57 protein-coding genes and 2 riboswitches (2 of these 59 only partly in view) are annotated in these 57,671 nt (G+C 48.3%); of the genes, 45 read left to right on the forward strand and 12 right to left on the reverse strand.

The features are described 5' to 3' along the window. The 3 genes in view from G9G53_RS05550 to G9G53_RS05560 are tightly spaced (at most 4 nt apart) and all read right to left on the reverse strand, a layout consistent with a single transcriptional unit that may run on beyond the window. Positions 1–331, reverse strand: partial view of a DUF4097 family beta strand repeat-containing protein gene (locus G9G53_RS05550; RefSeq protein WP_165145983.1) — the 5' end (the start) only. It extends 521 nt beyond the left edge of the window; 331 of the gene's 852 nt are visible here — the first part of the coding sequence; the start codon lies at positions 329–331; the stop codon falls past the left edge of the window. A gap of 4 nt (positions 332–335) precedes the next feature. Beyond that, positions 336–887 carry a DUF1700 domain-containing protein gene (locus tag G9G53_RS05555; protein WP_165145986.1) on the reverse strand — a complete coding sequence of 184 codons (552 nt, stop codon included), beginning with the start codon at positions 885–887 and terminating at the stop codon, positions 336–338. Beyond that, positions 880–1,209 carry a PadR family transcriptional regulator gene (locus G9G53_RS05560; protein WP_029518618.1) on the reverse strand — a complete coding sequence of 110 codons (330 nt, stop codon included), beginning with the start codon at positions 1,207–1,209 and terminating at the stop codon, positions 880–882. The genes G9G53_RS05555 and G9G53_RS05560 overlap by 8 nt, the downstream gene beginning before the upstream one ends. 382 nt (positions 1,210–1,591) lie before the next feature. Here G9G53_RS05560 and G9G53_RS05565 point away from each other — a divergent pair, with 382 nt between their 5' ends. Then, on the forward strand, positions 1,592–2,125 hold the full coding sequence (locus G9G53_RS05565; protein WP_029518617.1) for a DUF6985 domain-containing protein: 534 nt from the start codon (positions 1,592–1,594) through the stop codon (positions 2,123–2,125). Between the two features lie 87 nt (positions 2,126–2,212). Here the strand turns inward: G9G53_RS05565 and metE are convergent, their stop codons facing one another. The 4 genes from metE to G9G53_RS05585 all read right to left on the reverse strand — a co-directional run bounded on the left by metE (position 2,213) and on the right by G9G53_RS05585 (position 8,276). Then, positions 2,213–4,531, reverse strand: a complete 2,319-nt coding sequence (metE, locus tag G9G53_RS05570) for a 5-methyltetrahydropteroyltriglutamate--homocysteine S-methyltransferase (RefSeq protein WP_029518616.1) — start codon at positions 4,529–4,531, stop codon at positions 2,213–2,215. A 161-nt stretch (positions 4,532–4,692) separates the two neighbouring features. Continuing rightward, positions 4,693–4,888: riboswitch (cobalamin riboswitch) on the reverse strand. Between the two features lie 180 nt (positions 4,889–5,068). Then, complete coding sequence (nrdG, locus tag G9G53_RS05575; protein ID WP_069012087.1) at positions 5,069–5,566, reverse strand: anaerobic ribonucleoside-triphosphate reductase activating protein; 498 nt, start codon at positions 5,564–5,566, stop codon at positions 5,069–5,071. Beyond that, positions 5,563–7,512: an anaerobic ribonucleoside triphosphate reductase gene (locus G9G53_RS05580; protein WP_029518614.1), complete on the reverse strand. Its 1,950-nt coding sequence runs from the start codon at positions 7,510–7,512 to the stop codon at positions 5,563–5,565. Before G9G53_RS05580 ends, nrdG begins: the two co-directional genes overlap by 4 nt. A 293-nt stretch (positions 7,513–7,805) precedes the next feature. Further along, entirely contained in the window at positions 7,806–8,276 is a 471-nt protein-coding gene (locus G9G53_RS05585; protein ID WP_165145989.1) for an AbrB/MazE/SpoVT family DNA-binding domain-containing protein, read from the reverse strand. 234 nt (positions 8,277–8,510) lie between these two features. Here G9G53_RS05585 and G9G53_RS05590 point away from each other — a divergent pair, with 234 nt between their 5' ends. Both G9G53_RS05590 and G9G53_RS05595 read left to right on the forward strand, forming a co-directional pair. Then, positions 8,511–11,465, forward strand: a complete 2,955-nt coding sequence (locus tag G9G53_RS05590) for a glycoside hydrolase family 3 protein (protein ID WP_165145992.1) — start codon at positions 8,511–8,513, stop codon at positions 11,463–11,465. Between the two features lie 66 nt (positions 11,466–11,531). Further along, positions 11,532–12,005, forward strand: a complete 474-nt coding sequence (locus G9G53_RS05595; protein ID WP_029518611.1) for an Rrf2 family transcriptional regulator — start codon at positions 11,532–11,534, stop codon at positions 12,003–12,005. A 67-nt stretch (positions 12,006–12,072) separates the two neighbouring features. On the opposite strand, the gene G9G53_RS05600 is transcribed toward G9G53_RS05595, so the two are convergent. Then, the gene (locus G9G53_RS05600) at positions 12,073–13,164 is read right to left on the reverse strand and encodes a GGDEF domain-containing protein (RefSeq protein ID WP_165145995.1); all 1,092 of its coding nucleotides are present in this window, start codon (positions 13,162–13,164) and stop codon (positions 12,073–12,075) included. Positions 13,165–13,388: 224 nt separating this feature from the next. Here G9G53_RS05600 and G9G53_RS05605 point away from each other — a divergent pair, with 224 nt between their 5' ends. Genes G9G53_RS05605 through G9G53_RS05620 form a run of 4 tightly spaced genes read left to right on the forward strand, consistent with a single transcriptional unit; the run spans position 13,389 to position 17,587 of the window. Continuing rightward, positions 13,389–15,023, forward strand: coding sequence for a spore germination protein (locus G9G53_RS05605; protein ID WP_165145998.1), 1,635 nt, complete (start codon positions 13,389–13,391; stop codon positions 15,021–15,023). 43 nt (positions 15,024–15,066) lie between these two features. Further along, on the forward strand, positions 15,067–16,242 hold the full coding sequence (locus tag G9G53_RS05610; protein ID WP_165146001.1) for a Ger(x)C family spore germination protein: 1,176 nt from the start codon (positions 15,067–15,069) through the stop codon (positions 16,240–16,242). A gap of 26 nt (positions 16,243–16,268) precedes the next feature. Next, complete coding sequence (locus G9G53_RS05615) at positions 16,269–17,381, forward strand: GerAB/ArcD/ProY family transporter (protein ID WP_165146004.1); 1,113 nt, start codon at positions 16,269–16,271, stop codon at positions 17,379–17,381. Beyond that, the gene (locus G9G53_RS05620; RefSeq protein WP_165145422.1) at positions 17,378–17,587 is read left to right on the forward strand and encodes a hypothetical protein; all 210 of its coding nucleotides are present in this window, start codon (positions 17,378–17,380) and stop codon (positions 17,585–17,587) included. The genes G9G53_RS05615 and G9G53_RS05620 overlap by 4 nt, the downstream gene beginning before the upstream one ends. Here the strand turns inward: G9G53_RS05620 and G9G53_RS05625 are convergent. After that, complete coding sequence (locus G9G53_RS05625) at positions 17,575–17,868, reverse strand: hypothetical protein (RefSeq protein ID WP_049817035.1); 294 nt, start codon at positions 17,866–17,868, stop codon at positions 17,575–17,577. The two genes, G9G53_RS05620 and G9G53_RS05625, sit on opposite strands and share 13 nt — an antisense overlap. Positions 17,869–18,055: 187 nt before the next feature. Between G9G53_RS05625 and G9G53_RS05630 the strand changes: the two genes are divergently transcribed. From G9G53_RS05630 to G9G53_RS05655, 6 genes are all read left to right on the forward strand, one after another. Beyond that, complete coding sequence (locus G9G53_RS05630) at positions 18,056–18,451, forward strand: Fur family transcriptional regulator (RefSeq protein WP_023990809.1); 396 nt, start codon at positions 18,056–18,058, stop codon at positions 18,449–18,451. After that, entirely contained in the window at positions 18,427–19,266 is an 840-nt protein-coding gene (locus tag G9G53_RS05635) for a response regulator transcription factor (protein WP_025720336.1), read from the forward strand. The genes G9G53_RS05630 and G9G53_RS05635 overlap by 25 nt, the downstream gene beginning before the upstream one ends. Positions 19,267–19,412: 146 nt before the next feature. Next, positions 19,413–19,826 carry a BlaI/MecI/CopY family transcriptional regulator gene (locus G9G53_RS05640; RefSeq protein WP_013312429.1) on the forward strand — a complete coding sequence of 138 codons (414 nt, stop codon included), beginning with the start codon at positions 19,413–19,415 and terminating at the stop codon, positions 19,824–19,826. Between the two features lie 2 nt (positions 19,827–19,828). Further along, the gene (locus G9G53_RS05645; RefSeq protein WP_029518605.1) at positions 19,829–20,689 is read left to right on the forward strand and encodes a M56 family metallopeptidase; all 861 of its coding nucleotides are present in this window, start codon (positions 19,829–19,831) and stop codon (positions 20,687–20,689) included. A 117-nt stretch (positions 20,690–20,806) separates the two neighbouring features. Further along, the gene (locus tag G9G53_RS05650) at positions 20,807–21,214 is read left to right on the forward strand and encodes a DoxX family protein (RefSeq protein ID WP_069012095.1); all 408 of its coding nucleotides are present in this window, start codon (positions 20,807–20,809) and stop codon (positions 21,212–21,214) included. 155 nt (positions 21,215–21,369) lie between these two features. Beyond that, positions 21,370–23,358: a methyl-accepting chemotaxis protein gene (locus G9G53_RS05655; protein WP_165146007.1), complete on the forward strand. Its 1,989-nt coding sequence runs from the start codon at positions 21,370–21,372 to the stop codon at positions 23,356–23,358. Between the two features lie 96 nt (positions 23,359–23,454). On the opposite strand, the gene G9G53_RS05660 is transcribed toward G9G53_RS05655, so the two are convergent. Next, complete coding sequence (locus G9G53_RS05660; RefSeq protein WP_238437810.1) at positions 23,455–24,432, reverse strand: DMT family transporter; 978 nt, start codon at positions 24,430–24,432, stop codon at positions 23,455–23,457. A 182-nt stretch (positions 24,433–24,614) separates the two neighbouring features. On the opposite strand from G9G53_RS05660, the gene G9G53_RS05665 reads away from it, so the two are divergent. The 19 genes from G9G53_RS05665 (at position 24,615) to G9G53_RS05755 (ending at position 44,399) form a co-directional block, all read left to right on the forward strand. Further along, positions 24,615–25,472 (forward strand): LysR family transcriptional regulator, encoded by an 858-nt coding sequence (locus G9G53_RS05665; protein ID WP_165146013.1) that lies wholly within the window; start codon positions 24,615–24,617, stop codon positions 25,470–25,472. Positions 25,473–25,541: 69 nt separating this feature from the next. Beyond that, positions 25,542–26,255: a pirin family protein gene (locus G9G53_RS05670; protein ID WP_069012100.1), complete on the forward strand. Its 714-nt coding sequence runs from the start codon at positions 25,542–25,544 to the stop codon at positions 26,253–26,255. A 14-nt stretch (positions 26,256–26,269) separates the two neighbouring features. Beyond that, a complete protein-coding gene (locus tag G9G53_RS05675) occupies positions 26,270–26,608 on the forward strand; it encodes a hypothetical protein (protein ID WP_069012102.1) in 339 nt (112 codons plus the stop codon). Between the two features lie 180 nt (positions 26,609–26,788). Continuing rightward, positions 26,789–28,414 carry a spore germination protein gene (locus G9G53_RS05680; RefSeq protein ID WP_165146016.1) on the forward strand — a complete coding sequence of 542 codons (1,626 nt, stop codon included), beginning with the start codon at positions 26,789–26,791 and terminating at the stop codon, positions 28,412–28,414. After that, on the forward strand, positions 28,414–29,631 hold the full coding sequence (locus G9G53_RS05685; protein WP_165146019.1) for a Ger(x)C family spore germination protein: 1,218 nt from the start codon (positions 28,414–28,416) through the stop codon (positions 29,629–29,631). The genes G9G53_RS05680 and G9G53_RS05685 overlap by 1 nt, the downstream gene beginning before the upstream one ends. Beyond that, entirely contained in the window at positions 29,624–29,848 is a 225-nt protein-coding gene (locus G9G53_RS05690) for a hypothetical protein (RefSeq protein WP_165146022.1), read from the forward strand. Before G9G53_RS05685 ends, G9G53_RS05690 begins: the two co-directional genes overlap by 8 nt. 42 nt (positions 29,849–29,890) lie before the next feature. After that, entirely contained in the window at positions 29,891–31,045 is a 1,155-nt protein-coding gene (locus G9G53_RS05695) for a GerAB/ArcD/ProY family transporter (RefSeq protein ID WP_165146025.1), read from the forward strand. 101 nt (positions 31,046–31,146) lie between these two features. Next, on the forward strand, positions 31,147–31,998 hold the full coding sequence (locus G9G53_RS05700) for a uroporphyrinogen-III synthase (protein WP_029518594.1): 852 nt from the start codon (positions 31,147–31,149) through the stop codon (positions 31,996–31,998). A 201-nt stretch (positions 31,999–32,199) separates the two neighbouring features. Continuing rightward, complete coding sequence (locus G9G53_RS05705; protein ID WP_029518593.1) at positions 32,200–32,754, forward strand: LOG family protein; 555 nt, start codon at positions 32,200–32,202, stop codon at positions 32,752–32,754. 57 nt (positions 32,755–32,811) lie between these two features. Continuing rightward, positions 32,812–32,997, forward strand: a riboswitch (cobalamin riboswitch). A gap of 311 nt (positions 32,998–33,308) precedes the next feature. Beyond that, positions 33,309–35,105 (forward strand): precorrin-3B C(17)-methyltransferase, encoded by a 1,797-nt coding sequence (gene cobJ, locus G9G53_RS05710; RefSeq protein WP_165146028.1) that lies wholly within the window; start codon positions 33,309–33,311, stop codon positions 35,103–35,105. A 92-nt stretch (positions 35,106–35,197) separates the two neighbouring features. Beyond that, positions 35,198–36,271 (forward strand): sirohydrochlorin chelatase, encoded by a 1,074-nt coding sequence (locus G9G53_RS05715; RefSeq protein WP_165146031.1) that lies wholly within the window; start codon positions 35,198–35,200, stop codon positions 36,269–36,271. Further along, a complete protein-coding gene (gene cobK / locus G9G53_RS05720) occupies positions 36,268–37,047 on the forward strand; it encodes a precorrin-6A reductase (RefSeq protein ID WP_069012858.1) in 780 nt (259 codons plus the stop codon). The genes G9G53_RS05715 and cobK overlap by 4 nt, the downstream gene beginning before the upstream one ends. 168 nt (positions 37,048–37,215) lie before the next feature. Further along, positions 37,216–37,860 (forward strand): precorrin-8X methylmutase, encoded by a 645-nt coding sequence (locus G9G53_RS05725; protein WP_069012857.1) that lies wholly within the window; start codon positions 37,216–37,218, stop codon positions 37,858–37,860. Between the two features lie 74 nt (positions 37,861–37,934). Further along, positions 37,935–39,080, forward strand: a complete 1,146-nt coding sequence (locus G9G53_RS05730; protein ID WP_165146034.1) for a cobalt-precorrin-5B (C(1))-methyltransferase — start codon at positions 37,935–37,937, stop codon at positions 39,078–39,080. Continuing rightward, positions 39,073–40,329: a precorrin-6y C5,15-methyltransferase (decarboxylating) subunit CbiE gene (gene cbiE, locus G9G53_RS05735; protein WP_165146037.1), complete on the forward strand. Its 1,257-nt coding sequence runs from the start codon at positions 39,073–39,075 to the stop codon at positions 40,327–40,329. Before G9G53_RS05730 ends, cbiE begins: the two co-directional genes overlap by 8 nt. Positions 40,330–40,360: 31 nt before the next feature. After that, positions 40,361–41,077, forward strand: coding sequence for a precorrin-2 C(20)-methyltransferase (gene cobI, locus G9G53_RS05740; RefSeq protein ID WP_165146040.1), 717 nt, complete (start codon positions 40,361–40,363; stop codon positions 41,075–41,077). Further along, positions 41,074–41,868 carry a precorrin-4 C(11)-methyltransferase gene (cobM, locus tag G9G53_RS05745; RefSeq protein WP_160788663.1) on the forward strand — a complete coding sequence of 265 codons (795 nt, stop codon included), beginning with the start codon at positions 41,074–41,076 and terminating at the stop codon, positions 41,866–41,868. The genes cobI and cobM overlap by 4 nt, the downstream gene beginning before the upstream one ends. Next, a complete protein-coding gene (locus G9G53_RS05750) occupies positions 41,861–42,949 on the forward strand; it encodes a cobalt-precorrin 5A hydrolase (RefSeq protein ID WP_165146043.1) in 1,089 nt (362 codons plus the stop codon). Before cobM ends, G9G53_RS05750 begins: the two co-directional genes overlap by 8 nt. Beyond that, a complete protein-coding gene (locus G9G53_RS05755; protein WP_165146046.1) occupies positions 42,942–44,399 on the forward strand; it encodes a cobyrinate a,c-diamide synthase in 1,458 nt (485 codons plus the stop codon). The genes G9G53_RS05750 and G9G53_RS05755 overlap by 8 nt, the downstream gene beginning before the upstream one ends. Positions 44,400–44,534: 135 nt before the next feature. On the opposite strand, the gene G9G53_RS05760 is transcribed toward G9G53_RS05755, so the two are convergent. After that, positions 44,535–44,984, reverse strand: a complete 450-nt coding sequence (locus G9G53_RS05760; protein WP_025721620.1) for an AbrB/MazE/SpoVT family DNA-binding domain-containing protein — start codon at positions 44,982–44,984, stop codon at positions 44,535–44,537. 439 nt (positions 44,985–45,423) lie between these two features. On the opposite strand from G9G53_RS05760, the gene G9G53_RS05765 reads away from it, so the two are divergent. The 12 genes from G9G53_RS05765 to G9G53_RS05820 all read left to right on the forward strand — a co-directional run bounded on the left by G9G53_RS05765 (position 45,424) and on the right by G9G53_RS05820 (position 54,856). Continuing rightward, positions 45,424–46,062, forward strand: a complete 639-nt coding sequence (locus tag G9G53_RS05765) for a ThuA domain-containing protein (RefSeq protein WP_165146049.1) — start codon at positions 45,424–45,426, stop codon at positions 46,060–46,062. A gap of 103 nt (positions 46,063–46,165) precedes the next feature. Next, positions 46,166–46,525 carry a phasin family protein gene (locus G9G53_RS05770; protein WP_013312404.1) on the forward strand — a complete coding sequence of 120 codons (360 nt, stop codon included), beginning with the start codon at positions 46,166–46,168 and terminating at the stop codon, positions 46,523–46,525. Between the two features lies 1 nt (position 46,526). Continuing rightward, positions 46,527–48,197, forward strand: coding sequence for an ABC1 kinase family protein (locus tag G9G53_RS05775; protein ID WP_069010059.1), 1,671 nt, complete (start codon positions 46,527–46,529; stop codon positions 48,195–48,197). 22 nt (positions 48,198–48,219) lie between these two features. Further along, on the forward strand, positions 48,220–48,792 hold the full coding sequence (locus G9G53_RS05780) for a hypothetical protein (protein ID WP_165146052.1): 573 nt from the start codon (positions 48,220–48,222) through the stop codon (positions 48,790–48,792). A gap of 64 nt (positions 48,793–48,856) precedes the next feature. Continuing rightward, the gene (locus G9G53_RS05785; RefSeq protein WP_016822811.1) at positions 48,857–49,096 is read left to right on the forward strand and encodes a hypothetical protein; all 240 of its coding nucleotides are present in this window, start codon (positions 48,857–48,859) and stop codon (positions 49,094–49,096) included. Beyond that, a complete protein-coding gene (locus G9G53_RS05790) occupies positions 49,097–49,501 on the forward strand; it encodes a PIN domain-containing protein (RefSeq protein ID WP_029518578.1) in 405 nt (134 codons plus the stop codon). Positions 49,502–49,789: 288 nt separating this feature from the next. Beyond that, positions 49,790–51,238, forward strand: a complete 1,449-nt coding sequence (locus G9G53_RS05795) for a SulP family inorganic anion transporter (RefSeq protein ID WP_165146055.1) — start codon at positions 49,790–49,792, stop codon at positions 51,236–51,238. A gap of 219 nt (positions 51,239–51,457) precedes the next feature. Next, entirely contained in the window at positions 51,458–52,123 is a 666-nt protein-coding gene (locus tag G9G53_RS05800; RefSeq protein WP_029518576.1) for an amino acid ABC transporter permease, read from the forward strand. Beyond that, on the forward strand, positions 52,104–52,781 hold the full coding sequence (locus G9G53_RS05805) for an amino acid ABC transporter permease (protein ID WP_029518575.1): 678 nt from the start codon (positions 52,104–52,106) through the stop codon (positions 52,779–52,781). Before G9G53_RS05800 ends, G9G53_RS05805 begins: the two co-directional genes overlap by 20 nt. An 18-nt stretch (positions 52,782–52,799) precedes the next feature. Then, positions 52,800–53,555: an amino acid ABC transporter ATP-binding protein gene (locus G9G53_RS05810; protein WP_165146058.1), complete on the forward strand. Its 756-nt coding sequence runs from the start codon at positions 52,800–52,802 to the stop codon at positions 53,553–53,555. Positions 53,556–53,692: 137 nt separating this feature from the next. Further along, on the forward strand, positions 53,693–54,568 hold the full coding sequence (locus tag G9G53_RS05815; RefSeq protein ID WP_029518573.1) for a cysteine ABC transporter substrate-binding protein: 876 nt from the start codon (positions 53,693–53,695) through the stop codon (positions 54,566–54,568). Between the two features lie 180 nt (positions 54,569–54,748). Next, entirely contained in the window at positions 54,749–54,856 is a 108-nt protein-coding gene (locus G9G53_RS05820; protein ID WP_016822819.1) for a putative metal homeostasis protein, read from the forward strand. A gap of 115 nt (positions 54,857–54,971) precedes the next feature. On the opposite strand, the gene G9G53_RS05825 is transcribed toward G9G53_RS05820, so the two are convergent. Further along, positions 54,972–56,207 carry a PHB depolymerase family esterase gene (locus tag G9G53_RS05825; RefSeq protein WP_165146061.1) on the reverse strand — a complete coding sequence of 412 codons (1,236 nt, stop codon included), beginning with the start codon at positions 56,205–56,207 and terminating at the stop codon, positions 54,972–54,974. Between the two features lie 423 nt (positions 56,208–56,630). Between G9G53_RS05825 and G9G53_RS05830 the strand changes: the two genes are divergently transcribed. Continuing rightward, positions 56,631–57,671 carry the 5' portion of a phytoene desaturase family protein gene (locus G9G53_RS05830; RefSeq protein ID WP_165146064.1) on the forward strand. The gene runs 444 nt beyond the window's last position, so only the first 1,041 of its 1,485 coding nucleotides appear in the window; it begins with the start codon at positions 56,631–56,633; the stop codon falls past the right edge of the window.

Raw genomic sequence — 57,671 nt, forward strand, 5'->3', positions numbered from 1 at the left:
AGAATGACAAGGAAGGGGCCGGCTCCGATTGAATCGTAAGCTTACCGTTCTCAATTCGGGCATTATGAATTTGGTCGGCTACCTTTGTCTGAACTTCTCCACTAATGCGTATCGTACCTTGGTCGCCAGAGCCAGGAGTAAACAAAATAGAGACATCATCAGAGCTGTCCACTTTCAGCTTCTGTAGCTGACCACGTGTAAACGTCCATTTTTTGTTAATCGCAGTTGTTTCCTTCATGACTTGTTGACTCCATGGGGCACCGTAGGCCACCATTCCGGCTACACCGATGACAATGCACAGACCTGCTGCAATAAACCACTTTTTATTCATGTTGTTAGTAAGCTCCCCTCAGGGTAGTCAGATTCCATTTCCAGTATCGTACTGTGCCTTTGACCATAAGGAGTAAGAGATAACGTACACCAGGCAGCAGCAATAGACCTATACCCGTCAACGTGATAGAGAAAAAGAATTTGGCCGGGTAAAAGGTGCTGTTTAGCGCATAATCAGTAACAGCGAGAAGGGGGGCTACAATGAAGCTGATCGATACCACAGCCAATGAAGCCCATACTGCCCATAGGGTAGCCATAATCGGGATGGAGATTAGCAAATTGAGAAACAACAGCCCTAGGAAAGTAAAAATATTGCGTGCAAAGCTGCCCTGGCGAAGCGGAGGAGAAGCGTTCCAGGCTGCATGGGGATCATCCAACGCTTCTCGGGCAATATCCTCTGGGTTACCCAGCTCATGGGCAATCTCACTTTCGCTTTTGCCATTAACCAACCCGTAGTCAAAATGCTGGCTCAAATCACTAAGCAGCTCATTGCGTACCTCTGCAGGGAGAGGAGAAAGACGCTGTTCCACCTCTGTAAGAAACTGTTTTCTATTCATCGGAATTTCCTTCCTCCAGTAGGCTTGCGACATTATGGACAAAATCATTCCATTCCCGCGTAAGTATTCTTGTATAATGACTGCCAGTATCGGTCAGCCGATAATATTTGCGAGGAGGCCCCTCGGTCGATTCCTGTAAATACGTTGTGCAGTATCCTTCTGATACCAGACGGCGAAGCAGTGGATATAGGGCTCCCTCGGCTACTTCAATATGACGGGAGACGGCTTGCGCCAACTCGTAGCCATAACGGTCTTTGCGTCCAATTAGAACGAGAACGCACAGTTCCAGTACCCCTTTTTTGAATTGGATGTTCACATTCACGAGCGGTGCTCCCTTCCTGGATGTTATCAATAATTCATAGGTGTCGTTCGGAATAAGGGAAAGAAACGTGTGTTTGTGCGTAATTTGTCACGGGTACTAATTATAGAACAGTAGTCAGGTATAATTTAACATCATGTACTGATTAATGCAAGGTACTAAATTTTTAATAATAAAATATTTGTGTCAAAATGGACAGATTTCCTTCCTTGGAGGCTTTATTGAGTAGCGAATGTTGTAGAAAAAAGTATTTTTATTTGGGAATTCATCGAAATATGGCTGGAAGCACAGATAGGATGCCGCTTTAATTTCATTCATTAAAATGATAGATTGTAAAGTATTCAACAGGGTTAAAAATTACTTTTTATGAAGAGGTGGATAAAGAATGGACTGGAAACATTGGTATATGGAACTGGAACAGGATGATGAGTCTTGGGATGTATCCGAGGAGATTGTTCTGCGTGGTGTAGTGCAACTTAATTTTTGCGGGCAACCCTCGGAAGTAGAAGTCGAATTTATCGTGGGAGCCGACTCCGAAGAACAGGCACAGACGATAGAAGAACCTACACAGTTGCAAAAAAAGACATGGGAGCAGTATATGGAATATTCATCAGCTATTCATCCTCAAGTGTTGGAATCCATACACCATCATTATGCTGGCATCGTGGAAAAGTATCGGAATGCTTACAGTACATGGGGAGAGGACCCGGATGAATATGCGCCTTATGTGGAGCGGCCGGAACAATTGTTGAATCGAATACAGCTTATGTCTATACTGATTTCCGACTCATCGGCAAAGGATGAACTGTATTTGAATTTTAGTTGTTCCTGGGATCGAGAACATGGCTTAGGCGTACATATGAAGCAGATGAAAATGAAGCATATTCAAGGCGCTTATACATTATATGACCTAGAATAAATCCCCTTCCCGGGCTTTTAGCAGAAAGGACCGGAAAGGGGAACAGAATATGTTGAAAATGAAGGCGTGATTCGAAACGATAAAAAATTAGTTGGATACAGCCAATGCAGCCCGGGCTGCTTGAGCCGCTTGTACCATTTGTCGCAAGGCGGCGACAGATTCCTCTTTGGTGCGGGTTTTCAGACCACAATCCGGATTAACCCAGAACAAATCTGATGGCAGTACGCGCAGGGCACGCTGGATCATGCTTAGCATTTCAGATACATCGGGGATGCGCGGACTGTGGATATCGTACACGCCCAGACCGATGCCTTTGTCGTATACCTGATCTTCAAAGCTGACAATCAGTTCTCCGTGGCTTCGCGAAGTTTCAATAGATATAACGTCGGCATCCATGTCAGAGATGGACTGAATCATATGCTGAAATTCAGAATAGCACATATGCGTATGGATTTGGGTCGCAGGCTCAACGGTGGCCGTGGTCACAAGGAAGGCTTGAACCGCCCAATCCAGATAGGCTTGCTGTTGTTCTTTTTTCAGCGGAAGCCCTTCACGAATTGCGGGTTCATCGACCTGAATCATGCCGATGCCCGCTTGTTCCAGTGCCTCTACCTCTGCCCGTAATGCCAGAGCCAACTGTAAAGCGACTTGACTGCGCGGAATATCATTACGTTCAAAAGACCAGTTCAAAATGGTCACAGGGCCTGTAAGCATTCCCTTAACAGGCTTGGAGGTTAACGATTGGGCGAATGCCGTTTCTTCCACAGTCATGGGCTGATCGAAGGAAACGTCTCCGTATATAATCGGTGGTTTGACGCAGCGGGAGCCGTAGGACTGTACCCATCCGTTTTGTGTAAAAGCAAAGCCATTCAGCTTTTCGCCAAAAAATTCAACCATATCGGTCCGCTCAAATTCCCCGTGTACAAGCACGTCAATGCCAATGTCCTCCTGAATATCAATCCATTCCTTGATTTGCTGTTGGATGAACGTCCGGTATTGCTCGGCAGACCATTCTCCTTTGCGATAGTGCAGGCGGGCCTTGCGGATCTCGGCAGTTTGCGGGAAGCTACCAATAGTCGTCGTAGGCAGCGGAGGCAACTTCAGCTTATTTTGCTGAATCTCACGACGCTCAGCGAAAGGAACGCTGCGTGACAGAGGCTCCTTGGCTAGTAAGTCAGCCAGATCGGCAGCTGTCTGTACGCGTGCCGCTGAGCTGTTGAAACGGGCTACCGCATCTGCACTTTGTCCAAGCTTGGTGAGTGCGGATGGATCGTGTTTGCCAAGTGCAGCCGTCAGGACGGCGATTTCCTCAAGCTTTTCATCGGCAAAGGCCAGCGCTTGGACCAGTTCTCGATCTAGCTTGTGCTCTGCCTCTAGACTAACTGGCACATGCAGGAGACTGCATGATGGCTGAACGATAAGCTGCTCGGCAGTGGTTTGTTCCGCTAACTGGCCCAGCAGGGTAGCCACAGCGTTCAGGTCGCTGCGCCATATATTGCGCCCATCAATGACCCCAGCGCCCAGCGTTTTTCCTTTAGGGAAACCATGCTGCAATATATGCTGAAGATTTTCGCCATCATCATACACAAAATCAAGACCCAGTCCCTGTACCGGAAGTGCGGACAGACGCTCATAATGGTCCAGGCTGCCAAAGTAGGTTTGCAGCATTATATTTAAAGAGGGCGCAGCTTGGGTCAAAGCTTCATAGACTTCCTGAATAATGTCCAGATCCTCTACTGGGAATGAGGTGGTCAGGACAGGTTCATCGATTTGGACCCATTGAACACCTTCTGCTGCTAGTTCAGACAGGACACGGGTGTATAAAGGCAGGAAGGTTCTTATAATAGAAGCAAGTTCCTTACGATCATAGCCTTTGGAAAGGGTAACGAATGAATAGGGGCCGATGAGGACCGGTTTCCCATCAATGCCTAGCTCCTGTTTTGCTTCAAGATAAGCCTGTAAAGGTTTATTTTCAGTGAACACCGGGACTGCGTTTGCCAATTCAGGAACGATGTAGTGATAATTGGTATTCATCCATTTGGTCATTTCACTGGCGGTTGCTCCCTTCTGTCCACGAGCGATCCCGAAATACACGGACAGAGGAACCGGACCTGCGGGACGATGGTTGAACCTTTCGGGTACCAGACCAAACATCACAGATGTATCCAGCATGTGATCATAATAGGAGAAGTCTCCGACAGGAATGCGATCAATCCCCTTGTCACGCTGCTTGCTCAGATGCTCCAACCGTAATCTTTTCATCTCCGTTTGCAGTTCGCTTTCGTTAATACTGCCGTTCCAGAAGCGTTCCAGTGCTTTCTTCCATTCCCGGTTTTCGCCGATACGCGGATATCCCAGATTACTGCTAATTAAGCCGGACAATTCAGGCCATTCAATGACGGACATGTACTTTTCCTCCTAGCGGGTGGCTGTTTTATTTTTACGTACCAAAAAAGGCATTCTTCCCCCCAGAGTTAAAAATAAGTAGGGGAAAGAATGCCTCCGTGATTAAAAAATCAAAAATACGGCGACTGCTCTTAACACCTCCCTATCTTCCGTAGGTACTTGCGATGTTGTTAAAATAGGCAGGTCTCCTGACTTACGGATCATGACTCTCAGCATCCCTTCCCGGTCTGTGGACCAGTGGTTGTATGAACAGCTGAAAGTTCCCCGTTTACAGTGGCGGGACCGTGCCGGATTTGCACCGGCTTCCCTTTTAAGCCTGATCTGAATAGAACAGACACCTATCTCCAAGCTATGCGGTTAAGGTATGACGAATAATTATGCACTCGTATACTTGTTCACCATCATAAGTGAAACTTGCAGGATGCGCAATAGAAACTGCAATGGAATCTGTTAGGGATATGCAAAAAAAAGACAAGCCTCATCCATGATGGAGACTTGTCCTAGATTAGATATAGCATTTGCCGAGTAACCTTCGCCTTAAGTCAATGAAACGGTGTAACCTGCCTGAATGCTGGCTTTTACATCTACCAGACGCTGGTTGCGGCTGCCCCGGAAGGGAAGGGTCAGGTCCTTTTGCTGTTCTACAAAGCGACCATCCACAATCACATCGCACAAAAGTGCTAGCTTTTGTCGCTCCTGATCTGTGAGTAGATCTTCATAGACAAAGCCAGTGTAAGCCCACACGGTTCGGTCGGGACAGGCCGCACGGAAGTCACGCACAAATTGCGAGCATTCTGCTGCTGAGAAAAACGGGTCTCCCCCGCAGAGAGTCAGTCCGTCCAACAACGGATTTTCCATGATGTCACGAATGACCTCCTGTTGTCGTTGGGGGGTGAATGGCTCACCTGCACGGAAGCTCCACGACGCTGGATTAAAGCATCCGGGACAGGCATGACGGCAACCGCTAATGAACACGACGGTACGCAGGCCGTATCCTTCATTCAGAGATTCCGGAATGTAGCCACATAAATTCACTTATGTTTCACCCGGTCTCGAACTTCTGCCTGTTTTGCAGCATTAAAGCGAACGGTATAATCTCCTGTCAGATATCCGGTTACCCGACGTAAGCGCTGAAAGTGTGTGTGCTCCTCATCTGTGCCACATTGGGGGCAGCTTGTCCCGATAATCCCTTCATAACCGCATTCCGTACAACGATCCACCGGATGGTTGATGGAGAAGTAGCCGATATTCTGATGCAGCGCGTATTGAACAATTTTAAGAAACGCATCCGGGTTATTCCGCGCATTACCGTCCAGCTCAATGTATGATATCGCACCAGCGTTGCATAGGTTATGGAACGGAGCTTCCAAGCTGATTTTACGAGCAGCCGGGAGTGTGTAATACACGGGAATATGAAAAGAATTCGTGTAATATTCTCGATCATTTACCTCAGGAATAATCCCGAAATCACGTTGATCCAGCAAGGTGAACTTGCCCGACAGACCTTCGGCAGGCGTAGCGAACAATGTAATATTCAAATTGTGATATTCACTCATTCGATCGCAATACACGCGCATAGAAGTGATGATTCGCTGTGCCTCGCGGTATACGAAATCATCCTCCCCGTGGTGTTTCCCGTATAGTGCCTTCATGCACTCAGCCAGTCCGATGAATCCGATCGAAAGCGTACCGTGTTTTAGTATGCTTCCCACCTTATCATCTGGCTCTAGTTGTTCTCCACCTTCCCATACCCCTTCGCGCATCATAAAGTCCGAGGCTTTGGCCGGCTGGCTGGTCTGGATTTGATAGCGATGGATTAAGCCATCCACCGCAATGCGCATAACTTCTTCTAGTCTCGCATCAAAGCGATCACGGTCAGGTGTCAGGCGTTTGCCTGTGCAAATACCATACTCAATGCCAAGCCGCACCAGATTAATGGTATTGAAGGAGAGATTTCCCTTACCACTCTGCCGATTTCTACCGAAACGGTCAGAAATGGTGCGGGTACGGCAACCCATTGTCGCTATAATGGTATCCGGGTCATCAGCACGGTAAAAAGGCAGGTTAAAGGTGGCATCCACATTCACAAAATTGGGATACATCCGTCTGCTAGAGCATTCTACCGCCCGTAAGAACAAATCATAATTGACGTCGCCTTCTGCCTGATTGATTCCCTCTTTGCATTGGAAAATATGCTGTGGAAAAATAGGAGTTTCCCCGCTACCCAAGCCGCGAATCGTGGCCTCCAGCAGCGATTGAGTAACAAGCCGTCCCTCAGCAGACGTGCACATTCCGTAATTCAGTGAAGTGAATGGAATCTGTCCACCCGCGCGACTGCTCATGGTGTTCAGGTTATGAATGAGCGATTCAGCAGCCTGTCGGGTTTCCGTCTCCGTCTCTTCGCGAGCGAATGCGTATGAACGAGGGCAGGCTTCTTGCAAATGGGGATTGGCCATATGTAGTTCATCGTCAGTCAGACTGGATTCTATCTCTTCCTCGAACAGCCGAAGTCCCTTGCGCAGATGCTTGCGGAAGGACCGGGCAACGTATGGGGCAAGGTCCCAATCTATTTTATTGGCGGAGACACCTCCGAATTGGCTATTTTGCTGAGACTGGAATATGATGGCAACTAGTGCCATAGCGGACATAATCGTTTGCGGTGTGCGTACAGAGCCATTGCCTGTATTGAATCCGTCTTGTAGTAACCGGCCAAAAGGGATAAAGATACAATTCGTAGTTCCGAGTGCGTATTGGTCCAAATCGTGAACATATACATATCCGTGATCAATCGCGTTCGTCAGTTCAGGCGGAAGTACCCGCAGGCGCGCATACCATTTGGCATACTCGGACCCAAGCTTGCTCATTTTGCCGCTGAACGATTCTCCATTCAAATTTGCATTCTCCCGCAGCATGTCCAGATCTTGTGCCCCAATGACCCGCTCGCCGATGTCGTATAATTGATGTTCCTCCAGCACCTTCATCGTAAAACCCTCCATATAGTAAAATATATATATTTTTCACAAAAACAACATATTGATGATATCTAGTGATAACCAATTGTTTCGATCTATATATTGTATATACGTATACATCGGGAGTATGTGACTATTGTCACATTAGCAAGAGCGGCCGACACGAAAAAGCCAGGTATAGAGTAAGGGGCACATCCGTAGATATGCGCCTTACTCTATACCTGGCAATCGAAGTTGTGACAAAAAAATGAATAGGGTCGTCGGTACATTGTGTATGATTTTGGGATATAGATTTAGAAGGTTTAGAGTAGCTTTTTCAACTGGGACACCCGGCCTTGGGAGATATCGAGCATTTCTGCATACACTTTTTGTGGCAGGTTCGGGTGATCCTGAATTAGCTTGCGAAGCTTTTTTACCATTTCACCTTGCTGCACTCTGGAATGCTTGGGCTGCCACGTTGTGTTGTTTCGGATCGGCTGGGTATGTTCTTGAGCCTGGATAGCATCATTGCTTGTGGCATGCACATTTTCATCGGTCTTTAATAATTGAATGCAATCAGCGCAGATAAAGCTGTCCCGAAAATAAGTTAAGTGATCCACCGCGCCGCAAAATTTGCAGGAGACACCCGTGTATTTTCTTAATACAAATCCTTCTTCATCTACGAAGAATTCAAGCGAATCACCGATATTGATATCCATTGTGGTGCGCATTTCCTTAGGGAGTACAATTCGCCCCAATTGATCCAGGGGCCTTGTCATTCCGGTATTTTTCATCAGCGCTTCCTCCTTCAATGATATATCCTGATTATACCAAAAAATATTATTTTTAGCTTTGTATATTGAAGGTAAAATGCAACTTTTTTTGTCTTTATGCTGCGACTCTCTTTCATCCAGTATAGGATGTTTACGGTATTGTTGCCGGGATACTCCTTTTTAGCTATGATATATAAAACGCTTTCATGTATGCCTTTTCATTATATTCTTAAATGGAATAAGGAGATGACGGATATGAGTCATGAAACAACGGATATCGAATATTTATTTCAAGATCCGAAGATTCATCTGGATGAGCGTGTACGGGATCTCGTGTCACGACTAACCTTGGAGGAAAAGATCGAATCCATGTTGCAATATCAGCCGGCCATTGACCGATTGGGAGTCGCAGCTTACAAGCACGGTACGGAAGCGGCACACGGGATAGCATGGTTGGGTGAGGCGACTTCATTTCCTCAGCCAGTAGGATTGGCATGTACTTGGGATACGGAATTAATGCGTCAAATCGGATCTGTTATCGCAGATGAGGCGCGTGTCTACTATCGTCGTGATCCCAAATTAAACGGTCTGACCCTGTGGGCACCTACGGTGGATATGGAGCGTGACCCAAGATGGGGACGCAATGAGGAAGCTTACGGCGAAGACCCATATTTGACGGGAGAACTGTCAAAGGAGTTAGTCAAGGGGATACAGGGCGATCATCCGGTATATTTGAAAGCGGTCGCTACTTTAAAACATTTTCTGGGTAACAATAATGAAGTGGATCGGGGAAGTGGCTCCTCCAGTATAGATCCACGAAACCTGCGAGAATATTACCTAAGAGCCTTTGAGAAGCCTTTTATGGAAGGCGGCGCCCAGTCGATGATGACTTCCTACAACCTGATTAATGGAACGCCTGCTACGTTATATCATGGGGTTAACGATATTGTCAGGGACGAATGGGGGATGGACGGCTTTGTCGTAAGTGATGCGGGTGATGTCATGGGGATTGTCAACGATCATCAGTATTACGATTCCCACACGCCAGGTGTGGCCGAATCTATTCGGGCGGGAATTGACAGCATTACAGATGATGCGGAGCTCTCCAAGCGGGCGATTCGAGAAGCTTTGGCACAAGGATCGCTGCAAGAAGAAGACTTGGATCGGGCATTGTTTCATACGTTCCGTGTCCGTTTTCGGTTGGGGGAATTTGATCCGGCTGCAGACAACCCCTATGCCTCGATCGGAGAGGAAGCTCTCATGACAGAGCAAGCCCGTGAATTGTCGTTGCGTGCGGCGAGGGAGCAGATCGTATTGCTTAAAAATGAGCATGAACTCTTGCCATTGGACCCTGCCCGGTGTGGCAAAGTAGCGGTCATTGGTACGCATGGCAATGAGGTGTACCGCGACTGGTATTCCGGTACGCTGCCCTACCGGGTTACACCGCTGGAGGCGATTCGTACCAAGCTGGAAGGTGAGGACGAGAAGGAACGCGTCGTGTACCGTGATGCCAAGGATCGCGTGACCTTGACGGCGGCGAATGACGGATTGAAGCTCGCAGTTGATTCTTCTGGTGAGATGCGCCTATCCCAGGATGGAGACCCAACGGTATTGACCATGACGGATTGGGGCTATGGCAGTGTGACGTTACATGATGAGCATCTGGGTACTTACGTGACGAGTGATGAAATAACGCTTCGTGTGACAGCTGATGAAGCGTATGGCTGGTATGTCAAAGAGGTCTTTGGGCTGACTCCTGTTGGACAAGGAGAGCATCTGTGGACGACATGGAATGGAAAACCAGTCATTGCCGGAACAGAGGGCTCATTAAAGGTAGTGGAGGCTGAAAAATCCGCACTTAACGCTGTAGAGTGTAACGCCTCGACAGCCTCGACAGTTTCAGGACAGAGCCATACAACATTCCAGGTAGAGACGGTGTCAGATGGTTTAGCGGAAGCGATAGCCGCTGCGCAAGCGGCAGATACAGCAATTGTATTTGTTGGAAATCACCCGCTCATCAATGGAAAGGAAGAGAATGATCGCCCAGGCTTGGAACTGGCAGCTTCCCAGCAACGGCTTATCGAGGAAGTGTATCGCGTCAATCCGAATACGATTGTGGTTCTGACGGGTAGCTATCCATTTGCCATCCCTTGGGTTCAGGAGCATATTCCAGCGATCGTATACACGTCTCATGCGGGACAAGAGCATGGTACGGCAATAGCGGATGTGTTATTTGGAGATTACGCGCCAGCGGGGCGTTTGAACATGACCTGGGTTCAGAGCGAGGATCAATTGGGCGACATCAAAGATTACGATATTATTCGCGGTGGTCGTACCTATCAATATTTTGAAGGTGTATCCTTGTATCCATTTGGCCATGGATTGACGTATTCGCCTTTTGAATATAGTGACCTGCGTACAGATGCCCTGAAGGATAGCGTAACATCTATTGCTGCACTGGATGCCATGGATACGCTCCAGGTGTGGGTAGAGGTGACGAATCGGGGCGTAGCTGCTGGTGAAGAGGTTGTGCAACTCTATGTACGGCCTGGTGCCTCACGAGTAAAGCGACCATTGAAGACATTGTGCGGTTTTCAACGTATTCGCTTAGAGGCAGGTGAGACGCGAACGGTTTCCTTTACGATTCGGATAAAGGATTGGGCGATCTGGGATGTTACGCGGGATTGCTATTGCGTTGAATCGGGTGAATATACACTGCTGGCTGGTGCTTCCTCAGCGGATATCCGATTGGAGCACCCTGTGTACGTTCGAGGCGAAGTCATTCCACCACGCCAAGCCGGACGAAGTATCCGCGCTGAAAACTTCGATGATTGCTCCGACATCGTACTAGATGAAAGCAAGGAGCAAAAGGAGGCCTGTGTACGTCCGCGCACACCTCAACGTTCTGGTTGGATTGCCTTTCATGGCGTAGACATGGATACGGTGAGTGTGACCGAGCTTCAGTGCCGCGTGTCGGGCAACAGCAGTGATGCCACAATTGAGCTGTGTTTGGATGCACCCGATAGTGAAGCCGTGGCACGTGTGAACGTGGGCAATACAGGAGGGGCGCAAGCATGGGTTACACTCTCCGAAGCGGTACATTCAGTCTCTGGCATACGTGATGTATATCTGTTGTTGAGCGGGGAAGTGCGGTTAGCTCATTTTATTTTGGGCGATCATGCTACAGAGGATTCCGGCTTTCAGGCTTGAACTTACTTCTGACATCACGTACAATGCATTCAACGAAGTTTCTACAGCTTAGGGGTGTCATCTCATTTGAATAGTGAAAAAAGACTACGCACCGCAACGCCCAGATGGCTTGGGGTGGCGGTAAAGGCGCTTGTCTATTTGGAAAAGCACGGAGAACTCTGTGCCAGCGGTTCTATTGCCCGTTCCATTGACTGCGAAGTCACTTTGGTGCGCAGGGTGCTGACGCGACTTGTACAGGCAGATTTGATTGCAGCACGCGAAGGTCGTGAGGGAGGCTATGTGCTTACCCGTTCGGCCGACCATATTACACTTGCCGATATATACCACGCCATTGAAATATGTGATCCAATTTTCCCGGGTATGATGCATGAACCGGAAACCAATCCTTTTTGTGAGGAGTTGGCGATAGCCGTATCCGAAATTTTAGCCGAGAGCGAACGACGTATGCTGGAAGTATGGGGGGCCCATACGCTGGCTTCGCTTGCCAAGCGTACATCACTCGTGGTGGGGAAATGCAATCATAATGAAGATTCAAAATGATAATAGCCGATACGACTCTCAAGAGAGGGTTGTATCGGCTATTTCTATGAAATGGTGATGCCTCAAATTATATTTCATATGAGCAAACCCGGTTACGTCCTGCATTTTTAGCTTCGTATAGAGCTTTATCTGCCTGCTCCAATAGGGCTGCCCCGGACATATCTTCCCCGGTACCTGGAAAGGTTGTCACGCCGATGGACACCGTGACTTTAAGAATAAGCCCGTCCGCTAAAACAAACTCATACTGATTTACTCCGCTAAGAATTTGATTAGCTATGCGAAGTGCTTGCCGAAAAGCGCAATTCGGCAAGAGTACGGTGAATTCTTCTCCCCCGCTGCGGGTGACTACATCATTAGGACGACATTTTTCCATTAAAATCTGTCCAAGCTGGCGCAGCACTGCATCTCCTGCGGCATGTCCGTAGGTATCGTTGACTTCCTTGAAGTGATCAATATCTAACACCAGTACGGATAAATGCTCATGACGTTGGCGAGCTTGAGGGAGCTTCTCTTCCAATGAGAACTCAAGCTGCCTTCTGTTGCTTAAATTAGTGAGATGGTCTGTGTAGGAGGTATGCTCCAGACGAAGTAACAGCTCATTGGATGTGTTGATAGATTCAGCAATGAGGTACAGAAGACATCCACCGACCATGGAAATGAAGAATTGGAGCGGATACACGTGCAGAACATCATCAAGATTTTTCAAATTAATCATAAGGGGACAGAATATAATGCCCAAAGCAAAAACGTTCATAATCATCAGCTTGGGTAAACGTGACCAGGACAGATGTGACAATAAAGCGCACCCCAGGCCAACGAGTATCATAAAAATAGCGCCTACGATGGCTTGAGCGTTAATACCAAACAGCAATAATCTACCTATACATATAAACAGAGTAGCCGTGAGCGCTGCTGGGCCGCCGATGTAAGTGGCGGTAGCTACGATGGCCAGATGACGAAGATCGGCAATCGTATTAAATCCTACTGGAATTGAATAGTACATCATGACAATGCCGTAGCACCCAAAAAGGGCGCCTCCAATCCAATGTATCTTACGCTTCAAGGTGTGCAGACGGATTTTATATCTTTGTGATATGAGGCCGGTTATGTACAAAAAGGTGACAAGGATACAGGTATTTACAAAAAACGTACTGAACAAGATGTTAACCCTCCCGAGAGGCATATTTCTTCATTTTATCAAAAAAACTGACATTAAGCTTGCAAATGAAGAATTTATTGAAATTTATTACGCGGGTACGCTTATAACGTTTCGTTCACGTATTTGGTGCATAACTGGGAATAGATTGAGCATACTCCAAAGATACAAGAATAAGGAAAAATGGGCGGTATCTATTGCTGCCTTACTGGAGATGAGGTTTGCTCATGATTCGCTATCCCTATCGCAAACATAATAAAAAGTCGGGTGCGGGTAAGAACAATGGAAATTCTCCGCGCTATTTAAAAATCGAAGCTTGTTTGGAAACCAACTTGCGGCAAATTAAGAAATTGACGTCAGATAGCCCAGACTTTCTGATGCGTCGCTTTAAATTGGGGCTGAGGGCGGAGGTTCCCGCCGCTATTGTGTTTCTAGATAGTATGGCTAAAACGGATACGGTGAATGAACTCATCATGAGATCCATGCTTAGCCGCCCATCTGCTGAAGTGGCTGCTGAGGCGGAGAATGCAGAAGCGCTGTACGTAAGAATACAGAGTCATGCGCTTGCACTGGGAGAAGTGAAGGACTGCGATGATTGGAGTTCCATGATGGAACAACTGTTAATGGGGGACACGATCATCTTATTGGAAGGCTGCGAAAAAGCGATTGCGTGCGGCACGCGTGGGGGAGAGACACGCGCAGTCAGCGAGCCAACAACACAGACAGTCGTCAGAGGACCGAAAGAGGGATTTGTAGAATCCCTATTCACGAATATTTCTCTGGTCCGGCGACGGATTAAAAGCTCCGATCTTACACTGGAGATGTTCCAAGTGGGAAGCACGTCTCTCACGAATGTGGCCATGCTGTACATGAAGAACATTGCAAATCCAGGCGTCGTAGATGAGGTTCGTAAACGGATAGAAAACATCAATATTGACGCTATATTTGAGTCCGGCATGGTTGAGGAGATGATACAAGAAAATCATTTCACACCATTCCCAACGATTTTTAACACGGAAAGACCCGACACCATCAGCAGCAATATTATGGAGGGCCGAGTGGCGCTCATCGTAGACGGGACTCCGTTTGTACTGGTGATGCCTACAGTATTTGCCCAATTTTTTCAGAGTTCTTCGGATTATGAAGAGCGTTACGATATGGCGACTGTTGTTCGGCTCATTAGATATATCAGCTTCATTATTCTTATTCTAGGGCCTTCTCTCTACATTGCCTTAACAACATACCATTATGAAATGATACCGACTCCACTACTGATCAGCATATTGGCTCAGCGGGAATCCGTTCCTTTTCCGGCATTTCTAGAGGCGTTTATTTTGGAGATTACCTTTGAGATTTTGCGTGAGGCGGGTATTCGAATGCCGCGTGCGGGTGGTCAAACGGTTTCCGTTATAGGAGCGCTTGTGTTGGGTCAAGCGGCCGTGGAAGCCGGAGTCGTCACCCCGCTGCTCACAATTGTAGTAGCCCTGACGGGAATAGCCAGTTTCGCAATCCCAGCCTATAACATGGCAGTGGCCGGGAGATTGTGCCGGTTTATTTTCATGATACTGTCAGCGTTTATGGGGCTATACGGCATTACATTGGGGTTGATTGCGCTGATTGCTCATATGAACAGTCTGAGTTCTTTCGGGGTGCCCTACATGGCGCCTTTCAGCCCTTTTGTGCTGGAGAGTCAAAAGGATGCCGTATTGCGACTCCCGTTCTGGATGATGAGGAAGCGTCCTAAAAGCATTACATCTAAGAACCAGAAAAGAATGAAGGATGGAAGCGGGATTTCCTCTTCTGATAAAACCACACCGATGCAGGAGGGGGGCAATCAGGGTGTATCAGCGGAAGAGGAATGAACAAAGTGCAGTAACTTTTAAGAGGAGAATAGGGGGGTTGTGTTTGGTTTTACTACTGTTCGCTCCCTTGTTATCCGGTTGCTGGGATTCTGTGGAGTTAAACCAGAGAGCAGTAGTAGCTGGGATAGGAATTGATTTGGTTGGGGAGTCGGATTATGAGGTTTCCCTACAGGTGATCGTAGCAGATGAAATCGCCGGAGCCAAAGCGAGAGGAGATACTCCAGTCGTTTTGTATCGGGAAAAGGGAAAAAATCTGTTTCAAGCGCTCCGCAGAGCCTCACAAAGGGTTCCGCGGATCATTTCTTTGGCGCATACCAAACTGATCGTTATTGGTGAAAAGCTGGCACGGGCTGGAATCGGCGATATGATGGATTCTCTGGAAAGGTCTACAGAAATCCGGCTGCCGGTGAAAATGCTGGTGGCACGCGGTAATACTGGGAAGGATGTACTGGCAATCATGACCGCAATCGGTCGTATTCCCGCCAATGATATTTCAGGAAAGCTGGAAACATCGGAGCGTTTGTATGCCGGGGATTACGCGGTGACTATCGACGATGTGATTCGCAGCATGTCTCATAAGGGTGGCGGTCCTGTGCTGACGGGCATAGGGGTCAATGGGAATTTAGAGCAGGCCTCAAGCAAGAACAATGTGGACAATATTTTACCGAAAGCTATTGTTCATATTAAGGGAATGGGGGTGTTCAAAAAGGATCGGCTTGTCCGCTGGTTGGATGATGATCAGGCCATTGGACTGTCTATGATCAACAACAAGGTGAAAGGTGCCCAAACAACACTGAGCTGCGGTAAGGATAGGGAAACCATTGGCATCGAAACCTTGTTCTCTTCAACCAATATACACACACGGATGGAGCAAGGGGAGCCTGTTTTTGTGATTAACCTAAAACAGACCGGGGCGGTACAGGAAGCCGAGTGCTCGATTAACTTACAAAGTCCGGAGGCGATGAAAAGACTGCAGGAGAAATGGACAGAGGAGACGAAAAAAGTGATCACTTCAACAGTCAGAGAGGTTCAGCGTACCCGTAGCGATGTAATAGGCTTTGGCCTTGCGCTGGAGAGGATCCATCCTAAACAATGGAAAAGACTCTCTTCCGAATGGAGCCGTAATTTTGCGGAAAGCACCGTCCGTATTCAAGTGACTTCTGTACTGAAACACACTCAGTCGCGGACTAACCCATACTCCAAGGGGGAATCAGACTAGTGAAAATAGAGCAAGGAGGGAAGGCCATGAAAAAAAAGACACGGATAGGTGCAAAAGAGATGATCTCTCTTATGGTGTTGTTTGAGATGGGCACATCCATGATGTCTATTCCCGGAAGGAATGCGGGCAAGGATGCGTGGATCGCCATCCTCATTTCCACGGTTTTGGGGGCAATGCTTTTTGTATGCTATGGCAGCCTTCACCGACGTTTTCCCGACTTGCTCATGACACAGTACTGCAGAGCCCTTTTGGGCAAGAAAGCAGGGAGTGCGCTTGCTTTTATATATATCGTGTTTTTTCTTTACGGCGGAGCACGGGATCTTCGGGACACGGGGATCCTGATTGCCGACCGGACACTTCAGCATACGCCGTTGACAGTCATTTGTGCCTTAATGATTGGACTTGTAATGTATGTGATGTATTTGGGAATCGAGGTTGCAGGCCGGACGGCCATCATCATGTTGATTTTGCTGCTACTGCTGGGCCTGGCTACGAATATATTAGTTTTGTTGGCAGGCATTGTAGATGTGGGCAATATACTGCCCATAGCCGAGCATGGCTGGCAGCCGATATGGCAAGTTGTTTATTCGCAAGCTGTGATGCTACCGTACGGCGAGATGGTTACGTTTGCGATGATTCTCCCCACATTAAAAAAAGGCTATCGTGCCAATGGGGTAGGGGTCTCTGCTATATTGCTGGGGGGGCTGCTCCTGTCTATGGTTACACTGTCCAATGTGCTTGCACTGGGAGAGGATGTGTTCAAACGGGCGACTTACCCGCTACTCTCGATGATCAGCAAGGTCGAAATATCTGATTTTATCGACAGAGTCGATGTCATCGGCGTTATGAGCGTTATTATCTTTGATTTTTTTAAAATTTTCATCTTCTATTATGCCGCGGTTAAAGCCGCAGAGGATGTATTGAGAGTGTCTTACCATAAACTGATCCTGCCATTTGGGATTATCATGTTAGTCTCTTGTGTATTGATGGCACTGAGCTATCAAGATCACCTTCAAACAGGCGAGTTAGTGCTGAAATGGCTGTTTCCGATATTTGCCGTGTTTTTTCCTATCTTGCTGCTAATCGTGTCGTGGCTGAGAAAGACCCGGAATAAAAAAGGAGAGGAAAATGTCTCATGAGTCATCGTCTTGCCGACAAAAAATACATCGGTACCGGTCAAATGCTCATTTTGATGTTCCATTTTATTCTGGGAGATGTGGTCATTATTAATATGGATAGTGAATATGAACGGAATACATGGATTGCCACTTTGAATTTGGACGACTGTCCCTTATCTATATTCATCCATTATTTGTTTGCGTTTTCCCTTGTTTATTCTTTCTGATGGCTCTGTTGCGGAGAATCAGAGGAAGAAGTAGGAACTTTGAGGAAACGTGACCATTGTGAGAACAGGAAGCGAAATGCGTTTCCTCTTGGCTTTTTGCCCACATTTATAAAGAACACTATAAGCATTCCTGCCAGGACGACATATTCTGATGGTCGCATAGTGAAAAAAGCCAATGAAATAGGCTCCCAAGGATGATGAACACCAGAAAGCCATTTTATCGATATACTTGTTCCGAGCATTAGCAGCATAAAGAGCGTGAATATCCACACTATCTTCATAAAATATCCCTCCGATTATAAATAAGCTAAGCATGTACTCCTGTATACATTGTGTTGCAAAGCCGTTCAATTTATCCGATACCATTGACTTGAAATAAATTAAGATTTATACTTATTCTAAATTGATCTTTAATATGATTGTAAGTTTGTAATTAATATAATCTGCGTTGGTTAAGGGAGATGCGGTATGAGAACTTTAAATTTAACTTCGCAGCGCCAAGCGGTATATGATGTGGTTCGTGAAGCTCACGATCATCCTACTGCGGCCGATGTTATGAATCGGTTGATGGAGCGCGGATATAATCTGGCCTATGGAACGGTATATAATTCACTGCGTTATTTGACGGATAAGGAATTAATCCGTGAATTGAAGCTGGGGGAAGCTGCGAGTCGCTATGACGGGCGGATGGACGATCATCAGCATATTATTTGTCAGGTATGCGGCCGAGTAGATGAAGTGATGAGTGAAGTCCCACATGATTGGATTGACACGGTTGCGCATGAAACGGGGTATAATATTGCCCATGCCCATGTCGTATTCGGAGGAGTGTGTAAGGAATGTCAAAGCAAGCGAATCAGATAACGAATCGTTTTAAAGTGGCTGACATGCCTAGACGGGTGAAGGGCAGTTGGACATCGATGTTAGCTGCTCCCTCTACACCTACGGTGCAGACCGTTCCTTCCAATGAGCCCTTGTATTGTCCAACTACACGTCGTATCATTCTGATCAGTTCGGTACCGGGTGTAGTTCACGGGTTGGTGCGTACGCTGTCAGATGCGTGTTTTGATGTGATGGTTTTCCATCGCTGGGAACCTGAAGTGCAGCGTCATCTGGGAAGCGATCTCTTGATTTACGATTTGACCGCTACCGAACCACAGAGTGAATTACTGGATATTCGCAATCGTCTTGAGGTAGAACACATGAAAGACACACCAGTTATGTACGTGGTTCAGGATCGGGTGTCTGTACATGCTCATGAGCTGCTTCCTTCAGAAGAGGTGCTGGTGTGGCCGCTGGCTTCCAATCATATGGTGCATGACATTGAACGGATGATTGTACGCCATCCTGCAACTTCCCGTCAGGCAGCGCAAGCCAGCCGTCGTACGGTGTTCAAGGACATCTGGATTGACCGAGATAAAATGCTGGTATATAAAGAAGAGAGTCAATTGAATCTGACTAAAACAGAATACGATTTGCTGCTGAAGCTGATTGATGCTCAAGGCAAAGTGATCTCCCGCGAGCAAATGATGCACGATATCTGGGAGACGGATTTTGTAGGCGGCAGCAACGTTGTAGATGTGCATGTCAAAAGTTTGCGCAAGAAGCTGGATGATCGGCCTGCAGAACCTGAATATATTGCAACCGTAAGAGGTGTAGGATACAGATTGGCAGATTGAACTGAAGGTTATGAATACCGATGAATTTCCGCCGGATGGAGACATTCGGCGGTTTGTATATGATTCCATGAAGAAACTGACATTAGGTGTGACGGTTGACTTTGTCAGGAGATATACACTACAATCGGTAGTGTGAGGTGCTTCTTATGAAACGACTGAATTTTAAAGCTGGCGAAACCGGGCTTAACCGATTTTTCGGACCTCTGGAAGCCAAAATTATGGATATTTTATGGTCCACTTCGGATCGGAGTATCAAAGAAGTGCAGACCGCGTTGGAGGGGGATCGGGACTTTAACTTCAATACGGTAATGACCGTGATGAACCGTTTAGTGGAAAAGGGAATACTGAGTAAGAGTATACGTGGGAGAACGTCTTTATATCGTCCAGTTTTAAGCAGGGAAGAATTCATGGATGAGCAATCCAAGGGACTGAGTCACGAATTGGTGGACGAGTTTGGTCCGCTTGCTGTCAATCATATGATTGATGCTCTGGAGGTGGCCGATCCGAAGTTGATCGAACGTCTGGAACAAAAAATTAAACAATGGAAAAAGGATATGTAGCGATGTGGAAAACACGTTCTAAATTACTGTTTACAGCAGGCGCCTTGATTTCGGGTTTCGCCCTTATACAGATGGGTATGTACGCCGGGCAGCATGTTTTCGGCTGGAAATTGAATTATAACGTGTTTCAAATTTGCAGAAGTTTGTTACAGCATTACGGAATCGGCTACATGGTGGATGCGCTCAGCGGGCTGGTTTTCGTTACCTTCGCTATCGCCGGAGGAGAAGCAGTCAGACAGTGTATGGCCACCAGGGCAGCTTTTCGCAGACTGCACCGAATGCGTGACCTGCCGCTGACCGAAGCACTGGGTGAGCGATATGGTGAACTCGGGACCGATCGGATATGGGTCATTGATTATGCCAAGCCAGCCGCCTTTACCATGGGATTATGGAAGCCACGCATTGTATTGTCCTCTGCACTATTGTCCGTACTGGACAAGCACGAGGAAGAGGCTGTCATATACCACGAAGCTTATCATATGAAACATTATGATCCGTTGAAGACCTGGTTGCTGCAAGTGTGTGCTAAACAGCTGTTTTACTTGCCGGTGCTGCGTCACATTACCCATCATTATAAGACGGCCCGTGAAATTTTGGCCGATAACGAAGCGATTCATCGAGCTGGTTCACCCGTTGGGATTGGGAGCGCATTGCTCAAGCTTCTGAGTATGACACCTGCCAATACTCGCCTGGTAAACTCCGCCGCTTGTTCCTCGTTTGCAGAAACGTCCATTAATTATCGTATCTCACGTATTTTAGACCCTCAGCAAGAACCTGTCATTCAAATGCCTTGGCGTTCGATTATGTTTTCCAGCTATGTGCTAGTGATGCTGACACTTATGTTCGCACTGGCGCTAATCTAGTTGGGCAAGATGTTTCTTACGGGTGGCGCTTTTCGCGCTCCCGATTCTCAATGTGCAATACACTACGCTATGTAGTTTGTTGCAGGATTTTTATACAATTTTAAAGGAGATGAGCAAATGAATCAAACGCTTATGAATATTGGATTATTGTTGGTACGGATTTTTACAGGGGTTATTTTTATCGTTCACGGTGCACAAAAGTTTCAGGGACTAGACGGAACCTCCGGCTTCTTCCAAAGTATCGGACTCCCTGGCTGGATGGCTCCTGTGGTCGCTACGGTTGAACTGGTTGGGGGTATTGCACTGGTTCTGGGAATCGGAACACGACTGGCTGGAGCGGCATTGACCATCGTTATGATCGGTGTATTGCTCACTGCTAAAAAAGGACAGCCTTTTGGCTCGATTGAATTTGATCTGCTGATTCTGTTCACCAGCCTTCAGCAAGCGCTTGTCGGTGGACGCTTTCTGGCAGTGGATCAGTTATTTGGCCGTAAAAAGGTTGAAAACAGTAACGTACAGGTCTAAATATTCATATAACCGCGCCCTTAGTCTTATAGGGCGCGTTTTTTGTTTTTCTCCTTTGTGAAATTTTATTGTAAATCATTTGCTACTTTCAACCGATATAACTAACACGGAATGTAATTCAAATATATCGTTTTATGAGCAAAGGGGAAAAAAACATGGGAACAACGCGAAAGAGAAAAACGATATGGACACTCAGGAACAAGCTAAGTTTGGGCTTTTTACTTGTTTTGCTGATTCCGAGCTTAAGTATTTCCATTGCGACTTATAAATCATCATATAATGCTATGGAAAAACAGCTCCACGGCAGTGCGAATCAGGGGGTAGCGACAGCTAACTCAATTATTGAATACGCAATCGCCAGTAAAATTAAAGATGCGAGTTATTTGGCGGAGCGTCTGGACGGCTCGATGATAGATGGTCGAAACAGCCCTTTGATTCAGCCGAAGCTGATCCAATACAAGGGTTTGCATGAAGATGCCACGGATATTTTTGTTGGAACACCGGAGGGGCTGATGATTCGGGGGGTGCCCAAGGAGGATGAAGGGACATTTGATCCTCGCACACGCCCATGGTACATCGAAGCGATGAAGCAGCCCGGTAAGGTTGCAATTACGCCTGTTATCATCAATTCATCGGGTATTCCTGTTGTCGTAGTATCTCAGACGCTTTCCGACAAGTCCGGGGTTATCGGGATTTCTCTAAATCTGGAAAGTGTACGTAAACTGGCCTCCATCAAAGTGGGCCAGGAGGGGTATATCATCATTTTGGATCATACGAAGAAGTTCGTAGTCCATCCTACGGCTAAAGCGGGCTCATCTCCTCAGGAGAATTCGCTTGATACGTTGTATACTACGCCGAGCGGGAACTTCAACTATATGCATGAAGGTCGCGAGAAATATTTGACCTATGTAACGAATACGGATACCGGCTGGAAAATTGCAGGCACCTTCTATCAATCCGAGATTAGCGATGCCACCGCTGCCATGCGTTATGTAACTATTTTCGTGCTGGCTGCCTCACTGGTGATTGCGCTTATCGCGATTTTCCTGATTACCCGCTCTGTTTTGGTACCGATTCGTAAGCTGCAAAAATCAGCAGAACGAATCAGTGAAGGAGATTTGACGGGCGATTTGGAAACTGGAAAAACGGATGAGGTAGGCGAATTGTCTGCTCACTTCCAAACCATGGTCGACAGTTTGCGCACGATGATTCGAAGCGTACACGAAACGACAGATCGGGTAAGTTCTTCAGCGGAGGAACTGGCTGCGGGTGCAGATCAGACAACCCAAGCGATTGAGCATGTCACCATTGCTATCCAGGAAGTGGCTGTGGGCAGCGAACGTCAGGTGCAGAGCGTTAAGCACGGCTCTGTAAATATGGAGGAGCTTGCTCAGCAAGCAGCGAATGTATCCGAGCGTATGGTGGGCGTATCTGAACATGTGAAGATGAACGCCGAGTCAGCTCAGGAGGGCAGCAAGGCTGCTACGCAGGCTGTACAGAAGATGCATGACATCGATGAGACCGTTAACGATCTCGGACAGGCTATGGACTCCCTCAATGAGCGCTCCAGTGAAATCGTGAATATTATCAGCGTTATATCGGGTATCGCCAAACAGACCAATCTGTTGGCACTGAATGCGTCCATTGAGGCCGCACGTGCCGGAGATCATGGCAAAGGATTTGCCGTGGTTGCTACGGAGGTGCGTAAGCTGGCTGAGGAATCAGCGAAGTCGGCTACCTTGATCTCGGAGCGCATTGAAGCGATGCAGGTGGATATGAATCATGCTCTGGGCGCTATGCATCAAGCGCGGACACGGGTGACGGAAGGCATTGATTCGGTAACCACGTCTGAGCAATCCTTTGCGGAAATCAGCCAAGCCGTGGAACGAGCTATGGAGCATATCAATGACATTACCGGAGTGACTCAGGAAATGGCACGGGGGACTGTAGGTGTCGTAGATATTATGAGCGATATTGCCCACATTTCGGACGAGGCAGCGAGCAACACCGAGTCGATCTCAGCGGCAGCTGAGCAACAGCTCGCTTCTATCGAGGAAATTGCTTCATCTACAGCGGATCTGAGCCAAATGGCAGAGGAATTGCGCGAACTGGTTGGACGTTTTCAGGTTGAACGAAAGTCATAAAAATAATAAAAAGCGCCGGGATACAGGAGATTGTGCTCTGTATCCCGGCGCTTTTTTAATGCTTTTAGCATAATTTTTGGTTTGCAGGGTTAGAAGTTAACGTTGGAAGGACTTGCGGCGGTCCAGACGGAAACGGACATCCCGTGAGTCGGAAGGACGCAGCGAACTTCTCTGAAACATATTGTTCAGAATCAGTGCGAAAATGACTAACACTGTCCCATATAGTTCAAAACGGCTAATGACATAACCTTGGAAGTACATGAGTACCAGCGTGGTAATCGGTACAAAGTTAATAAATAGAATTCCGTTCAGTGGTGATAGCTTTCGGATTCCGGCATTCCAGCTAAGCAGGGCCGCTAACCCGGGAAGCAGGATCATAAAGCTCATTTCGTATTTAACTGACCACACAGCCTGCCAGTCCGGCACCACAATCCAGTTGAAAGTAGAGGCAAATGTGACGACTACGAAGGAGACGACAGTTCCGAGCAGGCAGGTTAGGGTTGAATACCGAAGAGTAGACCATCCTGCAAAATGGCTGCCTCCCATGGAATATACGACCCATCCGACGACGCCTACGAAAATAAGCAGCAGCGGCAGTAAATGTTGTCCGGCAAGTGTGAAAAAGGTCCATTTTCCGTTCGTGATCACCAGTAAAGCCCCGGCCAGCGCAATCACCATGCTGATTAGTGTATATTTCGGAGGCATTTTACGGGTCATGACCCACACCATCGCAATGGAAATCATCGGCATTAGCACTTCCATTATAGAGGCTACCAGAGTGCCTGCTGCCCCCATCGCGTGCTGTCCCTGGAAAACGGCCATATTATAAATGGTGAATCCCATGGACCCGAAGAATAACAACGTCTTGCCCTTGCCCTCAAAGCGAAATGCAGTCCGTCCCTCTTTGAGCCACAATAGTACGACTAAAATGAGTGTAACCGATAAATAGCGCAAAAATGAAAAGTACAGTGGATTGATGTGTTGTAATGCAATGTGCGAAACCGGAAACATCGCCCCCCAGGACATACTGGCGATTAGGCATAATAAAGATCCGGTCATGATTTGTCTGTTCATGGTGTGCAAAAGCTCCTCCTTGCCGGTCTCAGCGGACATATCTTATGGACAACATCATAAAGGATGGGAAGCTGTTGGTAAAATGATTGAAAATAAACATTATGATCATTTAAAATGATAATAAGTGACAAGGCGCGTCAATTTTGATGGCCCCTTACCCTTCACAATAAGGAGGAGCAGTAGTGGATCTGAACGATTTAAACATTTTCCAGACGGTGGCTGCGCATGGCAGTGTCAGCAAGGCCGCAGCCGAGCTTAGTTATGTCCAGTCCAATGTAACGGCCAGAATCAAGCTGCTCGAAAAGGAACTGCAAACACCTTTATTTAATAGACATAAGCGGGGAATGATCCTCAATGCCGAGGGCAAGCGTCTGCTGCAATATACGAAAAGCATTTTATCGCAATTTGAGGAAATGAAACATGCGTTTCAGAATACCTCTGCACCTTCGGGGGTACTGGAGATTGGCATTGTGGAGACTGTCATTGCCCTCCCGGCCATTTTACATGCTTACTATAGCAAGTACCCGGATGTCGAGTTGTCTCTCAAGGCTGGGGTTACGGAGTCTCTGGTGCAGGAGGTTGCAGAAATGCGGCTGGATGGAGCTTTTGTGACCGGGCCGGTCAAGCATCCGCTCATTGAACAGTTTGATGTATTTCAGGAAAAGCTGGTCCTTGTATCCCAAGGAGATGACTTTTCTGTCGAGGATCTCACGACCCGTCCGCTTCTCTTATATAAAAGAGGCTGCGGCTACCGGGGACGGCTGGAAACCTGGCTTAAAATGGAAGGAATTATTCCCAAACAGATTATGGAGTTTGGGACATTTGAGACGATTATCGGCAGTGTGGCGGCCGGTATTGGAATGACCGTTTTTCCCGAATCGTCGATCAGCGGACTGGTGGCTCAAGGCCTTGTGTGCGGTCATGCAATGCCTGAGCCGTACAATGAAGTAACAACGGTGTTTATCCGACGTAAGGAAGCCTTTGTTACCAGTACCTTGCAGTCTTTTATAGATGAGATTATCACTCAGACAGAGGCGTAGCTTTATCGCTTGGGCTCGGGTACAATGAGAGGGATTTGATCTCATTTTTCTTCCTGAAGGAGGGCTATTATGTTTACAATATATCCGGCGGCTTCCCGATTCAGCTTCGATAAGGGCTGGCTGCGGGGGAGTCACAGCTTTTCATTCGCGGAGTATCAGGATGAGAACAATACAGCGTTTGGTCCTATGCGTGTCTGTAATGACGATGTCATCACACCGGGACGGGGCTTTGGGGCGCATCCGCACAGTGATATGGAGATTGTTTCGATTGTGCTGTATGGGGAACTGCGTCATGAAGACAACCGTGGACATGTAGCAGTGACCCGTTTTGGAGGCATTCAGCGAATGTCAGCGGGCCACGGCATCATTCATACGGAGCACAACGCATCACAAACGGAGGATGTCAGTCTGCTGCAATTGTGGTTTAGCCCGCATACGAGAGGACTGAAACCGTCATATGAGGCCACAGCGTTCAATCCTGAGCGTCTGCACGGTCAGCTTCTGCCTGTCGTTGCCGGAAAACGTGTACCGGGCACAGAGGGTGAAATTGCTGCAATCAACCAGGATTTAACGATTTATTTAAGCAAGCTTCAGCCTGGAGAGCAAGTAGAATTCACACAGGCCGAGGGGCGACGCGTGTTCCTGTTCGTCATTGAAGGCTCACTGCGTGTGAACGGTGAACATATTCTGCAAGGGCGCGATTCAGCTCGTATTGAGCAGGAGCCGAAGCTAGCACTGGAAGCAGAGGAGTCTGCTTTTTATATGTTGATTGATTTGCCCTAAAAGGAGGTGCGCACATGGCGCAGCAGGAAACATGGCTGATCAAGCATGCCGTCACGGGACGAAGCTTTGCTGACAGCCGCAAGCAGGTTTTCGATTGCCGTTTGGAATCGGTGGACGGCGTGTTTCGCTTCACGCTTCAAGGGCTGCCGCGTGGGACGGCGGAGGCGATTGTGCGTTATAGCGGGGAGTTGAACGTATTTCGTTTTGTAACGCCAGTAGATGATGGACCCGTGGTGAAGCATTGGTATTACGTCACTCCGGAAAGCGTGGAATATCATGATCAGACAGATGAGCTTACGTTCAAAGCTGGTTCTGAGATTGAATACCATCCCGAGGAGTATTGGGGAGATTAATCATTCCTTTATCATAAATCTTCAGATATATAATGGATTTTTCGAAGGCCCTGCATCATTGCAGGGTCTTTTTGTTATCCGTTCAACATGTTGAGTTCATTGGATACATAATCCTTTGCAGGCTGGTACATCCTATAGGTCATATTATCTGTTCGGCTCATTCGTAAAGGGGGAATAACGATGAAGAAAGGGCGCTTTCCCAAGTTGCCGAAGCTACCGTGGAGCCGGAGAGCGATTCCAGCCGCAGACCGCAAGACACGAAATTCCAATGTGCCTAAAGGACTGCCTGAGTCTTCGTGGCTGGAACAGCCGCTGCGTAGCAATGTGGAAGACAATTTGATTGCTTTGCGTGACATTTTCAAGGAATGCTCTGATATCGTCTACCGAGAGCTCATGATTTCCCCTGAACGCAAAGGGTTGTTGGCTTATTTTGAAGGTACGGTAAAATCAGAGGATTTGCAGGATCATATCCTGCGGCCTGTCATTCTGGGCATGATGCTCAAGGACCCTGAAGTAAACGGCAAATTGGAGCCGCTGGATGAAACTCGCATCTCGATGTCCCAGACCAAAACGATGGACGAATGGAAGATGGTATCGGCAGCGATACTGGACGGCAATGCCGCCTTGTTCGTAGATGGTACGCCTCGTGCTTATATTTTTAGTGCCAAGGGTGGTGTCCGCCGTGGCGTGGAGGAACCCCAGACGGAAGCGGTTATTCGCGGGCCGCGTGAGGGCTTCACTGAGACCCTTCGCGTCAATACGGCACTGTTGCGTTTCAAGTTGAAGACCTCCAAGCTCAAGATGTACAGCATGACCATCGGAACAGAAACTCAAACGAGCGTCGTCCTTACCTATATTGAAGGGATCATAGATCCCAAACTGGTGGAGGATGTAAAAAAAAGGCTCAGCGATATTGAAATTGATGGTGTTCTGGAGACTGGATATATTGAGGAACTGATTGAGGATCATCCGTTTTCTCCGTTTCCGCAAATGGAATATACTGAACGCCCGGATACCGTCACCGCACAATTACTGGAAGGACGTTTTGCTATTTTTGTGGACGGAACGCCTTTTGCTCTGATTGGCCCGGTCACGATGTGGCAGATGATGCAAGCAAGCGAGGACTATTACGAACGTTTTTTCATCAGTAATATGGTGCGCTGGATTCGTTTTCTTTTTCTCATCATGGCTCTCTTTCTGCCAGCAATATATGTAGCGGTTACGACCTATCACCATGATATGCTGCCGACGACACTCATATTAAGTATTGCAGCGGCTCGTGAATCTATCCCTTTTCCAGCACTGGTGGAAGCGTTAATGATGGAAATTTCTTTTGAGGCATTACGTGAAGCAGGGATTCGTCTCCCCAAAACGGTCGGTCAGGCCGTTAGTATTCTTGGTGCGCTCGTAATTGGGCAGGCCGCAGTACAGGCAGGGATTGTATCGGCACCCATAGTCATTGTTGTGTCGCTCACAGGTATTGCTTCGTTTACCATTCCACGCTTTAACTTTGCCATCACAGTTCGCCTGCTACGATTTCCAATCATGCTGATGGCGGGTTTATTCGGATTGTTTGGGATCATTATTGCGACAACGCTGATTGCTACGCATCTAACCAAGCTAACATCGTTTGGTGTCCCTTACATGAGCGGATATAGCCCGTACAACCATACGGATCAAAAGGATATCGTCGTCCGTGCACCTTGGTGGAAAATGACTAAACGTCCTTCCTGGATTGGTAAAGACAACAACAAACGAGCGAAGGAAAAGATGAATGGAACGCCTACCACCGAGGAGGGATGGTGATGAAGCCCAAATCGAATACACAAAAAATACGTAAAGCGGCTGTGCTCTGTTGTCTGCTGCTTTGTTCTGTTCTTTTGGGAGGATGCTGGGATCGCCGTGAAGTGAACGATGTGGCCTTTGTGATGGGTACCGGGCTAGACAAGGAAGGCGATCAATACCGGGTAACGATGCAAATTGCTTTGCCTGGACAACTCGGATCTTCGGGCAGCACAGGAGGAGGGGGAGGTACAAGCGGTACGAAGTCCTACTATCTGGAGTCCAAAACAGGTCCAAGCTTTCGAGGAGCAAGTACCGAGGAACAGCGCGGGGTTTCGCGAACACTTAATTACTCCCATCGGCGGGTACTGCTGTTCGGCGAGACGCTGGCACGGGAAGGGATTAGCAAAATGATGGATGTCATTGCACGTATTCCGCAGAACCGTCTGTCTTCCCTGGTTGTTATCACGAAGGGGTCAGCGATGGAAGTGCTTCAGGCAGATGCTCCGATTGAGCAATATCCAGCGGAAATGGTGCGTGAGCTTAACTTTTCCTATATGAAAAAACCTCGTTCCGTTAAACTGCTGATGAATTCCGTCCTGCTGGAAGGCATTGACCCGGTGGTGCCAGTAATGTCTCTGGTGAAGAATGGGCCCGCTAGTCTTAAAGACAAGAAGACGAATATTCAGATCGATGGATTGGCAGTCTTTCGACAAGACAGGTTAACAGGGATTATTGATAACCATCTCAGTCGATTTCTGCTTTTGGGTATGGAACAAGCCAAGGAGACAGAAATATTTATCCCCCCTCCCAAAGGTAGAGGCTATATATCTGTACACCTCATCGAAAATAAAGTCCATATTAAGCCCTATATTCAGGGGAATGAGATTCGAATGACCGTTCATATGAACTGCAATGGGAATGTGAAGGAGAATGAGACGGATTTCGATATTTCTAACGAGGAAAATTTGAAGTGGCTGGAACATCAGACAGCCGAGGAAATTAAGAGGGAACTGGGAGAGGGTGTCAAGGTAATCCAGCAAAAGTATCACTCAGACATACTTGGTTTGGGCCGGGCTATTATTACGAGTCACCCGGATGAATGGAAACGGATTAAACCTCAATGGGAGCAACTATATCCCAAGGTGGAGATCACCATAGATCCGGTCGTGCATATTGAGAATATCGGTGCGGTCACCAAACCATTCGGGGTCAAAAAGGAGAAAATCCAGAATGAATAAAGTATTCTTATTACCTTTATTGCTGGCTATGCTCTTCATGTATCTGATTGATCGCAAAAGTATTAATAGTGCACCTGCCATCAATCGTTGGGTCTCCCGCGTATTGTATGTTATTAGCATTGGTATCTGGATTTACGGAACATCGACGAAGAGTTCCGTTTATGTGGCTACATGGATTACCCGTTTTATTGACTTGTGGCTCCCCCCTACGTTGTAAATCGTGTATTGGATGCCTGCGGAGAAAAGGAGGATGACCTGTATGAAACAGTTCACAACCAGACAAATCGTACTGCTGGGTGTATTGATGGAGGTCGGTATTACCCTTATACATGCTCCGGCGCAGGCAGCGGATCACGCGAATCAGCATGCCTACTGGACCTGTATAATTGCGGCTATCGTGCTATGCTTGCCGATCTGGGCGATGTTGAAACTCAAGCGTCGTTTTCCTGACCAGGATCTAATGCAGGCGATGGTGAGCTCTCATCCTGTGCTGGGACGTATGCTGCTTGCAGTCTACCTTATTTTATTCCTGATCATTTTTGCACGGGATTTGAGAATTATCACGGATTTAGTGGAGGTTGTGCTTTTGCCGCTGACTCCGATTGTGGTCACTTCTCTTATTTTGCTGTTGACTCTGGTATTTATGGCCAAAGGCGGAATAAGCACCATCGTGAATATGGCCGAGATTTTTTTGCCGATGTTGATTTTGACGCTGTTGACCATGCCACTTTTTTTTGGGCGTAATATGGATTTTTCGATGCTGAGACCCTACTTACATCCAGAAGTAGAGGGAGTGATCAAGGGCAGCTGGCGCATGCTGGGATATATGGCCGATATCCTGATGGTTCCCTTTGTGATTTCTGGAAAGAGTTATAATGGACGTAGTGCGTGGTATGGGCATTTGCTCGGAACCGCTTTTCTGATCATGCTGGTGTTGCAGTCGGAGTTGGTTATTGGTGTTCCTATCTTGTCACGGCTGTTCTATCCATCGTATGAACTGGTGCGTCAATTGCAGCTAACGGACTTTCTGGATCGGTTCGACTTGTTCGTGGCAGCACTGACCGTACCCACCTTTCTTACGAAGATCGGAATTGATCTGTACGTTACCAGTTTGGCGGTAAAGCGTATGTTCTCCCATGCCTGGGGGAGTCTGATGGTTTGGCCCGTAGGTTTGTTAGGTTATGTCTGTTCGTTTATGCTGTTCTCCAACATCGTGCAAGTTTTTGATTTCAGCCGGGAGTGGACCGCGGTGATGATCATTTTTTTTGTACTTATGCCCTTGGTACTATGGATGTTGCTCCGACCCAAATCTAAAGGGAAAGGCGGAGATGATAAGGCATCTAACGGAGAGCGGGATAGCAGTAGTCAGCTAGAAAGCCGGCAGGGAGACAGAACAGGACACACCCACTTATAAGATTCCTGTATTCATCGAAAAAGTAATTCTTATTTGTCTTTTACCCCTCTGATTGTATACTTGGTAGAAAGAAATACGACTTCTACTAGGGAGGAAACAGAATGGCACAACGCATGGCAGGTAAGAGAGTCGCTCTTGCTGGTCCCCGTAAAGCAGACGAAATGGCGCTGCTAGTTGTGAAGATGGGAGGGGAGCCAGTACATCGTCCGGCCCAGGGCACTGTTTTTCTAGATGATATCGAGCTGCGCAACGCTGTTGTATCGTGGGTAAAGAACCCTCCGGACTGGTACATCTTCACGACAGGCATGGGGCTGGATGCCCTGTTCGATATGGCAGAGGATATGGGCGTGGCTGAGCAGATTATAGAGTTGCTGCAATCCTCCAACATTGCAGCGCGGGGCTACAAGACGGTCAATGGACTCAAAAAGCGTGGCTTTACGCCAGCAGTACGAGACGAGGACGGAAGTTTGATCGGATTGACAGGAGCTTTCGCCCCATACGATCTGAAGGGGAAGGAAGTGCTGTTGCAACTGCATGGCGATCCAGCCCCACGGTTGGTAAAATGGCTGGACGAGCAGGGGGCAGTGACCCGCCAGGTACTTCCTTATAAGCATATCCCACCTGAGGAAGCAAAATTGCAGGCGTTACTGGAGGATGTTATCCATCGTAATGTTGATGCCGTTACATTCACGAGTGGTCCGCAAATTCGATTTTTGGCCCAATATGCCAGAGAGCAAAATCGAATCGAGGATTTACTGGAAGCTTTTCGTGAGGATGTGATTGCTGTATCCGTAGGGAAGGTGACTGCACAGTCCATTGTGGAAGAAGGGATTGATCGAGTCGTGTTTCCAACCGAAGAGCGCATGGGCGCGATGATGGTGGAGCTGGGCAAATATTTTGAACATAACGATTCGGTGCATGGCTGTGGTCTGAAGATCGTGAATGGTCATTGAAATGAGATCAAAATTATAAATGCAGATGCTAAAAAATGAACTTATATTTCGGGATACAGAGTAAAATAAAGATAAGGGCCTACGAGGTCTTTATCTTTTTTTGTTGGACATGCATCGACAAAGATTTTTGTTATAGCGAAAATGTTTATCTAATATAATGAATAAGTTTCGATGCTACTTAGGACAGGAGCTGAGACGTTAATGAATTCTATTTGCGTATTTGCCGGGTCCAGACCTGGACATTTATCGGTATATGTTGAGGCAGCAGGCAAACTGGGAGAAGCCATGGCTCGCCATCATATCCGTCTGATCTATGGCGGCTCTAGCAGGGGGCTAATGGGAGAGGTGGCAGATGGAATGCTGGCGGGTGACGGTCAGGTCACTGGCATTATGCCCACCCTGTTATTTGATGCAGAGATCATTCATCGGGGAGTTACCGAATTTATTGAGGTAGCAAGCATGCATGAGCGTAAAGCGGCAATGAGCGAGATGGCCGATGCTTTTATTGCCCTTCCGGGTGGTTTGGGAACCTTTGAAGAGCTGTTCGAGGTACTATGCTGGGCGCAAATCGGCATTCATCGCAAGCCCATTGGGCTGCTGAATGTGAATGGATATTTTGACCCGTTAGTAGAAATGGTGCGTCATAGTGTGCAAGAGGGGTTTACCGGGAGTGAGCATCCAGCGCTACTGAGCATCTCCGCAGACCCGGACGAATTGCTACATATGTTAAAAAATAAAGCACAGAACTTGAAATAAAGCTTTTTTCGTGCTTGCACAACTGATTGAGGCAAGGTTATGATAAGACCCATAATCAAATAGCGGACAGACAAGGTGCCTTTGCGGTTGAGCAAAGGGTAACAGGGAATCGGGTGCAAATCCCGAGCGGTCCCGCCACTGTAAGGAAGAGGATTTTTTTAATTGGTCACTCGTGAAAAACGGGGAAGACGAAAGAATCCGTTGATGCCAAGCCAGGAGACCTACCTTGATCTGTATGCACCGTTAACCTTCGCGGAGAGGATGGGTGTACGAAATCAGGAAATCAGGCACACGTTGCTTTTTCCATGTTGGCTAGAGGTTTGCGTGGATATGAACGTGCAGCAGCGTTTGAAGCGTAAACAGACAGATGGAAAACAACGGCAGGCTGGAGGAAGACAAATCGTGTCTTCTTACGCTGTTTGTTCGTCTGATGAGAGATACGTACATAGAAACCCCATCCGGGCAGGATGGGGTTTTTTTAAGTTACACGATGTGCATAAATCATTGAAATAGATAGGATAGCTGCCCTGAAAAGGATGAATAGGAGGAGTACGATGAGCCCATTAGGAAAATTGTTGGTGATTGGATTTGGACCAGGAGATATGGAACATATCACAAAACGGGCGCTGGATGCGCTGGACGAAAGTGAGGTCATTATCGGCTACAATACCTACGTTGATTTGATCCGTCCGCTGTTGAACGGACAGGAGATTGTACGCACAGGGATGACAGAGGAAGTGAGCCGTGCGCAGGAGGCGGTTCGCCAAGCAGAGATGGGCAAGAAGGTAGCTGTCATTTCCAGTGGAGATGCGGGAGTCTATGGTATGGCAGGGCTGGTGTACGAAGTGCTGATGCAAAAAGGCTGGCGACGCGAGGGCGGGGTTGAGGTAGAAGTCGTACCGGGGATCTCGGCTATACAGTCCTGTGCTTCACTGTTGGGGGCGCCAGTGATGCATGATGCGTGCACGATTAGTCTGAGTGATCATCTGACCCCGTGGGAAACGATCGTAAAGCGTGTAGAAGCTGCGGCTTCGGCTGATTTTGTGATTGCATTATACAACCCGCGCAGTGGTCGGCGTACCCGCCAGATTGTGGAGACGCAGTCCATTTTGCTGCGTTACCGTGATCCGCAGACTCCGGTTGGGCTAGTGAAGAGCGCTTATCGTGAACGTCAGCAAGTTATTGTAACGACGCTGGAAGATATGCTGAACCATGACATCGGGATGCTGACGACTGTAATCATCGGCAATTCCTCGACGATGGTGTATGACGGTTTGATCGTGACTCCGCGCGGATATCAGCGCAAATACACGTTGGATGCGACCGAGCAGGCGCTCAAGCCGCATCAGCGTCTCCGCACGGAAGCGGAGCCGTGGTCGCTGGGAGCGCAAGAGGGTACACCGCAGGCAGGAGCAGCCCCGACTACGCCCGCTGGACCCTCCGCGAGCGGCGCTGCGGTTGCGACGCAGGCACGCCCGCAAGCGATGGCTGCTGTGCAGGCAACAACTGCTGTGCAAACCGGCACGGCCCCGGCATCGCTGGCGGCAGAGGCGCTAAGCCGCCTCGCTGTCGGCGGCAAGCTGCCTGGCGAAGCCAACGCTCGCTGGAGCGGGCAAGCGCCTACCGCCAAGAGCACCGCCGGAACGTCGGCGGTGGCCGGAGCAGGGGCCGCGGCCGGGATGGCGACAGGCGGCTTTGGCAAGCCTGCGCTGTTTGAGGTGGGTGTTTCCCCGGGTGTGGGAAACAAGAAGTTCACCGCTCGCCAGATGGCGCTGCTCGCCGAGGTAGCGGGTGATGATGGCGAGCTGGAATACACGCCGGATCATCAGATCGTGCTGCGCGTGCCGTGTGCAGACCCCGAGGAACTGGTCGGGCGGCTGCGGGATGAACGATTCATTGTCATGCCGGTTGGCGATGTGTTTAAGGTAAAGGCGTGCGACTTCTGCAATATGGAGAAGGATGACGCTGTGCCTGTGGCTGAGCATTTACAGGTTGTACTTGGTGGATTACAGGCACCCAAGGAAACGAGCATTGCTTTGAACGGATGCGGTATGGCCTGCTATGGAGCCGTACTAGAGGATATCGGAATCGTCTATCGCAAGGGTGGGTACGATCTCTTCCTCGGTGGCAAAAAATTCGGCCGCAATGCTCATGCCGCTCAGCCTGTAGCGGAAGGAATTCCGGGTGATCAAATTACGGACATCGTGGAGAACGTCATCGCTGAATATAAGGAAAAAGGGCATCCGAATGAGCGCTTTCATAAATTTTTTAAGCGTGTAGGTGTCGTTGCGGGGTTCCGGCATGAAGATGCACCAGTAACGGTAGAAGTGAATGCGGTTTGTGGTGATTAATGGACTGAAGGCCTGATGAACGGGATACAAGCATATATATAAAATAGGGCGTCATGCAGGCTATCCCTATTAAAGAGGAGGAAACAACAGCAGTGGATGCAATATTGTTGGTTGGACATGGAAGTCGGGACCCGGAGGGGAACCAGGAACTGCTGGAATTTGCACAGGCAGTGGCAGATCGGGTACCGGATATGTGCGTGGAAACCTGTTTCTTGGAGCTGGCACGTCCCAGCATTGCTGATGGGATGCAAACTTGTGTGGAGAAAGGGGCAACACGTGTCGTTCTTATTCCGATTATCTTGTTCGCAGCGGTACATGCCAAAATTGATATTCCGATGGCTATTGACCGGGCAAAGGCGAAATATCCGCAGGTGGAATTTGTATACGGACGTCCGATTGGTGTTCACGAGAAAATCGTCAACATTCTGCTAAGCCGCTTGAAAGAGGCCCGTCCGGTTGCAGTTCCAGCGGGGATGAATAGCGCTGTAGAGGCATCTGTCGAAGTATCTGACGAGGAAACGGCGGTACTTGTATTAGGACGCGGAAGTAGCGATCCAGATGCGAACAGTGACTTTTTCAAAATCACCCGTATGCTGTGGGAGAAGCTTCCTTATACATGGGTAGAGAGCAGTTTTATCGGTGTGACGCAGCCTTCCTTTCCCGATGGATTGGAGCGTTGTGTACGATTGGGGGCCAAAAAGATTATCGTGCTTCCCTATTTTCTGTTCACGGGTGTGCTGATTAAACGCATCGGAGAAATGACCCAGGAATTTGCCGAGGCTCACCCTGCATTACAAGTGGAGATGGGCGGATATTTTGGTTTCCATCCTCAATTGGTTGAACTGGTGCTGGAGCGAGCTAAGGAAGGTTTGTTCGGCAAGGTTACAGCCAATTGTGATAACTGCCAGTTCCGCCTGGAGGCGCAGGAGCACCACCATCATCACCACGATCATGACCACGATCATCATCATGAACATGAACATGAACATGAACATCACCACCACCATCATACACATGAGCACGACCATCATGATCACCATACACACAGCCACGATCACACTCATGAGCATGTCCATGCTCACAGCCATGATGACCATGATCACCATCACGAGCATTCACATACGCCATCTGTAGTGAATGGAAGCGGGCAGGTGAAGGGCTCATGATATTCATGCTATGCGGAACGAGCGATGCTCGGGAATTGGCGCTGCAAATCCGTGACAATGGCTTCAACGTATTGACCTCAGTCGTAACCGAAAGCGCGGCAGCCAGCTTGTCTGAAGCGGGACTAGACGTACGTACAGGCCGAATGACAGCCGATGAAATGGCTGCAATGATTCGGGAGCTTGGAATACAGGCGGTTGTTGATGCCAGTCATCCTTTTGCAGAAGAAGCACATGCGAATGCGATGACAGCCGCTCGCGAGTCCGGGGTTCCTTATATTCGCTATGAGCGGACAGGACTTGTATATGACAATCATCCGTTGCTCCACATCGTGTCTTCCTATGAAGAAGCCGCATTAGAAGCGAAGCAACTCAAAGGTTCTGTAATGCTTACGACGGGCAGTAAGACGCTCGGCACGTTCACCAAGCATTTACTCGGAGACCCGGAGATTCGTCTGGTTATACGCATGCTGCCGCGCCTGGACAATATGGAGAAATGCGGCGAACTGGGCATGGAGCAAAAAAATATTATTGCCATGCAGGGACCCTTTTCCCGCGAGATGAACGAAGCATTGTACAAGCACTATGGCACGACCGTGATGGTCACCAAGGAAAGCGGAAGCACGGGAGCAGTGGATGAAAAGGTTCAATCTGCATTGGAGCTGGGGATTCACGTACTTTTGATTTCCAGGCCGGAAGTGGAATTTGGCACAGTATTTGATCATTTCGACGGAGTCATCAACGCACTGCGTACAGCAAAAGAGAAAACTTCAATTTGAGTTGAGCCTTACCCCTGCGAGTCCAGTTCATCAGGAACGACTTCTGGCATGTATTTAAAATATAGTCATCTTAAAACAGGTGTTTTTACAGGTATCCATGATTTTAGTAGCAATGAATTGTCATTTTCCTAAACTATTTTCTAATTTTCCATAAGGGAGTGGTCTACCATGGATTTCAAAACAGAATTTAAACCGCTAACGGTACAGCCGCAGGAGATTGAAGGCAAAAGCTTCGAGATGATCACAGAAGAATTGGGAGAGCATCCTTTTACAGCAGAGCAATATCCCGTTGTACAGCGTGTCATTCATGCATCTGCTGATTTTGAGCTGGGCCGCAGCATGGTGTTTCATCCAAAAGCGATTGAAGCCGGGATTGCAGCTATTCGCGCAGGCCAGCAGGTAGTGGCAGATGTGCAGATGATTCAAGCGGGGCTGAGTAAGGATCGTATCCGTCAATTTGGCGGGGATGTGCATGTGTACATATCTGACCCTGACGTCATGGAAGAAGCGAAAAGGCTGAATACGACACGCGCCATTATTTCGATGCGCAAAGCGATTCAGGCGAGCGAAGGTGGTATCTATGCGATTGGTAATGCGCCAACAGCGTTGCTGGAGCTGATTCGTCTGGTGAAAGAAGGAGCGGCCAAGCCCGGACTGGTGATTGGCATGCCCGTAGGCTTCGTATCGGCGGCAGAATCCAAGGACGAGCTGCGCAAGCTGGATATTCCGTTCATTACGAATATTGGACGCAAGGGCGGCAGTACAATTGTCGTAGCAGCATTGAATGCGATCTCCTTAATGGCTGTCCGCTAGATGCGGTTGTCCGTTTGCTGTATCATGAAATGAATTGGAACATGATCAGCAGAAGAGGTTAAGGAGGAATTGTCATGGAAAAGGAAGCGGCGTCCGCCGACAAGCCCAAACGGATGAAAAGCGGTGAAGCTCCCGCACCGGACAAGCCAATGCGGTCAGGCTTTACGACAGGAGCTTGTGCGGCTGCAGTAGCCAAAGGAGCGGTACAACTGCTCATCACGGGCATTCCGCCGAAGGAAGCAGTGATATCGCTGCCCGCGGGCTTCGATCAGGCGTTTGAGCTGATTGAGCCTGTGTTGGACGCGGACGAAGCTTCCTGCACGACGATCAAGGACGGTGGCGATGACCCAGATGCCACGCATCAGGCGAGAATTATCGCGTCCGTTAGCTGGCGCGAGGAGCCGGGCATTGAACTGGACGGTGGCATCGGCGTGGGGCGGGTAACGAAGCCCGGTCTGCCTGTGCCTGTCGGAGAAGCAGCGATTAATCCGGTGCCGCGCCGGATGATTACGGAGGCTGTGACAGGTGTGCTTGAGGAGCACGGATCGGCCAAAGGTGTCCGTGTCGTCATCAGCGTACCGGACGGCGAAGAAATTGCCAAGAAAACGCTGAACGGGCGGCTTGGCATACTTGGCGGTATTTCCATACTAGGCACGCGTGGTGTGGTCGTTCCGTTTTCCACGTCAGCTTATAAAGCCAGTGTCGTGCAGGCCATATCAGTTGCGCAAGCGATGAACTGCCAGGAAATCGTCCTGACCACAGGCGGCAGCAGTGAAAAATACGCCATGCAAATGTATGATCAGCTGACGGAAGAGGCCTTTATTCAGATGGGGGACTTTGTTGGCTTTGCTATAAAGCATGGGAAACGGCTGGGAATGAAAAAGATTATTCTCGTCGGTATGCCCGGTAAGCTGTCCAAGGTCGCTCAAGGTATCATGATGGTTCACTCCAAGAGTGCTCCGGTGGATTTTGGCTTTTTGGCTGAGGTCGCGCGTGAAGCAGGTGTGGACGAGTCGCTTGCGGCGGCAGTGGCAGAGGCAAATACAGCTACGCAGGTGGCAGATATGATGACCGAAGCGAATGCGCTGAGCTTTTTTGAAAAGCTGTGTACCTATGGATGTCAGCATTGTCTGGAGCATGCAGGTGGTGGAATCGTTGTGGAAATGGTACTGATAACGCTGAAAGGGAACGTGCTGGGGAGGGCGAGAGTCGGTGAGTAAAGTGATCCGTGTCATTGGTATCGGTGAAAATGGAGCGGCAGGTCTGTCGCAGGAAACATTGGAGCAAATTGAGCGTGCGGACCTGCTGGTTGGTGGAGAACGCCAGCTAGGATTTTTCAAGGCAGCCGCAGGGGAAAAACGAACATTAAAAAGCGGCTTATCCGCCGTGGTGGAAGAATTGGGACGGTTGCGTGAGCACAAGGATATTGTCGTGCTTGCGTCCGGCGATCCGCTTTTTTTTGGAATTGCAGGTTATTTGTCTGCCAAGCTGGGGGCGGAACATTTGGATATTATGCCGCATCTCAGCTCGGTCCAGCTGGCGTTTGCGCGTCTCGGTGAAAGCTGGCAGGATGCGGTGCTGGAAAGCGTACACGGTCGCCCGATGATCGGATTGGCGCAGCGGATTGACGGACAGAACAAGGTCGCGCTGTTGACGGACGACCGCAATCATCCCGGTGCAGTCGCTGCCTATCTGCTGCATTATGGCATGACGGAATATGATGCCTTCGTCGGCGAGTATTTGGGCGGACCGGATGAGGTGTATCGGCATTATACGCTGGATGAGATGGCGCAGAGAACGTTCCAACCACTGAATGTGGTTATTTTGCGCCGCCGTAAGGGTGAAAACGTGCCTGCAATTCGGCGGGGATTTGGCTTCGAGGATGCGGAATTTCACCAGCGCAAGCCGGAAAAAGGACTAATCACGAAGCGTGAAGTACGCGTATTCAGCTTGTCTGAGCTGCGTCTGACCGAGCGAAGCATCGTATGGGACATCGGTGCAGGCTCCGGCTCTGTAGCGGTAGAATGTGCGCGACTGGCTAAGTATGGGCAAGTATTTGCCATTGAGAAGAACGAAGGCGACCTGGCTAATGTCGAAGCAAACAAGATCAAATTCCGCACCGATTTCCCGGTTATTCATGCCAAAGCGCCTGCCGGATTGGACGAGCTGCCAGACCCGGATGCGGTGTTTATCGGCGGGAGTGGGGGAGAATTGTCCGAGCTGATTCGTCTGTGCGCTTCCCGTCTGCGTAAGGATGGACGAATTGTAGTGAATGCTGCAACGATTGAGACGCTACATGACGGTATGAAGGCGATGCAAACAGCAGGACTCGATACTTCGGTGACGTTACTGCAAACAGCGCGCAGCAAGCCGATTTTGAATATGACGCGTTTTGACGGACTCAATCCGATATATGTCATTACAGGACAGCCGTCGGTAGACGTGGCTGATGAAGTAGCAGGGGAGTAAGCTGGTAATTCAAGAGGGGGAGAGAGACAGCATGAATACGGCGGCAACAGGAACACTTTACGGCGTAGGCGTGGGGCCGGGTGATCCCGAGCTGATTACAGTCAAGGCGTATCGCATGATTCAGGAATGTGCAGTTGTGGCTTATCCGAAGAAACGCCGGGGGGGCAAATCGTATGCTCACGAGATCGTGGAGTTGTACGTCAACCCGGAGGAAAAGGAGATGCTAGGACTCATTTTTCCAATGACCAAGGACCCGGTTGTACTGGAGCGTGAGTGGAACAAAACGGTGGTTGCTTGCTGGGAGGCGCTGCGTGAAGGCAAGGATGTAGCTTTTGTCACAGAGGGAGACCCCAATCTGTACAGTACCTTTATTCACTTGGCACGACTCATGAAGGATCTCCATCCAGAGGTGCCAATTGTATCCATTCCGGGCATTTCGTCTGTGTTGGGCGCGGCGGCAGCGCTGGAATTGCCTTTGGCAGACGGAGATCAGCAGGTCGGTATTATACCGGCTACGGATGATCGGGAAGCGATGAAGCGGGCGATTGAGAATCACGATACGGTCGTGTTTATTAAGGTTGCCAAGGTGTTAGATTTGATTTTGGATGTGCTGGATGAGCTCAATCTTGGGGACCGTGCATCAGTCATTACCAAGGTCACTTCTCCTTATGAAATGGTATGGCGCAACGCACGTGAGCTGTGCGGACAGGAGCTTGAATATTTGAGTTTAATGGTGGTGAGCAAATGACGTTGGAGCCCAAAGTATATATCGTAGGAGCAGGTCCCGGCGATCCGGAGCTGATTACGGTCAAAGGTTCCCGGATTCTACGCACGGCCGATGTGGTATTGTACACGGATTCACTCGTGAACGACGAGTTGATTGCCACGGCCAAACCAGAGGCGCAGGTATTGCAAAGCTCAGGCATGGATCTGGAGCGGCAGGTTGAGATTATGAGCGAGGCTGTGCAGGCTGGACGCAGTGTAGCTCGCGTACATACAGGCGATCCGGCAGTGTATGGAGCTATTTTGGAACAGATGGTGTTGCTGAAGCAGCGCGGAGTAGCCTACGAAATCGTACCAGGCGTCAGCTCGGTCTTTGCTTCTGCGGCCGTGCTGGGTGCAGAGCTAACTGTGCCTGATCTGACACAGACCGTCATTCTGACGCGTGCTGAAGGCCGTACACCTGTACCGGATCGGGAAAAGCTGCGTGATCTGGCTTCCCATCACTGCACAGTGGCTTTATTCCTCAGCGCAACGCTGGCGAAGAAGGTGGTCGTTGAGTTTCTGGCGGCAGGCTGGAGCGAGGACACGCCTGTAGCGGTTGTACAGCGTGCGACCTGGCCGGATCAAAAGATCGTGCGCACGACGCTTGCTCAATTACCCGCCGATTTGCGTGCAGCAGGCATAACGATGCATGCCATGATTTTGGCGGGCTGGGCGCTCGACCCAGAGCTGGTGGACAAGGACGCGCATCGTTCCAAGCTGTATGATAAGTCGTTCACCCACGGCTACCGGAAGGGAGTGAAGCCCGGTGAGTAATCCATTTGCCGCTGTGGCGATCACGAAGCATGGAGTGGAAATGGTCCGCAATCTGGGAGCCAGCTTTCCGGGTACGGATGTGTATTACATGTCCAAATTTGAGCGTGGCGACGAGCAGGAGCGTGGCATTCAGTTGTTCGAAGGCTCGGTCAAGCTGATCTTGCCGGATTTATTTAAACAATATAACGGTATTATTTTATTTATATCTCTCGGTGCAGTGGTTCGTATGATTGCACCAATTTTGGTGGATAAAAAGGTAGACCCGGCGGTAGTCGTCATTGATGATCGCGGGGAGCATGTCATTAGCGTGCTGTCCGGTCATTTGGGCGGCGCCAATGAATTGACCCGCCATGTAGCCGCTGTGCTGGGCGCACGTGCGGTAATCACAACTGCATCGGACGTGCAGGGCACAATTCCGGTGGACATGTTGGGTCGAGAATTGGGTTGGGTGGTCGATAGCTTCGACAAGGCCACTCCCGTGAGCGCTGCTGTTGTGAACGAGGAGCCTGTTGCGCTCATACAAGAGACGGGCGAACGGAACTGGTGGCGTTATGACAAGCCTGTACCTGGACATATCAAGGTATATGCTTCGACGGCAGAAGCATTACAAGAACCGTTTAACGCCGCGTTGGTCGTGAGCGACCGTTTATTGGAGCCGGAGGAAGAGGAGCAACTTCTTTCTAATGGCGTGCTGTACCGTCCGAAAAGCTTGGTACTCGGCATCGGCTGCAACCGTGGGACTGCATTAGAGGAGCTGGAAGCGGGTGTGCTGAACACCTTGCAAGAGCTGCGTTTGTCCGTGAAAAGCGTACGGAATATTGCCACCATTGATTTGAAAAAGGACGAAGAGGGCTTACTTGCCCTTTGCGCCAAATACGGTTGGGAACTGGTGACGTATACTCCGTCAGAGCTGAATACGGTGCAGCTTCCCAATCCATCGGAAACCGTCTTTAAATACACTGGTGCATATGGGGTCAGTGAACCTTCAGCCTTGTTGTCCTCCGGTGCAGACCATTGGCTGCTGGAGAAGAAAAAAGGCGGCAATATGACGCTGTCTGTAGCGCGGGTTTCCTATGACTGACATCATGAAGCAGGCTGTACAGTCTGATACGTCTGCCGCTACGCGCAGAAGCCGTATTGTTGTTGCCGGAACAGGCAGCGGAGCAGGCAAAACGACTGTTACCCTTGGGCTGATGAAGGCGTTCGCCGACAGCGGCCTGCGAGTGCAGGGTTTTAAATGCGGGCCGGATTATATCGATCCGACCTATCATACTGCCGCGACTGGGACTTCTTCCCGTAATCTGGATTCATGGATGACCTCACCAGATACGGTGCGTGAAATCTTTATCCGTGCTTCCGAAGGCGCGGATATTTCCGTGATTGAAGGCGTCATGGGGCTGTATGACGGCAAGGACCCGCTCAGCAATACCGGCTCGACCGCTGAGATCGCCATGCTGACGGACAGCCCTGTATTGCTGGTGATCGACGTGCGCAGTATGGCACGAAGCGCCGCCGCTATTGTGCTCGGCTTTCAGCGATTGGAGCCCAAGCTGCGCATTGTGGGCGTAATTGTGAATCGCTGCGGCAGCCAAGGGCACTATAGCATCGTCAAAAAGGCGATCGAGCAGGAGTGCGGCATCCCTGTGCTCGGCTGGTTAAAGCGTGATGACGGGCTGGATATTCCCGAGCGTCATCTGGGTTTAGTACCCGCTGTGGAACGCGGCGAGCTGGAGCCGCTTTTCCAACGGGCGGCAGAGCTGATCCGCGCGGGTACGGATCTGGATGCACTGCGGGCATTGGCAGATTCGGCTCCGCCGCCCAGCCCGCCCGAGCACCCATTATTTTCCCTGAATCGGCTTTCATCAGCAGGGCATGAAGCTGGTACCGGGGAACGACCCGTCATCGCCGTCGCTAGAGATGCGGCGTTCAATTTTTACTACCCGGAAAATATGGATTTGCTGCGTCAGGCGGGAGCAGAGATTGTCTATTTCAGTCCGCTGGCGGGAGAACGCGTACCTGAGCAGGCAAGCGGCCTATACCTGGGCGGCGGTTTCCCTGAAGAGTTTGCCGCAGATATCGCTGCAAATACGGGTTTTTTGGAAGATATCCGCAACGCGGTGAGCCGGGATATGCCAGTATTCGCCGAATGCGGCGGTTATATGGTACTGGCACGGACACTTACGGATCGTATGGGGAATGCCCATCACATGGCCGGAGTTATTCCGTCGGACGTCCGCATGCAGGAGAAACGGGCCGCACTGGGATACCGTGAAGCAACCGCTTTGCAGGATTGCTTACTGCTGGAGGCTGGAGAGACCATTCGGGGACATGAATTTCATTATTCTGTCATGCACTATGACGAATCATCCGCCCCCTACTCCTACGCCTATCAAACCAAGGGGATGCGTGGTCTTCAGAGCGAAGGCTATACGAAAGGGAATCTTTTGGCAGCCTACACGCATGTTCATCTCGCTTCTCTTCCCAAAGCGGCAGCACGTTGGGTGGAACAATGCCGGGCTTACAGTCCATAGTTTTGCAAACGAGTCCACCATTTCATATAAACAAAAAGAAGCCGATTCCCTGAAAGGGGCCGGCTTTTCTAAATTTCAATAGATTTAAACCTTACATGGTATGGAAGCGTATACATTACTTTTTTGGTGGTACGCTTACATGAGCTTTTTCAGCTGGGAAATCCTTCCCTGACTCACGCCAAGCATGGAGGCGAGTTGTTTTTGTGAAGATGCTGGATGTTCTTCCATAAGCTCTCTCATTTTCTCCAAAATAACGTCTGTGCGCTGATAAATTTTTTTCATATGCATGTTTTGCTTAAGTGGGGGTGAATGGGTTTCAGTCGCTGTGACCGGAACTAAATCTTCCGTTTTCATCGAGGCCGCACATTCATCGCAGATAAACTGATCTTTAAAATAGGTGTTAGTATCAACCGCACCGCAAAATATACAGTTGGTTGATTTGTACTTACGGAGCATGAGTGTCTGGTCTTCAATAAAAAACTCTAATGGATCGCCGATGTCAATCTCCATCGTCATGCGCAACTCTTTAGGAAGCACAATTCGCCCCAAGCTGTCCAAGGGCCGGGTCATTCCAGTCCTTTTCATTCATGCAACCTCCCCGGTTTTTTAAGATGTATAGAATGTATAAGGTTTGAGGCAATTCTTATCAATTCTATAACCGCAAGCATAAATTTCTTACAAAAAGCGGCCCTTTATTGTTAATCAAGCATGGACGCACTTTTTTTCTTACGAGTATACCATAAAGAGGCCGAATCGCCATCGTTCAGATTTATAAATTTTGAATAAGTTTTAATAAGTTTATTCCGAGCGAACATATATGCTATAATCTTCTGCTAAAGGATTTAATAGGCCGTCTGTAGAATTATTTATATATGCCGTAGCTCGGACAATGATGGCGGTGTTATGGGAAATGAATGAGGGCCAAACAGAATTTTCTGAGCGTTTTGACCCCACAAACAAGAATGAATGACACGGACCCCGCCTTTAAAGTCCTTATATACAAGTCAGGCAAGGAGGATTTATCATGGAAAAAAGAAAAGCATTGTTGTTAGGAGATTATTCGTATCCGGAGTTTCACCCGCTGCAAGGGGTGGACGAAGAGATTAGCCATATTTTACAAGATTGGATGACGGTACAATGCAGTGAAAATCGTAAAATGCTGCTCAAGGAAAATCTAGCCTCATTCGATCTATGCATCTCGTATTGTGATAGCCGTAAGGAGGTTCTGTCTCCTCAACAAACAGCAGGACTGCTGTCCTATGTTAGCGGCGGAGGTGGACTGCTTGTGCTGCATAACGGAATCACATTGCAAGGACGTTATGAAATAGCACAGCTCATGGGAGCACGCTTCCTGCGGCATCCGGCAGCGGAGCAGCTTTCCTTCAAGGTAACAGAGCCGGATCATCCGATTATGGAAGGAATCGAACCGTTCGAAATGCAAGAGGAGCCATATCGTTTTGATTTTGATCCATTCACTGAAAAAACACTACTGATGGAATACGAGTATGAAGGTCAGTGGTGGCCGGCTGCATGGTCACTGTCCTATGGCTTGGGTCGGGTCGTCTACCTGATGCCTGGACATAATCAGCCAAGTTTCCAGCACGAGGGATACCGTAAGCTGCTGCTTCAGGCTGCTAAGTGGGCTGGACGCTTTCCGGGTTAAACATAGATCATTCCATTCATTGAGGAAGGGGAGCTGCGAGCTTTATGCGGCTCCCCTTTTCAGGTTATACTAGTAGGTAATCACAGGTAGGGGAGGATATATTATGAGCGATTTGTTCAAAAAAGCCATCTCATTGGGGTGGGGCCTCACCGTTGTCAGCAAAGAAAAGGTGGAGAAAGCCGTCGAGGATCTTGTAAACCGCGGAGAACTTGCGCCTTCGGAATCCAAAGCACTGGTCGATCGTCTGATCGAACGAGGGGCAGAGGAACAGGGACAATTCAAAACAGTGATCCGCGAACAGGTTAGCCGCATTTTGCAGGAGCTGGAAGTACCTACCGAAAATGATGTCACAAGTTTGGAGCAGCGTGTGGCATTGTTGGAAAAACAGGTAGCGGAGCTGGAAAAAGAAAAGGCGGCGCTTACGGGTTCGAGCGACGCTGAAGAAGCGAACCGGCTGGATTAAAATGGCGGTTCGTATGAAGCACGCCGGTCGTTACCGGGAAATTGCCATGGCGCTGGCGCGTCATGGCTTTGGCTATATGGTGGAAGAAATGGGACTGTTCCAGCTACTGTCACTGCCTCGCAAGTGGCTGACGAGAGAAACTCCCGAGTCCAAAACGTTAGGTGAACGGATTCGACTTGTGCTGGAGGATCTGGGGCCTGCATTCATCAAGCTTGGACAGTTGGCAAGCACACGTGCTGACCTGCTGCCGGAGCCTATTATCCGTGAGCTGGTTAAGCTTCAGGATCAGGTACCGCCGTTTTCATCTGAAACGGCGCGTGGCATTCTGGAGCAGGAGCTGGACACGTCATTAGAGGACATACTGGTTCGTTTTGACGATGTTCCGCTGGCCGCTGCTTCGATCGGGCAAGTGCATTTGGGCAAGCTGCACAGCGGCGAAATGGTCGCCATTAAAATCCAGCGTCCTGGCGTTAATCGCATCATTCGGCGAGATTTGGACATTTTGCGGGAACTGACCGCAATGGCAGCCAAGCGCTGGGAATGGGTAGAGCGGTATCAGCTTCGCCAGATGGTAGAGGAGCTGGGGAGATCGCTCATTCAGGAGTTGGATTACAACCACGAAGCCCGTAATACAGAGAAGATTGCGCTCCAATTTGAGCAGGACCCACATATCTATATTCCGAAAATATACTGGGATCATACCTCTTCCCGTATACTGACCATGGAGTTTCTAGACGGAACTCACTTGGGTAGTCGTGAAGAGCTATTACGCCGTGGATATAACTTGAAAGAACTGGCGCAGCGGCTGGTGAACAGCATGTTGCATCAAATTTTTATAGAGGGATTTTTTCATGCCGATCCCCATCCGGGGAATTTACTCGTTCTGAAAAATGGTAGTCTCGCTTATTTGGACTTTGGCATGACGGGAAGGCTGAGCGAAGAGATGAAGAATCATCTCGCTTCCCTCATTATTGCCCTGATGCGCAAAAATACCGATGCCATGGTTCGGTCTATCGCACGTTTGGGGCTGGTCGAACCGGATACCAACCTGAATGCGCTACGTGCCGATCTGGACAAGATACGCGAAGATTACTCAGACGTTCCTTTTTCACAGGTCAGTATTGGTGATGCTTTGAACGACCTGTTTGGCGCAGCGCAGCGCCATCGGATTGGTTTGCCGTCGGACGTCCTGTTGCTAGGCAAGGCGTTGCTGACACTGGAGGGGGTCGTGGAGCATCTGGACCCTGATCTCAGTATTATCGCTTTGGCTGAGCCCTTTGGTAACAGGCTGCTGAAGGAACGCTTCAGCGGTCGTCGTATCCGAGGCAAGCTGCTCGGCGGTGCGACTGAGCTGGTGGAAGCGCTGATGGAACTGCCAGGACAGGCGAGGCATTTAGCCTCGATTATCGGCAAGGGCAAGCTTAAGCTGGAGGTTACTGTGCCGGAGCTGGAAATGCTTCTGCGCAGGCTGGATCAGATCAGCAACCGCCTGTCATTCAGTATCGTGCTGTTAGCGTTCAGCATTATTATGGTCGGACTGATTATCGGTTCATCGCTGAATCATCAGGCGACCATGCTGTGGAATGTACCTGCTATTGAAATCGGCTTTGTTGTCGCTCTCTTAATGGTTGCCTTTTTACTGTATTCCATTTTTAAATCGGGAAGGTTTTAGATACCGACCAGAAAGGAGAGTTATGGATACTCATAAGATGAACACTGCCCTAATGGATGGTCTCCAAATTGCAGATGTGCCTTGGCACCGCCTGACTACTCCTTATGGTAGAGGCACGGAGTTGCCACAATTGATATCCAATGGGGAGTACGCAGCCATTGCTGATCTGATAGAGCATCAAGGCACACTGTGGCAGGTTACGCCGTGGGTGTTACTTTTCTTATTGCGTAATTTGCATACGAGAAATTCGGATGATATCACGCCGAGTGAGTTGGAACTGTACCATGCGGTTGTTGGAGCATTGGACATGGAAAATGCACAAGAGGATTCACAGAAGTCTGTTGAATCCCTAACCATGCTGCTGGACGAAAAATATCTATGGTCAGCAGACAGCGATCCAGAAGAAGATGAACTGGAATGGGAAGAGGAAGAAGCACGTGGTTATGATCCGGTAGCTTTTTGGAGTTATTATGACTATAGCTATCGATTATTGAAGCAAGCACTGCCTGACTTTGAGAGTTTACTCCAGCACCATGCAGACTCTGAGATTGCTGAAGCCCTATCGGAGCTTGTGCAGGAATTGCGAAAATTTTAAATATAAGAAAACGAATTAAACAAGCTATGAACGGAAACTAATCTTTTGCTAAGGAGTGATTTTAGTGGCAAAAAAATTAACGGATATACATCGAATACGTCTCCTAAGTCTCCTTCGTGATATTGGGTTTGAACCATCAAAAGTTACTATAGAAAATAAACAGGGGGAAACTGAGGTTATTGATTTAGAGTCCCCGTTACCAAAAGGGTTGCAAGCTGTTTTAAATTCTCGAGGCAGTCTAAGCAAGGAGCAATTACTTGAGATCGAAGAGAGTGTTAAACAATCCAGAGAGGATTGGGATTAGATGGGGTATCTATTTGATACGAATGCAGCTATTGCCCTTCATAGACTTGACTCATCTTTGGATAGAGTAATACGACAAGCTGAGAAAGATAAAGAGAATATCTTCTTTTCTGTTATAACTCAGTCCGAGTTTATAGCCGGGTTGCCTACTAATACTGACTTAGATTCGATACCTTTTCTTGGCGGGGAATTTATTGCAGTTAATTCAGAGATCGCAGTAAAAGCGGGGCGTATCAGAAGAGAACAAAAAGATAAGTTTGCAAGAAAGCTCAAGACCCCAGATGCGTTGATTCTTGCGACAGCTATTATAAACCAATTGGTACTGGTTACGGCGGATCAAGATTTACAGTTCGCGGAGTCTGAGTATGAAGTTAAGGTGATCAACTTTAGCAGGTTAGAATCTTAGGAATTGCAAAAATTTTAAATATAAGAAAACGAATAAGATGAAGTAAATGAACGATATTCCAAGGGAATAGATGATTTCTTTCTATAAACAGCCTTTTAACTCATTCGTCTCTGCGAACCCCTTACGTTATAATGATGGACTGAATGTAACGGACCGGGTCGTTTGAGAGAGACGAACTGAATGATAGGAGAGCCTTGGCGATTGGCAGCTGGACGGATGCCCGAAACCACACGGGTTGCGAGTCAACACGCTACTCTCTGTAAATATAGGAGGCTGGAACGAGACAGTATGAATCTTAGACAACAATGGTTCGGTAATATCCGGGCCGATATACTTGCGGGCATGACCGTGGCGCTAGCACTAATTCCCGAGGCGATTGCCTTCTCGATCATTGCGGGGGTCAATCCCATGGTCGGACTGTACGCCTCCATCTCGATGGCCATTGTCATCTCTTTTGCAGGTGGACGTCCGGCGATGATCTCGGCAGCAACCGGGGCCGTGGCTGTACTGGTCGTTGGTCTGGTGAAGGATCATGGCGTGGAATATCTGTTTGCAGCTACCATTTTGGCAGGAATTATTCAAGTGCTGCTGGGTGTTTTGAAAATAGGTCGCTTTATAAGCTTTATTTCACAGCCAGTCATGACCGGGTTTGTGAATGCGCTGGCGATCCTCGTCTTTATGGCTCAGCTTACTCATTTTCATGGAGCCAATTGGATCATGTACGCGATGGTAGCAGGTACGCTGCTCATTGTGTATATATTACCGAGATTTGTGAAAAGCATCCCCGCTCCATTGACGGCAATCATCATCATGACGATCATTACGTATGTATTTGGATTGAATGTCAAAACGGTAGGAGATATCGGGATGCTAACCAGTTCGCTGCCTTCCTTCCATTTGCCACAAATTGAGTGGTCGTGGCACACGTTGCGGATTTTGCTGCCGTATTCCTTTACGATGGCGCTGGTTGGACTGCTGGAATCGCTGCTGACAGCCAGCATTTTGGATGAAATGACCGAAACGAAAAGCAATAAAAACCGGGAAGCCCGTGGGCAAGGGATTGCCAACTTTGTAAATGGCTTTTTTGGGGGTATGGGTGGCTGTGCCATGATCGGACAATCCGTCATTAATGTCAGCTCAGGTGGAAGAGGGCGTTTGTCCACTTTTACGGCAGGAGTATTCTTGGCCTTTCTGCTGCTCGTACTTGGTGGAGTTGTGAAGGAAGTACCCATGGGCGCATTAGTGGGAGTTATGTTCATGGTGTGTATTGGAACTGTGGATTGGAAATCGCTGCGAAACATTGCCAAGGTTCCCAAAGCAGATACGTTGATTATGGTGGTCACGGTGATCATCGTGGTGGCTACGCATGATTTGTCCAAGGGCGTAATCGTGGGCGTACTGCTAAGTGCTCTGCATTTTGGCTGGAAAATGGCTAAAATCCGTATCAGTACGACTGAGGATCATGAAGAAAAGGTGTACCATGTCAGGGGGCCGATGTTTTTCGCGTCAACGTCTCATTTTGTTGATCATTTTGAACCTTCGGATGACCCGGACCGCGTTGTAGTGGACTTTAGCCATTCGCATGTTTGGGATCACTCGGCGGTTACTGCTATTGGCAAGGTGCTTCAAAAATACAGAAACTCAGGTAAAACTATTACCCTACAAGGGTTAAATGAGGAAAGCCGTTTAATTGTAGAGAAGCTCGGCGGTCCTGTAGTTACAGAGCCACTCGTGTGATGAATCGTATAGCATAAATCAAAGCTTGAAATGAAATTTATTCATTTCAAGCTTTTTTATTTATTTCTGAAATAAAACAACACTTTTCTTTCCTAAACCATAGATAAATATGACAAATTTTCATCAAAGTATTGACGTAATAATTGGGCAGGAATACAATCATTGTTATTAAGCAAAGCAAATACATAGGAATAATTGAAAATTGAAAGGTATGCACATATGAACTTAGACTGGGACTTTATTGTAGAGAGCTTGCCGCTATATGGAGAAGCCATGTGGCTGACGTTGAAGATCGCCTTTTTTGCTATTCTGTTTTCACTAGTCGTCGGTTTGCTATGCAGTATAGTACTGTATTACAAGGTGAAGGGAATTAGCGGCATCATTGTTGCCTATATTGAGCTTTCCCGAAATACGCCGCTGCTTGTTCAGTTATATTTTCTGTATTACGGGTTTACGAAAATAGGTCTGCATATGAGCGAAATGACGTGTGCCATTGTGGGCATGACCTTTTTGGGCGGGGGTTATATGGCTGAGGCGTTCCGTGGTGGAATCGAAGCCGTAAGTAAAACGCAAACGGAATCCGGGCTGAGTCTCGGACTGTCCAAGATACAACTGGCGAGATATGTTATTTTGCCACAGGCTTTTACCATCAGTGTTCCGTCTCTGGGAGCGAATGCGATTTTTCTACTCAAGGAGACCTCCATTGTTGGCGCCATTGCTTTATTAGATTTGATGAATGTGGCAAAAGACCTAATCGGTATGTACTACAAAACGACAGAATCGCTAATTCTGCTGGTATTGGCATATCTCGTCCTGCTTTTACCTTTGTCGATACTGCTGACTTGGGTGGAAAGGAAGGTGCGATATGCTGAATTCGGGGATTAATGTGCTCTTTGAAGGTTCCAATTTCGAGCGTCTATTAGGGGGATTACTCGTTACGCTGGAGATTGCGTTACTTTCCATTATTATCGGTACTCTATTAGGCATTCTGATGGGATTGCTGCGCACCTTACAATCAAGACCGATTCGGTTTGTGCTGAGATTATATTTGGAGACATTCCGCATTATTCCGATTTTGGTGTGGTTGTATGTTGTATATTTTGGATTTACGCCTTTGTTAAATGTGAATATCAGCGGAGAATTGACAGCAATTATCGTATTCAGCCTGTGGGGAGCAGCCGAGATTGGTGACCTTGTTCGGGGTGCATTGGAATCACTGCCCAAGCATCAGGTGGAATCCGGGCAGGCACTGGGACTGACATATGGGCAGTTATACCGCCATGTACTCATTCCCCAGGCGGTGCGCCGAATGCTTCCCGGTTCTATTAATTTGGCGACACGGATGATCAAAACCACTTCATTAGTAGTGCTGATCGGTGTAGTAGAAGTGGTCAAGGTCGGACAGCAGATTATTGAGCTTGGTGTAATCAAAGCGCCCTCGGCATCCTTTTGGGTGTATGGCTTTATTTTCATATTATATTTTCTCGTATGCTATCCGTTATCCAGACTTTCCAAAAGATTTGAACGCAGATGGCAAAATTAGCAGGATGGGGTGGGTGTCATGGGAGAGGCTGTGGAGGTTTTACTCGAAATTCGAGGGCTGCACAAAAGCTTCGAAGACCGAAAAGTATTACAACAGATTAATCTGGACGTAATGAAAGGGGAAGTCGTGGTCGTTCTCGGTCCTTCGGGATGTGGAAAAAGCACACTCCTCCGATGTCTCAATGGTCTGGAACCAGTTCAGAGCGGAGATATCCGTTATAGAGGGCAAGACCTGACGGACAAGAAAGTGAATTGGCGTGAGGTGCGTCAGCACATCGGAATGGTGTTCCAGAACTACGAGCTGTTTCCGCATATGACGGTCTTAGAAAATATATTGCTCGGCCCGCTTAAAGTTCAGCGGAGAAATAAGCAGGAGGCACTTGAGCAAGCGGAGCAGCTATTGGAGCGAGTGGGTCTGCTGGATCGCAAAGATGCGTATCCGAGACAATTATCAGGTGGGCAAAAGCAACGGATTGCGATTGTGCGCGCCCTGTGTATGAATCCGGAAATTATGCTCTTTGATGAAGTCACCGCATCCTTGGACCCGGAAATGGTCAGAGAGGTGCTGGATGTCATGCGAGAGCTGGCCCAACAGGGCATGACCATGATTATCGTGACGCATGAAATGGGATTTGCCAAGTCGGTAGGAGATCGTATCGTTTTTATGGATCAAGGACAGATATGCGAAATGACTACGCCGCAGCAATTTTTTACCCAACCGGAAACAGAGCGTGCCCAGCACTTTCTGGATATATTTCAGTACGAAACGATATGAGCATTTTGCATCAATTCCATGAGCGACTTCCAATCACAATATAGAGATCGACATGCTTCTATTGGTCTCTATATTGCACCCAGAAGCGAAAGAAACCGAATGATGCAAAATGCTGACAAACAGGGGGAGGAATACAGATGAGAAAAGGAATGAAGTTCACGACGTTATTACTGGCTTTGAGCTTGCTGCTTGTTGGTTTGGTGGGTTGTGCAGGGGCTGGTAATACCAACGGTAGTTCAGGCTCGGCTAAATTTGCTTCGATTGAGGATATTAAAAAGAATGGCAAGATTCGAATCGGTGTATTTGCAGATAAGCCGCCTTTTGGCTACGTGGATTCGGAAGGGAAAAATCAAGGCTTTGACGTCTATATTGCGAAGCGGTTTGCCAAAGATCTCTTGGGTGACGAGTCCAAGGTGGAATTTGTTCTGGTGGATGCTGCCAGCCGGGTTGCCTATTTGGAATCCAACAAGGTAGATATCATCATGGCTAACTTTACGGTGACCGATGAGCGTAAAGAAAAAGTTGATTTTGCCAATCCGTATATGAAATTATCCTTTGGCATTGTGTCACCTGATAGTGCTCCAATCACCACGATTGACCAATTGAAGGGTTCGGATCAAAAGCTGATTGTCGCAAAAGGAACGACGGCTGAAACCTATTTTACGAAAAATTATCCTGACATCAAGCTGCTCAAATTCGATCAATACACAGAGATTTTCTCAGCCCTCAAAGACAAACGCGGCGTTGCCATTGCCAACGATAATACAGAGCTGATCGCCTGGGCAAAGGCCAACCCCGGCTTTACCGTAACCATCCCGGCCTTTGGTGGTCAAGATACGATTGCACCCGCAGTAGCAAAGGGAAATAAGGAGTTGTTAGACTGGATCAACAATGAGTTGGCAACGTTGGGTAAGGAAAATTTTGTCCATCAAGCCTACAAGGACACACTGACCTCCGTTTATGGAGAAGGCTTTACAGATCAATTGGTCGTAGAGGGCGGCAAAGTGGATTAATCTGGGGGAAGGGAGGCAGTGGCGACTCCGTATTAAAGTCGCCACTGCCCCAAAAGCTCTTGCATGCTATTACATTTCATTATATAATCTTAATTGATAATGAGAATCATAATCATCGATAACACTTCTTAGGTGCATGCTCCCAATATGAGCCTAAGTGAATAGGATGGTGATGTGCACATGGCTAAAACAGATGTGGCAACTGCCAGAAGACAGCTCAGCAGTCCGAACAAGGTAACTCGCAGACGAGCTTTGAGAACGATCAAAGCTGCGAAACGGGCGAAGTAGCAGGTTCCAAGTTAACTGCAAATGGCAATAACAGTGTGAAATTTTTCAGTCTCCTCGTTTTGATATTGCACCTGCTTTCCTGATGGTGGTACACAGGAAAGCAGGTGCCTTTTTTTTATTTCTTTTGTGCAAACAGCCATTCAATCATATCCTGATTTTGCAGAGCCGGTACCCAGGAGAAGTGTCCTGTAGGTTTGATAATCCCTGCTTCGTATTCAGTAAAATGAATGAGGGTACCGTTTTGTGCTTTAATGGCAGCTACCATTTCTTGCGAGTTTTTAGGACTAACTGTGGTGTCGTCTGCAGCATGGAAGGCCCAAATAGGAACGTTTTTCAGTACTTCAACGTGTTTAGGATCGACAGGTGCATACATGTTAACGGCTTTTTCATAGTTGGTCAAACCGGCAATGGGTACACCTGCGGCGAACAAGTCAAGATTCTTTTCCAGCAATCTCCACGTACCCATAGCTCCTTGAGAAATACCAACAATATAGATTCGGTCGGTGTCGATTGGGTATTTTAACGCCGTTTCACGTACCAAATCGGCTACAGCGCTGTTGCGTGGTTCATCCGCCCAAATGAATTTATGTTCCAGGTCAATCGGGCTTTGTGGTGCGATTACGAAGGATGGGTGTTTGGCTTGCTGCTCAGGAGAAGCCCAAGTAACAGCTCCGGCGTTTGCCAGCAAATTTACTCCGTTTCCGTCACCACGTTCGCCGTTTCCGTGCAGGAATACAACCAGAGGGTAGGTTTTGCCGGGCTCAACTTTAGGCTCAAACGTAAAGTAGTTCAGCTTGAAGCCTTCTTTATTTTCAAAGATGCTTTTTTGGAAATCGTCTACGATCGGTGTAATTTTATCTGTTGCTTTTACAGTCTGTGCAGAGGCTGGGATGACTGTTTTCTTTGAAGTTGCAATATCTTTCTTTTGACTAATAGTATAATTCAACGTGTTGATGCGGTTAACTGCGCTTGTTGCATCGTAAGTAAGGGTACTTGCATTTTTATCTTGTGTATCCAGCTCAATCACGACATATTTACCATGAGTACTGCGGTTGGTGATGGCTCCAGTATCATTGGTATATACACCGGTCACGGTTCTATCTGTATATACATCATTCAGTACAGATTGAACCTGAAAGCTAGACGTGGATAAGGATGCCCCGTCAATATTGGTGCTGTATTTCAGTACAACAGCAGAAACGACTTCACCCAAAGGCTGTACCTGTGTAAACAGGGTAGCCTGTGGCGCTGGGACATCTGTTGCTGCTGCGGCAGAGCTGGAGGATGGGAAAAAGATCGTTAGCAGGAACACGAAAGATAATAAAACAAGGGCAAAACGTCTTCTTTGCATGAGATTAATCTCCTTTGGCGTCATTTTTTAAAGCGCTTACTACATGTTCGGGATAATTGACTGTATGCTGTGCAATTCATACAAATCAAAAAAAGGCAAACTCCGGGTACACGTGTGTACTCGGGTTTTGCCTTTTCAGTAACAATCCCACTTGAAGGATAGCACCTTCATTGGAATCTGACAAGTGAAAGCGCTACATTTTTGGGTGTTTTTTTAAAAAAAGTTTTACTTTCGTTACGGAGGATTCTACAAAAATCCTTAAAGCAACTTGCAATTAGAAGTGGATATGTCGAACTCATGGTATTCATCTATAGCAGGAAAACCAAGTCATAGGGGCTTTTCAACGGTAATATTGTGGTATATAATCTCCTTAACTTAACAGTGTTAACTTATATAACGATGTTAACAAAAGGGGATGAAATCATGAACCAATACGATGTTATTGTCATCGGTGCAGGACTGGGTGGCTTGTCCTGTGCAGCAAGACTTTCCGCGCTCGGTTACCGAACAGCTGTTTTTGAAAGCCATACTTTGGCTGGCGGTTTCGCAACTGAATTTACAAGAAAGGGATATACCTTTGATGTCTCCTTGCACGGTGTCGGCGGACTCGAGGAGGGCAGCTTCGGTCGGCTGTTAAAGGACTGCAATGCGGACCAGCGAATTGTTCCTCTCCGCAAAAAGCACCCTTACTCCATTCGTTGGGAAGGACAGACCATTGATATTCCGTCCGATGTTCAGGAGTATGTGCAGCTCCTCAAAAATATGTTTCCTGCTGAGGTGGCAGGCATTGACAGTTTATTCGCGGGCATTCGCCGTTTTGAAACAGGCTTTTCTGCTTTTTCTACTCTCACTTTCTGGCGCAAGGCGGTTGGCCTGCTCAAAGCAGGAACCTTCTTCCGTTGGACGCAAATGACGACCTGGGAAGCTGTAAGCCAGTTCGGTTTGTCTGACCGCTTCATAGAATTCTTTACCGCGCTGTGGGCCTATTATGGATTGCCTCCAAAGCGGCTTGCGGCCTTGTATTTTTTCATTCCCTGGATCGGCTATCATTTGGAGGGGACGTACTACATTGAGGGAGGCGCACAGGCTTTATCCAATGCATTGGTTGACGCTATTAAGTCAGCGGGAGGAGAAGTTCACCTGCGCAGTCAAGTATCTGAGATTATACTCGAACGCGGTAAAGCAGTTGGAGTCCGTCTGAAAAAAGGCGATGTATATAAAACCAACTGGATTGTGTCTGGCATCAGTCCCCATCATACGTATGGCCGCCTACTGGAAAACCATGATGCTGCCCGTCGTGAGCTGGAAGCTGTCAGCAGTCTGGAGACTGGCACGTCTCTCACCCAGCTATATCTGGGATTATCATGTGAGCCTCATGAGCTTGGCATCACCGAAGAAGACTTAATCCTGCGTAATGAGCCGGATTCGGACACAGATTATGAAGTTATGATGAGCGGCCAGTAT

The sequence above is a fragment of the Paenibacillus sp. EKM206P genome, from assembly GCF_011066155.1.
In the GTDB taxonomy this organism is placed as follows: Bacteria; Bacillota; Bacilli; order Paenibacillales; family Paenibacillaceae; genus Paenibacillus; species Paenibacillus polymyxa_D.

What these genes read in the sequence shown, in the direction of transcription:
- G9G53_RS05555 (WP_165145986.1), bottom strand. Translation starts at nt 887, where the DNA reads ATGAATAGAAAACAGTTTCTTACAGAGGTGGAACAGCGTCTTTCTCCT.
- G9G53_RS05565 (WP_029518617.1), top strand. Translation starts at nt 1,592, where the DNA reads ATGGACTGGAAACATTGGTATATGGAACTGGAACAGGATGATGAGTCT.
- metE (WP_029518616.1), bottom strand. Translation starts at nt 4,531, where the DNA reads ATGTCCGTCATTGAATGGCCTGAATTGTCCGGCTTAATTAGCAGTAAT.
- G9G53_RS05580 (WP_029518614.1), bottom strand. Translation starts at nt 7,512, where the DNA reads ATGAAGGTGCTGGAGGAACATCAATTATACGACATCGGCGAGCGGGTC.
- G9G53_RS05585 (WP_165145989.1), bottom strand. Translation starts at nt 8,276, where the DNA reads ATGAAAAATACCGGAATGACAAGGCCCCTGGATCAATTGGGGCGAATT.
- G9G53_RS05590 (WP_165145992.1), top strand. Translation starts at nt 8,511, where the DNA reads ATGAGTCATGAAACAACGGATATCGAATATTTATTTCAAGATCCGAAG.
- G9G53_RS05605 (WP_165145998.1), top strand. Translation starts at nt 13,389, where the DNA reads ATGATTCGCTATCCCTATCGCAAACATAATAAAAAGTCGGGTGCGGGT.
- G9G53_RS05615 (WP_165146004.1), top strand. Translation starts at nt 16,269, where the DNA reads ATGAAAAAAAAGACACGGATAGGTGCAAAAGAGATGATCTCTCTTATG.
- G9G53_RS05620 (WP_165145422.1), top strand. Translation starts at nt 17,378, where the DNA reads ATGAGTCATCGTCTTGCCGACAAAAAATACATCGGTACCGGTCAAATG.
- G9G53_RS05625 (WP_049817035.1), bottom strand. Translation starts at nt 17,868, where the DNA reads ATGAAGATAGTGTGGATATTCACGCTCTTTATGCTGCTAATGCTCGGA.
- G9G53_RS05630 (WP_023990809.1), top strand. Translation starts at nt 18,056, where the DNA reads ATGAGAACTTTAAATTTAACTTCGCAGCGCCAAGCGGTATATGATGTG.
- G9G53_RS05635 (WP_025720336.1), top strand. Translation starts at nt 18,427, where the DNA reads ATGTCAAAGCAAGCGAATCAGATAACGAATCGTTTTAAAGTGGCTGAC.
- G9G53_RS05640 (WP_013312429.1), top strand. Translation starts at nt 19,413, where the DNA reads ATGAAACGACTGAATTTTAAAGCTGGCGAAACCGGGCTTAACCGATTT.
- G9G53_RS05645 (WP_029518605.1), top strand. Translation starts at nt 19,829, where the DNA reads ATGTGGAAAACACGTTCTAAATTACTGTTTACAGCAGGCGCCTTGATT.
- G9G53_RS05650 (WP_069012095.1), top strand. Translation starts at nt 20,807, where the DNA reads ATGAATCAAACGCTTATGAATATTGGATTATTGTTGGTACGGATTTTT.
- G9G53_RS05655 (WP_165146007.1), top strand. Translation starts at nt 21,370, where the DNA reads ATGGGAACAACGCGAAAGAGAAAAACGATATGGACACTCAGGAACAAG.
- G9G53_RS05660 (WP_238437810.1), bottom strand. Translation starts at nt 24,432, where the DNA reads ATGAACAGACAAATCATGACCGGATCTTTATTATGCCTAATCGCCAGT.
- G9G53_RS05670 (WP_069012100.1), top strand. Translation starts at nt 25,542, where the DNA reads ATGTTTACAATATATCCGGCGGCTTCCCGATTCAGCTTCGATAAGGGC.
- G9G53_RS05675 (WP_069012102.1), top strand. Translation starts at nt 26,270, where the DNA reads ATGGCGCAGCAGGAAACATGGCTGATCAAGCATGCCGTCACGGGACGA.
- G9G53_RS05680 (WP_165146016.1), top strand. Translation starts at nt 26,789, where the DNA reads ATGAAGAAAGGGCGCTTTCCCAAGTTGCCGAAGCTACCGTGGAGCCGG.
- G9G53_RS05685 (WP_165146019.1), top strand. Translation starts at nt 28,414, where the DNA reads ATGAAGCCCAAATCGAATACACAAAAAATACGTAAAGCGGCTGTGCTC.
- G9G53_RS05690 (WP_165146022.1), top strand. Translation starts at nt 29,624, where the DNA reads ATGAATAAAGTATTCTTATTACCTTTATTGCTGGCTATGCTCTTCATG.
- G9G53_RS05695 (WP_165146025.1), top strand. Translation starts at nt 29,891, where the DNA reads ATGAAACAGTTCACAACCAGACAAATCGTACTGCTGGGTGTATTGATG.
- G9G53_RS05700 (WP_029518594.1), top strand. Translation starts at nt 31,147, where the DNA reads ATGGCACAACGCATGGCAGGTAAGAGAGTCGCTCTTGCTGGTCCCCGT.
- G9G53_RS05705 (WP_029518593.1), top strand. Translation starts at nt 32,200, where the DNA reads ATGAATTCTATTTGCGTATTTGCCGGGTCCAGACCTGGACATTTATCG.
- cobJ (WP_165146028.1), top strand. Translation starts at nt 33,309, where the DNA reads ATGAGCCCATTAGGAAAATTGTTGGTGATTGGATTTGGACCAGGAGAT.
- cobK (WP_069012858.1), top strand. Translation starts at nt 36,268, where the DNA reads ATGATATTCATGCTATGCGGAACGAGCGATGCTCGGGAATTGGCGCTG.
- G9G53_RS05725 (WP_069012857.1), top strand. Translation starts at nt 37,216, where the DNA reads ATGGATTTCAAAACAGAATTTAAACCGCTAACGGTACAGCCGCAGGAG.
- G9G53_RS05730 (WP_165146034.1), top strand. Translation starts at nt 37,935, where the DNA reads ATGGAAAAGGAAGCGGCGTCCGCCGACAAGCCCAAACGGATGAAAAGC.
- cobI (WP_165146040.1), top strand. Translation starts at nt 40,361, where the DNA reads ATGAATACGGCGGCAACAGGAACACTTTACGGCGTAGGCGTGGGGCCG.
- cobM (WP_160788663.1), top strand. Translation starts at nt 41,074, where the DNA reads ATGACGTTGGAGCCCAAAGTATATATCGTAGGAGCAGGTCCCGGCGAT.
- G9G53_RS05755 (WP_165146046.1), top strand. Translation starts at nt 42,942, where the DNA reads ATGACTGACATCATGAAGCAGGCTGTACAGTCTGATACGTCTGCCGCT.
- G9G53_RS05760 (WP_025721620.1), bottom strand. Translation starts at nt 44,984, where the DNA reads ATGAAAAGGACTGGAATGACCCGGCCCTTGGACAGCTTGGGGCGAATT.
- G9G53_RS05765 (WP_165146049.1), top strand. Translation starts at nt 45,424, where the DNA reads ATGGAAAAAAGAAAAGCATTGTTGTTAGGAGATTATTCGTATCCGGAG.
- G9G53_RS05770 (WP_013312404.1), top strand. Translation starts at nt 46,166, where the DNA reads ATGAGCGATTTGTTCAAAAAAGCCATCTCATTGGGGTGGGGCCTCACC.
- G9G53_RS05775 (WP_069010059.1), top strand. Translation starts at nt 46,527, where the DNA reads ATGGCGGTTCGTATGAAGCACGCCGGTCGTTACCGGGAAATTGCCATG.
- G9G53_RS05780 (WP_165146052.1), top strand. Translation starts at nt 48,220, where the DNA reads ATGGATACTCATAAGATGAACACTGCCCTAATGGATGGTCTCCAAATT.
- G9G53_RS05790 (WP_029518578.1), top strand. Translation starts at nt 49,097, where the DNA reads ATGGGGTATCTATTTGATACGAATGCAGCTATTGCCCTTCATAGACTT.
- G9G53_RS05795 (WP_165146055.1), top strand. Translation starts at nt 49,790, where the DNA reads ATGAATCTTAGACAACAATGGTTCGGTAATATCCGGGCCGATATACTT.
- G9G53_RS05800 (WP_029518576.1), top strand. Translation starts at nt 51,458, where the DNA reads ATGAACTTAGACTGGGACTTTATTGTAGAGAGCTTGCCGCTATATGGA.
- G9G53_RS05805 (WP_029518575.1), top strand. Translation starts at nt 52,104, where the DNA reads ATGCTGAATTCGGGGATTAATGTGCTCTTTGAAGGTTCCAATTTCGAG.
- G9G53_RS05810 (WP_165146058.1), top strand. Translation starts at nt 52,800, where the DNA reads ATGGGAGAGGCTGTGGAGGTTTTACTCGAAATTCGAGGGCTGCACAAA.
- G9G53_RS05815 (WP_029518573.1), top strand. Translation starts at nt 53,693, where the DNA reads ATGAGAAAAGGAATGAAGTTCACGACGTTATTACTGGCTTTGAGCTTG.
- G9G53_RS05820 (WP_016822819.1), top strand. Translation starts at nt 54,749, where the DNA reads ATGGCTAAAACAGATGTGGCAACTGCCAGAAGACAGCTCAGCAGTCCG.
- G9G53_RS05825 (WP_165146061.1), bottom strand. Translation starts at nt 56,207, where the DNA reads ATGCAAAGAAGACGTTTTGCCCTTGTTTTATTATCTTTCGTGTTCCTG.